A 48999-nucleotide genomic window follows, 5' to 3' on the forward strand; every position below is an offset into this window, starting at 1 on the left:
AAACAGGATAATGTCTATAAGATGAATTAACCTACGTAATGCAGACATCAGTAAGAATCTTTTCTTGATAATCTATAATTAGAGATTAAAATCACCGAAATAGTACCTTACATAATTATTACTTTGGGCATCGGCAGTAGCGGTTCTTGTTTATCTCGTCTTGGGTAATCATTTGAAGTCGATCGATGCGAGCGAGGAGCAGTGAATTAACTCTGCGAATCCCAAGATATAACGGTTTACGGAGATAACATGACTAAATCAGTGATGATAGTTGATGACCACCCAGCAATTCGAGTTGCCATTCGTGCATTACTGTCACAAAGTAACGAATTTTCAACCATTTATGAATCAGTTGATGGCAGTGAAGCCTTAGAGACATTAAAAAACAATCCAGTCGATTTGGTTATTATTGATATTGAACTGCCGAATTTTGATGGTTTCTCATTACTGAAAAAACTACAACAGCGTGGTTTTACCGGTAAATCGTTATTTTTGTCAGCTAAGAATGAGCAGGTTTTTGCTGTTCGGGCATTACAAGCTGGCGCTAACGGTTTTATTAGCAAAAATAAAGATATTAGCGAAATTCTTTTTGCCGCGCAGAACGTATTACGCGGGTATTCTTTCTTCCCATCTGAAACCTTGACCCAATTAGCCGGGCAGCCTTCAAGTCATGACCCCGTCAATCGGGCTCGCTTGTTGTCAGAGCGAGAAATTAATGTTTTACGTTATCTGGTCAATGGTCTGTCAAATAAACAGATTGCCGACGAGATGTTTATCAGTAACAAAACTGTCAGCACCTACAAAACGCGAATCCTCACTAAATTAGGACTGAGTTCTGTAATTGAACTGGCAGATTATGCGCATACCCATAATTTGGTCTAGTCCCGTCAGGTCTGATTTACCGCGTACAGTATTATCTCTACGTCGTTGGTTTTCTTTACGCATTTTACTGTGCTGCCTGGTATTACTGAGCGGGCAACTTCATGCTGCCCTGATGACCAGTCGTCAGGGGTGTGATACCGGTCAACCGCTGACGATACACAGTATTGCGAACAGTTACAGTGAAGACTTATTACTCCCTCCAGCGACCGACGCCCGCCAATCGAGCCGGCGCACAGTAAAAGTGGGCGTGGTTATTGATGCCAATACCCCTTTTGTTGTGAACCGTGATGACAACGCCATCGAAGGTATCGTCGCGGATTATCTAAAAATCATCAGTGATGCCAGCCAACTCTCTTTCCAGATGATTGGTTATTGTGATTACGGCTTAGTATTGAATGCACTGGAAAATGGTCAGGTTGATTTAATGGCAGGCACCCCGATGCCCGCTCAACCGGGACTCATTGCTTCCCATGCATTCTTCACTAACCGGCATGTCGAGGTTCGCAGCAAGAATTGGGATCCCACCAAACGCACCCACCCGGAAACGGTAGCCATTGTCAATAACGAGCCACTTTCACCGGAATTTTTGTTTAATTATCATGCGGATAAAATAGTCGCCTATCCTAACCAGCTACAAGGGTTACTGGCCGTTGCCTATGGTAATGCCGATGTGTTTGTCGCTAATGCCACATCAGCTAACTATTTGATTGACCAATTACAACTGCTGACACTGCAAATTCGTAACTTTGCTCCTTATCACCCAGCCCCTTACACTTTCCTGGCGCTGGAAAAAAATCAAAAACTGATTAATTACATTAATCAGATTCTGGAGTTACTGCCCAGCCGTGCCACGGGTGATATTCAACAGCGCTGGTTTGGCAGCAAACATCATTATAATATTGATGCCAAATTACTTCTTACAGAACAAGAGCTTAATTGGATTCAGCATCATCCAGAGGTGACCTATGCTGCGCCATTGGATTTGGCTCCATTAATATTCCGTGATCGCCAAACCGGTGAGATGGCCGGCTTCTCTGTCGATCTCATCGACATTATTTCACGCCGTACCGGCATTAAATTTAAGCCGATTTATATCAAAGACAGCGGCGAAGGTGTGCGTGATTTTGCTGCCGGAAAGATAGATATGCTACCGATTGTCGCGGTACGCAATGGCCAATATGGTAGCAGCCTTTATTCCTCCCCCGTCGCCCAATCATTATGGGGTATCTTAACGCGAGAAGATCGCAACGATATCAACAATGTCGCGGATCTGGCGGGAAAACGAGTGGGGATACAGTCGGGCAGCACTTCCGGTGGCGTGATCAACAACACTCTTTTGGCACAAAAAATTACCTTTGTTGAAGCCCCCGATACCATGACCTTGGTACGCATGCTGCAACAAGGGAAAGTCGATGCGATTATCAAAAATATGATGACCGCTAACTATCTGTCAGCACAGAACTTTACCCCCAATATTAAAACGGTTGCTGTCACCGGCGAAGAGCCGCTGATGATGGCATTTGCCATCAGCCCGAAACTTCCTGAATTAAAAGCCATCGTTGATAAAGTCATTGAATCAATCCCACCAGAAGAACTGGACAATATCATCAGTGAATGGAGCACGTTTAAACCTAAACCCGTCAGCTTTGATGAAAGCCTACAAGACAACGAATGGCTGATGTTAACGCTGAAAATCAGTTCAGGCCTGCTGTTAGTGTTCGGTTTATACCTTGGTTATCTGGTGTTCAATAAACGCCGTCAAGCCGCGTTGTTACATGCTCGTTTGCTGCAACAAGAGTCGATTATTAATGCCCTGCCATTCGCGGTATTTATTCGCACTACCGCTGGTGAATTGGCCGTTTATAACAACCACTTTGCTGACGCGCATCAGGATAAGTTAAACGATCTACTCAACCACAATAATGAGCCAGCCAATTGGCCAATGACCAGCCCGTTAGATCGCGAAATAGATAAATATTGCCGCTTGGTATTAACCGACCGAAAACCGCAAATGGTGGATCTTTCGCTTGAGATCAACGGTGAGTTACGCGATATCTTCCTGTGGATTATTCCGCTGGATAATGCTGAGCGCAGCCTGCTCGGTGGCTGGCTGGATATCAGCCAACGCAAAACGGTTGAACGGCAATTGGAAGCGGCCCGCGTCGAAGCCGAAAGCGCCAACCGCACCAAGAGCACCTTCCTGGCGACCATTAGCCATGAGTTGCGCACACCAATGTACGCCATTATGGGATTGCTGGAGCTGGAGATACGCAGTGAACAGCCGGTAGATAAAAATACCCTGGTCACCGTTTCCAAGTCTGCTCAATCGCTGATGTTGTTGCTTGATGACATCATCGACTCGGCCAAAATCGAAGCCGGGCAACTGAGTGTTCACCCGGCTGTTGTCGATTTCCGTCAGGAAATAGAGCGGATGTTTACGATTTATCAGCCGATTGCTGATGAACGTAATCTGAGGTTCTCCGGTTGGGTGGATGATCAAATTCCTGATTTAGTCATGGTGGATATGCTGCGAGTACGGCAGGTCATGGGCAATCTATTGGGTAATGCACTGAAGTTTACCGAGCAAGGTGGGGTTTCCGTGGATATCACCTGGGAAGCCATCGATGACAAACACGGTGTACTGAATATCGATATTACTGATACCGGTATTGGCATTTCTCCTGCGGCGCAGGCCACATTATTCCAGCCATTTAGTCAGGCTAATGAGGGTAAATCTCCGCGCTTCGGGGGTTCCGGTTTGGGGTTATGGATCTGCCATCAACTGATTCATAAGATGGGTGGGGAAATTACCTTAGAAAGCCAGCTCGGAAAAGGCACCAGCCTGTTTATTACATTGCCGCTGGAAGTTGCCAGTGCCAGTGATTTGCCGCAGGAATCAGCCATTGCCGTCGCAGATGAAGCACAACTTAATCAATTGAAAAATTTGCGAATTCTGGTGGTAGATGATTTAGCCGCTAACCGTCAGTTACTTCAGCAGCAGTTAGCCTTTATCGGTATCGAACAAGTGATGAGTGCCGAGAATGGCGCGGAAGCCTGGCAGATATTGCAGCATTATAGTTTTGATGCCGTCATCACCGATTACAATATGCCATTAATGAATGGCTACGAACTGGCCGCCCATATCCGCAATAGCGACACAATGAAAGACATGATAATCATTGGTTGCACCGCAGATGCGCGAGAAGAGAGTACCACCCGTTGCAGTGACGCCGGTATGAATGACTGTATGATTAAACCTGTCACTATCGATACACTGCGTACCACCCTGCTACGTCAGGAAATTATTAGCAGTGATACGAATATGCCCTCGCGCGCGCTTGTTGGTGATGTCACAGCACAAGATAGCGTGCCGAATGTTGTTAGCAATGAACCCGCGACCCCCCTTGTTACCGCGCAGAATAAGCTAAAAAACCTCTCGGGAGGCAACACAGAAGTGGAGTTGCAGCTATTGCAATCATTGCTGGAGAGTAATGTGCAAGATACTGCGGTGCTAACACAGCAGTATTCGCGCCTCACCGTCGATGATAACACTGCTATTTCTGATGAAATTTATACAGAAATGGCCAGCCTGGTTCATCGAATCAAGGGCGGCGTACAATTGATTGATGCCCTGCCTTTGGTGGACAGTTGCATTAAATTCGAATCCCTACTGCATGCACAGGATAAATATGCCGTCATGGCATACGGTGTTAACTATCTGGCACTATTGACTGAGACGAACCAATTATTAGTCGAATTAATAGCCTCATACGCTGAAATAGGTAGTTCGCCGCCATAGAATAGGGATTGAATTAATATTATCACTGAAACTCGTCAGACATTTTGACGAGTTTTTTTATGGACTAATGATTTATATTTTATGACAGGGGCATCATTACGCACAAAAATAATACGTAATTAATTGTAATATATAGGTTTTATAATAATCATCAATTTTGGCAGTATAAGTTCCTACGGTTTTTGTAGGAAATTTCACATACAAAACAAAGACGCCTCTCATTTTGTCCCCCCTGATTTCCCCTTACACTACCACCGGTTGCGAAACCAGATAGCCAATATAAATAACGGAAGATCATATTCAGCTAAATGATCGCTCATTTTGTTGAATGTCGAAGCTTCCCGTTAATGAAAATATAAATTTAAGTGGGAATGACATGGGAAAAATACTAATGACGTTGGCGCTACTGACCCTACCAGGTCTAGCGTTGGCGGCAACCTCAAATAATACAATCAAATTTCAGGGAGAAGTTGCCGAACAGACTTGCATGGTTGATATCAATGGCACAGCCAACACCCCCGTTGTTCTGTTACCCACCGTCTCGACCAGTAACTTGAATCAAGTCAATGCCGTCGCCGGTAAAACCAATTTCACGATTAATCTCACTGGCTGCAATATCGCCATACAAGACACTAAAATCAGCTCTGTTTTTCAAGGGATGAACGTCACATCCGCAGGCAATCTGGGTAATGTGGGGACAGCACAAAATGTTGCTATTCAGTTACTTGATGCTAATGGCGCAGCTATACGTATGTCGGGTGGTAGCGTTTCCGTACCTGGAATTACGCTGGTCGCCGGTTCGACATCAGCATCACAGGATTTAGCAGCACAATATATTACAGAAGAAGGTCGTGCCACCGCAGGGAGCGTTATTGCTTCAGCTCAATATGCGATCACCTATCCCTGACTATTCGTGAAATCCGAACTGTTTCATGAATATGCTGGCCAACCGGTAACGGAGCCGATACAAACCAGAAAAACCAAGGATAAGTAAGCGCTATGACACTGACTGCCCACAACATTATCGCCTGCACATTGTTACTGCTTAGCGGCGTACCCTTATGGACGCAAGCCAGTGTTGTTATGACCGGGACACGTATCATTTATCCTGAAGGTACTCGGGAGAAGGTGTTACAGCTCAGTAATAAAGATGAGCACCCTAACCTGGTCCAATTATGGATGGATGATGGCAATAATCAGTCTTCGCCATCAAAAAGTGATGTCCCTTTCGCATTGACTCCCCAAATATTCCGGATGGAAGCTAACAGTGGGCAAGTGGTTCGCCTGTCCTATATTGAACGTAATTTACCCAAAGATCGTGAATCCGTTTTCTATCTGAATTTTTTACAAATTCCCGCTTTAAAAAAAGCAGATACACAACCTGAAAACAAGCTGGTCTTGATCGTTAATAATCGACTGAAAGTCTTTTATCGTCCCGCTGCATTAAAAGAAAACGTCGATACCTTGGGTGAAAAGATCCGCGTCACACTGGAGAGCAGCCACGGTGACAAAATCAAGATACATAACCCAACGGCTTATTACATAAGCCTGCGTGATGCCAAACTGGTCAGTGACGGTAAAACCATCTCATTTGCTACCAGCGAGATGTTTGCCCCTAACTCGACCACTGATTTAGCGCTGCCCGCCGGGGTTAAAGCCAAAAAAGGCGAATTGCTCACACTGAATGTGGTCAATGATTATGGCACTAACATCCCTTGCGATTACCATTTGTAATGTTGTCGTGATGAGAATCGTGAATGTGCCGGGCTACAGGGAAAAAACGTGAGGTTGGCTCCCTGGTTACCCTACCTGCTAACACAGGGTCTGTTGGTCAGCCATGTTGTATCAGCGGCAGATGAGAGCCAACCAGACGAATATGTGTTTGAAGATGCCCTATTGCGCGGTTCATCACTTGGCTTGGGCTCTATCTCCCGTTTTAATAAAAAAGATAGTTATGAAGCAGGCAAATACCAAGTTGATCTCTATATGAACAACAAGTTTGTCGATCGTATCGAACTGATATTTATGACCAAAGATGGCGCAGTTGTTCCCTGCTTGTCAGTGTCACAGCTGCTGCAAGCGGGCGTGAATGACGATGTGCTGGAAAACGCCAATCAGGAAGATAACTGTCTGGATTTCAAAACCCTACTGCCTGCCAGTGACTATCGCTTTGATTATGCCAAGTTGCGTTTTGATTTATCGATGCCACAACTGTATGTGAAGAATATCCCACGTGGCTATGTTGACCCACGCAATCTCACGGCAGGAGAAACCATTGGTTTTAGTAATTACAACTTAAACCAATATCATGTCGGGTATAACAAAGATGGAATTAAACGCAGTACCGACTCGACCTATCTCAGCCTAAACAATGGTATCAATGCTGGCATGTGGCGTTTTCGTCAACAAGGCTCTTTGCGCTATGACCCAACCCGAGGGATGAACTGGACATCTAACCGTTTATACAGCCAACGTGCTCTGCCCAGCATTGGCAGTGAAGTGACCGTGGGTGAGACATTCAGTTCCGGCCAGTTTTTTTCCAGTCTGGGGTTTAGCGGTATCGCACTGAGCACTGATGACCGCATGCTACCGGAATCACAACGTGGCTATGCCCCTATTGTTCGGGGGATTGCCAGAACCAATGCCAAGGTCACGGTATATCAAAATAATCGGCCAATTTATCAAAGCACCGTTTCGCCAGGAGCTTTTGAATTCAATGACTTAACCGCAACAAACTTTGGCGGTGACTTAACTGTTGAAATTCAAGAAGCCGATGGCACTCTCAGCACCTTCCAAGTGCCGTTCTCCTCGGTGCCTGAATCATTACGCCCCGGTTATTCACGCTATAGCTTCGCCGCAGGTCAGGTTCGAGATTTGGGCAGTCAGGAAATGTTCGGTGAGCTGACCTATCAACAGGGAGTGAGTAACGCTATTACGGCCAATAGCGGGATGCGGCTGGCCTCGGGATATCAGGCCGTGATGCTGGGTGGCGTTTTTACCCACTACATCGGGGCCTTAGGGCTGGATGCCACCTATTCCCATGCCAGCCTTCCGAGCGATACCAGCTCATCAGAGAATAAATCGCAAAATGGCTGGATGGCACGAGCGTCTTTCAGCCGTACCTTTGCAACCACCGACACCACGTTATCAGTGGCGGGCTACCGTTATTCAACGGAAGGTTACCGTGATTTAAGTGATGTGCTGGGCATACGGGCTGCCAGTAACGGCAAAGTATGGAGTTCAGGGACTTACCAACAGCGAAGCCGGGCTGAAATCTCGCTTAATCAGAATCTTAGTAGTTACGGTTCACTGTATCTGACCGCATCCTCGCAGGATTATCGCAATTCGCACAAGCGGGATACCCAGTTGCAATTGGGCTATGCCAATACGCTATGGCGCAATACCAGTTTTAACCTTGCCGTTTCACAACAAAAAACCGGTGGGGGGACCAACGAAACTTACTTTGTCGACCCCGGTAGCGGTATGCCGGCGGCGAACGGGGCGAATCTTCTCGCGACCAATGAAACCGTGGTGCAAATGTCTCTTTCATTCCCATTAGGTGGCAACCCTCAGGCCCCCTATGTCTCTGCCGGTGCTGTTAATAGTCGAATCAGTGGGGCCAGCTATCAAACTTCGCTGGCCGGTGTGATGGGCGACGATCAATCAGCCAGTTACAGCATGGACTTCGCCCGCAGTGAGCAATCCAAAGAAAATACCTTTAGTGGCAGCCTGCAAAAACGATTGCCGGTCACCAGCCTGAGTGGCAGTGCCTCCCTCAGTCCGGGTTACTGGCAAAGTTCAGCCAGCACGCGTGGGGCTATTGCTTTTCACCGCGGCGGGGTCACGCTGGGGCCATATCTGAGCGATACCTTTGCGTTGATTGAGGCAAAAGGGGCCAGTGGAGCCAAAGTGATGTATGGGCAAGGGGCTAAAATTGACCGCTTCGGTTATGCCCTGGTTCCGACCCTAACGCCATATCGCTACAACACCATCACCCTCGATCCCGATGGTATGGATTTCAATACTGAACTTCAGGACGGGGAGCGCCAAATTGCCCCTTATGCGGGCTCGGCAGTGAAAATCAAATTCCGCACCCTCAACGGATACCCACTCTTAATTACCGTCAAACTGGCCGATGGCAGTCAAGTGCCGATGGGCGCAGTGGTTTACACCATGCGAGCCCCAGCCAACAGCCATGACGATAATAACCGCCAGGATGAGGAAATCGGCATGGTCGGTCAGGCCAGTCAGGCTTATTTACGGGCCGAACAGGCCCGCGGATCACTTCTGCTGGTATGGGGCGATGCTGATAATGAGCGTTGCCAGCTAGATTACGATTTAGGCACGCCCAATAAAGATAAACAGCTGTATAAACTCGATGCCTTGTGTGTCGTTACCCAGCATTGAATCAGAGAGACAGTATGAATTCTATGACACGCCTTGCAATCAACTGTAACCAAGGTAAACCTCTTTTCTCACACCGTTGGCGCTGGTTTTTTTCACTCGTCTTATTGAGTCTTGCCTTGCCCGGCTATGCCCAATGTGTTTGGAAAGGCGCGAATATCGGTGGTGATAACTACGGTGCTTCATTGCAACTAGGCAATATCAATATCACCAGCAATTACATTCAACCTGTCGATTCAATTCTGGCCTCCAGCATTATCAGCCTGGTCCCTGCCCGCTTCTGGTCAGATCCCGAGGCTGTTATCTATGAGTGTGATATCGCCGATAAAGACAGCTTATTTGAAGTCTTTGCAACTAACGGCGACAGTAATGTTGGTGGCTATACCAATATGGGCGACAACTATTTTCAGACCTTTTTCCCTTATACCGCGTTAAAACTGATCCATGTTGATAGCGGCATTGAGTTCACCCGAATCTGGCAACAGGTTCCGTTGAAAAAATACGATGTGGTCGGCAATAAAATTCAGATTAAAGGTAAACATTTCAGCCAAATCCGTGCCGAACTGAAAAAGGTCGGTTCGGTGGATCGCACTCCCGGCCCTTCCAGTTGGGGATGTCCGGGGCCTGCGGCAGAGAGTTACTCCGGCAGTTATACCTGTAATCAACCTAATGGATATGTGGTGTTCAAAGGCCCCGGTATGCCAGTACCAGAAACTGGCTATGATTCAGCGACCAATTATCAGACATGGGGAACAGGCCGCTATATGGCGTTTGGTATGAATACCTCACCGGTATCCGTCCTGACGCGCAAAAACACCTGCGTGGTGCGCAACGTAACGCCGTATGTGATTTTTCCTATTATTACTGTGAATGAACTCAATGATAATCAAACACGTAGCGCAGATATTACCGTTGATATCGAATGCCAATCTGGCACCGACTCTGGCGTTAATAGTGGACAAACCGCGCTCGGCATTCAGACCTCACTACCCGGCTATCTGATTGCTCAAGGCTTAGGATTGGTCAATTCTGCGGGCGGTGTCAGTTATTTGCTTTCCGACCACTATGGCACAGACAAAGGTATTGCCACTGGTGTTGGGATCAGTCTTAGTGACAGCAGCGGCAGAGCGATGAATTTTGTTGGCTGGGGGGGATGTGTCAGCAACTGTATTTCCACGACCAGTGCAGGTTGGTATCCGGTTCTCACCGGGGCTAATGCTAATGGCAGTAATGCTGCGGGTTTCAACAACTATTCGCACCACTTCACTGCCACATTAAAAAAACTACCGAATGGCACGCCAACCGCCGGTAAAATTGACTCTACGGCTTATGTTTTGGTGAAAATACAATGAGATACTTCTACCTGTTTCTACTGATATTCAACATCAATCAAGCTGCTCACGCGGGCCTTGTTGCAAGCTCAACCCGGATGATTTATCAACCCGAGTCACGCGAGCGTACATTGATACTGGCGAATACCAATGATTACCCCGTTGTGGTGCAGACTTGGGTTGACGATGGCGACGTGGATAGCACACCGGACCAGGCCGAAGCGCCGTTTATGGTATTACCGGCGGTCTTTAAAATGCAGCCCGGTGCCGCGCAAGCGCTGCGTATTATTAATAAAGGTGACAATCTACCCACCGATCGAGAGTCCGTTTATTGGCTTAATCTCTATGAAATTCCACCTAAAACACGACGCAACGCCGATGCTCATGCTCAAGTGGCGATGGCAATGAACACGCAGATGAAAATTTTTTACCGGCCCAATGGATTAGCGCTCAAACCAGATGAAGCGGTGAAAAAGATCAGTTTTACGCTACAAAAACAAAATAAAGAATACGTTCTCACCATTCATAACCCTACGCCATATCATGTTTCATTCGGCCAGATACAGCTCAAAAGTCAGCAACAAAACCATATCATCGCGCAACAGATGAACATGATGATCACCCCGTTTGCAGAGCGACAGTATCAATTTGAACATCCCCCCGCCTCACTCAATGGCAAACTGACCTTGGAGTATATTTATTTTGATGATGCCGGTAATCAGGTCAAAAACAGCCAGTTAGTTAAAGTGACGCCGTAACACATCGTGATAAATCTGGATAAAAATCAGATAAAAATAGCGAAAAAAACAAACAAGTTTGCTGAAAAACAAGCCAATAAGCTCATTCTCTCAGCAAACGCGCGTTTTTAGTGTTTTTCTACTTTGACAAACGTCACCACCCCCGCTATTATTCGCCTCGTTCACACGATTCCTCTGTAGTTCAGTCGGTAGAACGGCGGACTGTTAATCCGTATGTCACTGGTTCGAGTCCAGTCAGAGGAGCCATATTAGAGAAACCCGCTTAGGCAACTAAGCGGGTTTTTTGCTTTTGTTTTTTTGATAAGTGGTTAAGTGCAGGCTTAGTGACATGTTAAGTTCGGTTACCATTAACGATTTCAACCCGGCCCATCACTCCCTGCTGCCAACAGTGGCACCACCACGTCGCTGATCGGCGTAGGAATACCTTGTAAACGACCATAACGCTGTATCACGCCGTTACGGATATCCCACTCCAGTGGGCGGTTGGCCTGACGGTCGGCGAGAATGGAAGTGCCCAGATCCGCAGGGGCATGATGAAAGCCGTCAACGATCTCCTGCGGAACGTTATCACTCAATACGGCACCTTCCGCTCGCGCTACCGTCAAACACTCGCGCAGATATGCCAGTGCCAATTCAGTGATATCCACACGTGAGAACATCCCGGCACGACGATTAGCCAGTACCATCAGACCTGCGACCGCATTCTGCAACAATTTGCGCCAGGCGATGGAGAGAAAATCAGCTGACAGCTCAACCGCGCAGCTAGTGCCGCTGAGCACATCAGCTACCCGTTTTGCCTGCGGCACATCCGGCAGTGTCAGGCGGGGTTTAGCGCGCAACCAGACTGAAGCATCCGGCTCACGCTGTGCCGGAAACCACACGACCGAAGGTAGTACCTTTGCCCCCTTGACCAAGGGTTCCAACCGCGCTTTCTGTTCAACGCCATTTTGCAGCGCACATACTACCGTGTTTTCATCGCACAGCGCGGCCAGCCAGTTAGCGCTATCAGCGATCTGGGTGGTTTTCACTGCCAGAAACACCAGATCGAACGGATGGCTGATAGCCGCCGGATGACTCAATACCGGACCTGGCACTACAATTTCACCGTCATCGTGACGCAGAACCAACTGCGAATGTGCGGTGCGCCCGCAAAGGACTGGCGTGCGGCCAACTTCATGCAGTACAGCGGCGATGGTGGTACCGATAGCCCCCGGACCAATAAGAGCAATCGTAGGATGGTCAGACATTTCACATTCTCCTGATTTGATTAACCCATCATCAGTGCGCCGGTGACAATTACCGTGCACGCCGCATTGTTCTCAACGGTAACGTTTCGCCGAGAAACAGATATATTAAGATGAAAGATAACGGTATTGCCCTGACAACTATAGGCATAGCTATTCGTTATTCCACGACTGTATCACCAGCTATTCACAAGATAAGTCACACAAAGGCTCAGGGGAACCTGAGCGGGCTTTTTACTTCTGCTGCGGAAAAAGTATCGTGAATACCCCTCCGCTCACATATTTATATGAATGACTCGTTAATCAAATACTCAGTAAGTGAAGCTTAGCAGGGTAACCTATACTCTATAACACCAGGTTTCTCTGCTATCCAGTCATAAAGGCGCTGCGCTGTTAGGTTTTGCCGCACATTCCCCATCAGAAATTGTTGAGGGTATCAAGAAGCTGGCTCAAATATTGACTCAATAATATTAAGTGCCCCGATTCTACCTCGATGGCAAAGAGATCCGCATACCTTCTCAGTATTCCTACCGGCGAAACCGTATCTCAAAAGCGATTTTTTTGCATTTCAGATACGATGAACACGGACCTCTCATGTTCCTGTCAGCGCTCATGGGTTAATGGCTGATTACGATTTTCCCCACATGCTGGCGTGAATCAAAGTGCCGCCAGGCCTGTTTAGCGTCAGCAAACGGGAAGGCACTATCAATGACTGGCATGATTTGATGTTGTACCAGCACGCGGTTCATCTGTTCAAAATCCTCACGTGAGCCGACATTTATCACCCGAAAGCGTGCTGCACTGTTAAACAAGCTGAAAAAATCGATTGCTACGGCATCGTGAGCTACAAATCCGATCAGCGCCAGCTCGCCGCCAATACAGATCGAGCGAATGGACTGATTCAACGTGCCCGGCCCGCCGACTTCGACTACTCGATTCACCCCAAGCCCTGCCGTCAGGCGCAGCACTTCATGGCTCCATTCAGGGTGTTGAACATAGCTGATAACCTCATCGGCACCCAGCGCTTTCAATTGTGCAGCTTTAGTTTCGCTGGACGTCGTGGCAATGACCCGCGCCCCCATGGCTTTTGCCAGTTGGATAGCAAACAGCGAAACGCCACCAGACCCCAGAGTTAACACGGTCTCACCCGCTTTAACTGGCCGGTCACCATTAAGTGCCGACCACGCAGTGACTGCGGCACAGGGAAGCGTTGCGCCCTGCTCAAAACTGAGATAATCAGGTAACGCTAGCAGTGACTCTTCGCTAACCACTTTATATTCCGTCAGCCAACCATCGCGATCACTGCCGTAAAGTTCAGCACGCCCTGAAGCCTGAAAAGCACCGCCAAACCAGCGCGGCATAAAGGTATTCACTACCCGATCGCCCACCTTGAAGCGCTCGACACGCTGACCAATTTGGATAACCTCACCGGCCGCATCGGATAGTGGGATATGCCCAGGGTGAGACGGCAAGGTGTATTGCCCATTCATAATGGCCAGGTCGCGATAATTGAGTGACGTGGCGCGTATTCGAACTAACACTTCTCGCGCCTCTGGTACCGGCATCTCTTCCTGACAAAGCGCTAAGTGGTCAAGATGACCAAATTGTTTGAAACGATAACTCTGCATAGTGGTATTTCCTATCGTGATAAATGTAATGCTGGACGCACGGTAAATTGCGATGCGTTTTCTGGTCACTCTTGCGGTAGAAGAGAGCGGCAAAGCAACGATTAAGAAATTCTAGAAAAGGCTGATTAATGAAACTAGATTGATAAATTGAATCTTAAATTCCAAATATGAAACTATGCTGGATGAATTAGCGCTTTTTGTGAGTATTGTAGAAATGGGAAGTTTGCGGGCGGCGGCGGAAAAAGCCGCGATTCCACCGTCGACCCTAACGCGCCGCTTGCAGAAGCTGGAACAACATCTGGGTTGCCGCCTGCTGCACCGCAGCGCACGGCGCATGACTCCGACCAGTGAAGGCTGGCAATACTACGAACAGTGTCGCCCGCTGGTGCACTCTTTACAGCAAGCAACAGCGAAACTCGATATTACGCTTCATCAGGTCAGCGGCCTGATCCGAGTGTTGGCACCGGCAGATTTAGCTAATGACAATCTGGCCCCCGCCTGGATGTCATTTTTGACGCGATACCCACAAGTCCAGCTTGAGCTGGAACTGAACAATTACACACAAGATTTGATTGGTAGTGGCGCTGATGTAGCGATCCGCGTAGGTGCTCAGCCAGATTCATTACTCAATATGCGGAAACTGGGGCAAAGTAAGGAAATAGTGTTGGTCGCCTCGCCTGATTATCTCGCAAAGCGCGGCATACCTGAATCCTTGGATGAACTACGATTATGTGATTTGGTAGTCAGCGCACCGTTATCGAACTGGGCACTGCAACACCGCCAAAGCGGGGAAACCGTGCGCTGGCAGCCACAGGGGAAATTTTGTGTTAACGGCGTTTATCTGGCGCTACAAGCAGCACAGGCAGGATTAGGTATCCTGTTTTGCCCAATCAGTTTGTGTCATAACTCACTACGGCGCGGCGAACTGATTCAGGTATTACCCGAATGGCAAGGTGCCTCGCGCGAAATTTACGCCGTATGGTCGCAGCAACGCTATGTTCCTGCCAGAGTGAGGGCTTTAATTGAGCATCTGGCAGATTTTTGTCAGCAAGATCCACTGTTGATAATGTGAAAGATAAATATCGGCATGCTTAATGAAACCAACCGGGTAACCCTTTCCGACCAAACTCACTAACCGGAAAAGGCTACGACAAGAAGATGATGCTCGGTATTACCGATTTAAGGTTTTCTTTGAGTCCAACGCACTGTGAATAGCCGCTTCCAATTCGTTAGCTTCAAATTTCGCTACATAGGCGTCAGCACCCACTTTACGCACGTGGTCTTCGTTTGCGCTACCCGATAATGAGGAGTGGATAATCACCGGAATATTCTTCAGGAATTCATCCCGCTTAATATTCAGTGTCAGAGTAAAGCCATCCATCTCCGGCATTTCTAAATCGGTTAATACAAATGAAATTTTATCCGAAACCGGACGGCCTTCCGCTCTTGCTTCATCAGCTATCTTCTTGATTTTATTCCACGCTTCCAAACCGGTGATATGCATAGCGGCAGGAATATCCATCATCTTCAAGGCTTGTTCCAGCATGGAGCGCGCGACTTTTGAGTCTTCTGCCACAATTGCAACCGCCCCCGGTTTCAAATCAAAGGCTTTGGTCTTCTCACTATCAATTTGAACATTGCGGTTAGCCGGAATAATGTCATATAAAATCTGCTCAACATCCAAGACCAGCGCCAGGCGATTACTGGCTTTATCGTTGTCGAGACGCGCAATACTGGTAATATTACGGCTCTTGACACCCGCATCAGCCGCCAGTACCTGACTCCATTCCAAACGGACAATATCGTCAACAGATTCCACCGCAAATGCCTGTGTGCTACGGGCATATTCAGTGACCAACAGAATATTCAACCCAGTTTTGGGTACACAGCCGACAATCGCCGGAAGATCAATCACAGGAATGATTTCCCCACGAATATTCGCCATGCCCATCATCGGCGAAGCCATGCCTGCCGCTTTGGTTAAGGTTGGCATCGGGACTATTTCACGTAATTTAAACACGTTAATGCCGTACAGCTCCGATTGTTGCTCCTCTTGGGATTCCCCCAAACGGAACAGCAACAGCTCAAATCTGTTGGAGGAGGTGAGATTTGTTCTCTCCTCTATCTCTTTTTGAAAATTATCCATACTTCCCCGATACCTTTTGCCAATGGAGGAACTTATCTCCTTATCATTATCGGCAATAGGCTGAGAATGCTTAATAATTCGGCTTAAGAATAATTCTTTAACCATTTATTGGATGCCAATCTGCTGTTAGGCTGCTGGCTAGAGTGATTTTATTATTCAGCCCGATTAAGGAACAACTATGTCCGTGAGTTCGCCTGGATCAATACGCCCAGAGCATCTGCCGAGAAGAGTTAATGCTGCCATTGATCAGGCGCTCGCTGAGCAACGTCTGGTGGGCGCGGTCGTCATTATCGCCCTTAACGGTGAGATACATTTCTGCCGCGCGGCAGGATTAGCTGAGCGCGAAACTGCGCGCCCGATGACGGTTGACACGATATTCCGCCTGGCATCTATCAGTAAACCCATTGTTTCCACTGCGGCGATGGTCTTGGTTGCACAAGGCAAACTTGAGCTTGATGGCAATATTCGTCGCTGGCTGCCGGACTTTCAGCCACGGCTCGCACAGGGGGAATTAGCGGATATTACTGTGCGTCAATTACTCAGTCATACTGCCGGTTTGGGCTATCGCTTTTCTGAAGCCGATGACAATGGCCCCTATGCCCGCGCCGGGGTATCCGATGGTATGGATAAATCAGAAATAACCTTGCATGAGAATTTGCGTCGATTAGCGACGGTACCACTGCACTTCGCTCCGGGAACATCCTGGCGTTATTCTCTGGCGATTGATGTGATTGGCGCGCTTATCGAGCAAGTCTGCGGGCAGCCGTTGAATCAAGCCATTCGTGCGTTAGTGACCGGGCCATTGCAGATGAATGATACTGATTTTTTCACCCGCGATATCGGCCGTTTAGCCACGCCCTATGTTAATGACCTCCCTGCACCGCGACGGCTACAAGAAGGTGAATGCGTTGCTTTTACACCCGAGGAAATTGGCGTGCGGTTTTCTCCCGCCCGCGCGCTCAATGCACAATCGTACCCTTCGGGTGGTGCGGGCATGGTGGGGAGCGCCAGTGACCTGTTACGTTTATTAGAAACACTGCGTCAAGGTGGCGCACCGCTACTTCCTGCCGCACTAGTTGATGAAATGGGACGAGATCAAACGGGCGGCATTCCCCTACCCGATGCGCCTGGCATCGGTTTTGGTTTAGGGTTTTCCGTACTGCGAAATCCACTTGAAGCGGCTTCACCAGAATCTATCGGCACCTGGAGTTGGGGCGGGGTTTATGGGCATTCATGGTTTGTCGACCCGCTGCAGAAGTTAACTGTGGTGGCACTCACCAATACTTCATATGAGGGGATGTCCGGGCAATTTGTCAATGACCTGCGCGATGCAATTTATGCTTCCCGATAAAACGAGAAGAATAGCAAAATAGCACAAATCCCCCTGCGAATAATAAGTGGGGGATTTAAATAATCTTAATTGGCGTAGATGATTTTATCTGAATAAAGCGCTTCAATTGCTTGCTTATGAGGATTCTTCTTTTTATCGGTGACGATAATATCAATATCGTTGATGTCACTTATTTTCATTAATCCACTTTGACCGAATTTACTGGTATCACATAAAATCACTTTCTGCCTGCCCATTGCCAGCATTTTCTTGGCAATACGCCCTTCATCGAGATTCTTTACCATCACGCCAAAATCACTGTCTATACCGCCAACGCCCACAAAACTAAAATCGGTGTGAATGTCATTCATTTGTTCAATTGTTTGAATACCTAAATTAGCTTTATAAATATGGTTATATTCACCACCCAACACATGCACAATTGCCATATTATTTTTACTTTTTATTTTATCGGCAATTAAAGATGAATTGGTAAAAACAGTAAATTTCACTAACGGCAAAAATGAAGCAAAAATAAGTGTAGTGGTACAAGAGTCAATAAATAAACTATCATTTTCAGTTACCAGTGAAGCCGCATATTGACCAATCAGCATTTTTTCCTGGCGATTTAAATCCATTCTTTGAGCAAAACTGCCCTCTTGAATATTCTGAACTTTTATTGCACCGCCGTGGACTTTGGTGACCTCACCACTCTTTTCCAAATAGGAAAGATCTCTGCGGATCGTTTCAGATGTCACACCCAACTCCTCGGAAAGACCAATAACAGAAACCTCACCAAGGCTATCCAGCTTTTCCAAAATAAACTGTTTACGTTTGATCTGATTCATAAGAATAGCGGCCCGAAGCTGTACGATACATTTAGAGCCTATTTCATTAGGCTATTTTACTTGCCATTCTACGCAATAATTTTATGAAACAAAAGGCGATTCCGTCACAGTGGCCAGAGTTGATTAATGGCAAAAGCAACTCCATGGTGATTGTTATCCTGACTCACTTTGTCCGCGCAAGATTTGACAAAATCACTGGCATTACCCATTGCCACACCGACGGCTGAAAACTGAAACATACTGATATCATTTTCCTGATCGCCCATACTGACCACCGATTGAGAGCCAATATTTAAATGCTGTGATAAATAATGCAATGCTTCCCCCTTCGTAATGCCCTGTCTCATTATTTCGTAATAATGACGACTGGTCTTACTGAGTGAGTATTGACGATGAAATCTCTCGTCTATTTTATTAGCGACATTATCAATAAAATCAGTCGAGCCAACAATAGAGATTTTGACGATATCATCTCGTTTAATAATGTCTTTAGGTTCAACAAAAGATAATTCCATCGCAAAGAGTTGAGACTCATAGCGTGTATAATCACTGATATAATTTAAACTGGATATCATATTATCGCGGGTGAAAAAGTGATATTGAAACTCATTTTCAGCAAGCATAGTTATCACATCCCTCACATCCAGGCGACGCAATGGCATAAAACGAATATCTTTCTTCTCAACAGCATCATATATCCATGCACCATTAAACGAAATAAAGTAACGAATTAAATATTCTAATTCAGTATTGCGGATAACAGCTGCAATAGCCCTAACTGGTCGGGCTGAACATAAAACCACTGTGCCATGCTGATGAATAACACGCTTTATCGCGTTAATATTCTGAGCTGATATTTTGTTTTGCTGATTGAGTAAAGTACCATCAAGATCAAGGGCCAGTAACTTGTACATACTTTAAATCCAATAAAAAGGGAGAAAATATTCCTTCTCCCTCTGACTGCTGATAAAATCAAATAAAGGGGAAATGTGCCGTTGGTGTCCCACTTATTTAAAATATAAGCGCATAAGCCACCGGAGCGCCCCTGGGTGCGGTCAAACCTTCACTCACTGAGCTAATTAACCCCATACCATCAGTGAGTAATAAACCGCGATACAACATCCTTAGCTGCATTACAGACAACATTATCAATAGCGGTGCCCACCACCAGAATATTGACACCGGTATCTTTGAATGCTTTTGCATTTTCCAGATTAATACCGCCTTCGGCTAATGTGGGTACTGAAACTGCACCGACCAAGGCCAAAAGTCGTTGTTTGATAACATCAGGAATATCGCCAGCACCAACCCCTTCGTAGCTCATGCCGGTCATTAAACCAATCATATCAACCCCTAACTCTTCCATTTTTTTAGCCACTTCAGCGACATCAGCAGGAGTTTCAGCCGCAATACCGAAGGTGTGCAAATCGCTTGGGTGACCAATATAAGCATCCACTGTCAGACCATATTTATGAGCTAAATCGACCAGTTCTTTTAAATCCTCAAAACTGGATTTATGGGTATGTAAACCATCAGCGCCTGATTGAGCAATCAATAAAATATCCTGTTCAGTTACCGGCGTAGGTACAGTTTCTGTAAAGCCCCCGGCAATCCCGACAGTAATAAAAATATCATCCGCCACCACATTACGTACACCCTGCACTGCTTCCGCCATTTGCCCGATAGTTATCTCATGGCGAATGCGCTCTGCGGCATGCATATTCGTCACACCATTATGGCCACGCGCTAATGCCAATGCCGGGTGATTCGGCTCTAACAATTTAACACCAGAATCGCATACTGCTTTCGCTAAGCGAGCATCATCTCCGGTTATTCCAGTACTCAGAATAGTTTGACCGCCATGTAACGTAATTGCGTTTCGTACTTTATCCATAGCGACGGACCGTTTCTTACTCATATCAGCGTTGAACATATTTACCTCTACTTGATTTATATAAAACTGCTTTTTTAATTGTTAACTCTTAGCCGAAATCCCTGGTGTTGGTGATTCGGGTACTGCCTTTTTAATTGCTACAAATTTGTTGGCTAATAGGGTGATGACACAAGTCAACACTAACGTTACCGCCATCACTATCGCCATATAGAAAGCGTTATTTGATAAGAATGGTGAGGCGAAAGCAGGGACATAAGCCACGCCTTTAATATTCAATAATCCCAACAACATTCCACCGACACCGGCTGAGAATATCGCGCCTGCAAAGACGACTTTATTAGAGAACATGAACGGATAAGCCGATTCGACAAACGTCCCGAAACCTAAGTTAATTAACAACCCCGGAGCAGCAACAGCGGCCTCACTTTTTTCTCGCGGCGCAATGACGTTTGCCAGATTAATACCTGCCGCTACCATCACCAGCCCAACCATATCGACAGCACCGAGGAAACTAACACCGGACTTTTCCATTTCCAGTAAGACCAGCGGCAATATAACGGCGTGATAAACACCACCCAGAATAGCTGGCCAAATAACCAATCCCGCCAGTAATCCGGCTAATATTGGGCTGAAGGCCAAAGTGGCTTCGATGGCCAATTTGATATAGTCACCGGCGGCCAAAGCCAATGGGCTGAGTAGGTAATACATGACCAGACCAGAGAATAAGCCGGACAAACCACCCGCCACGATATTGATTGTCGTCATTGGGAATTGCCATTTCAGGCACAACCCGAACAAATAACGCACCATAATACCCGCGCCGATCCCGCCCAAAATACCGCCAATTAACCCCCCTTCAACCGACAGCACACCAGCAACCACACCCGCCACAATCGATACTTCATCCAGCTCGGAGACCTGTTTAGCCGCAATAACTGCGACAATCACCGGCAACCCCTTGAGCAACAGTTCAAAGATGGCATTCAGTGATTGCAGCCCTGGGATATGGCTGAGCGCTAACACAATGGCCATAGCGATAAAGCCGGGCAAGGCTGGGATCATGATGCTGCGAATATTGATTCTTTTTAGCAGACTCTTATCGCTGCCCGGCAGCATGGCATCGCCACTACCCAAGACCGGGGTATATTTTATCTGCCAGTATTTGCATAACGAGGCGGTAAAAGAGATAGCCCGGGTACGGCTATTGGTGCCGGTGGTCCCAGAAGTGGCAATGACATTGGCGCCTTTGGAGGTGATAATCGCCATTGAGGTGCCGCCGGTGCCCACGATAGGAACTTTCTTTTCGATCGCCGCCAGGATAGCTTCTTTATTACTGCGGTCGGGATCGGCACTCATAATAATAATGCCATCAATAGCACCAGCACGGATTTGTGCCGCAATGGCTGCATCCGAGGATTTTACCGCGTCATTCACCTCTGACAGTTTTCCCTGGAAACTAATCTGGGGTTTATCCTTTTCTGCGGCGGTTATTGAATACACTGCGGCGGCGGTGGTCGGTTTTGCCACATCCATCGATTCTTCTGCTGCAATAAATTGCACCGCACTGACACCTAGCCCCGCAGAATGGAGTTGGGTATAAATTTCTTGTAGAAGTCTTTCGGGGTATGCACCACCGAGATTGAACAGGTTTCCCCCACTGCTTCCGAGTATTGCTACATTTTTCATGTCGGGCCTCAAAAGATAAGAAATGTTAGAAAGTGTTATTATGTTTTTAACTGCAATTCACAATCACAGAAACAACAATTCAAAGCAACACAAAACAACATTGCATCACTTATTAGCCCCATTAATTTAATAGCTATTAACTTCATCAATAAAGTAAAATTCTCAATAATTAAAACCAATATCCTTTAAAATTAAGATAGGTCAACATTAAAAACCACAATGTGGCATTTTGTTGTTTTATTTTGTTTTGTTGTTTTCGTGATGAAGTTCAAATATTAGCGACGATCGTCACTTAAAGAGAGGAATCAAACAGAAGAATGCAGAATGGCTTATTGCAGACATAATCGATAGCGGCTAATAAGCCGCCATGACTGCCATCATTATCAAGCCGTTGGTCGATAACGCCACAACCAACGGCCACTCGCCATACGACGATAGAACAGCACGCCGCGCACTATCCAGTCGAGGAACATGCCCATCCAGACGCCAGTGACACCAAACCCTAATGTCACCCCTAGAATATAACCAGCGACAATACGGCACCCCCACATCCCTGCGAGCGCTACCCACATGGTATAACTGGCATCTTTCGCGCCTTTCAGCCCTGATGGCAACACCCAGGCCGCAGCCCAAATTGGCATAAAGAGTGCATTGATCCAAATCAGGTGCTTAACGACATCGATAACCCCCGGTTCATGGGTATACAACGACGCCAGAAACCCAGCACTGGGGATCGACAGCAAGGCGATAAAGCACACCCCAAGGGTTGATAACCAGAAAATGTGTTTAATCTGACGGATAGGCTGCAAAATCTGCCCTTTTCCCAAGCGGGTGCCGATAATAATCGTCGAGGTATATCCCAGCGCATTGCCCGGCAGGTTGATCAGCCCAACAATGGAAAACGCAATAAAGTTACCGGCAATCACTTCTGTTCCCATACCCGCCACAAAGCGCTGAGTAATCAGCTTGCCAATATTAAACATCACTGACTCAACACTGGCAGGAATACCGATGCTCAAAACCTCAAACATAATGGCGGAGGTAAAAGGCATAAAATAAGATTTAAAGGGAATGCGTAAAGTATTATTCGCCCCGAAAATCAGCACTGACACCACCACCAGAGCGCCTAAATAACGGGTAATTGAGATGCCGATACCCGCGCCGATAAACCCCAGCCCCTGCCAATTCCCCACGCCGTAAATCAGCACGCTACTAATAGCAATATTAAGGATATTCATGCTGATATTAATAAACATCGGCAGTCGCGTGTTACCGGCACCGCGTAATGCCCCACATCCCACCAACGTGATTGCCATCGCCGGATAGTTCCACGCCGTTAAACGCAGATAGGTCAGCGCCATCGCTTTAACTTCAGGATCAGCCTGGCTGGCCATCAGATTGATAATGGCTTCTCCGGCAAAATGCACCAGCAACACCAACAGTAGCGAGATTAAGACTAATAGAGAGATGGATTCGCGCGCCGCTGTTTGTGCCTGTTTGCGCTTACGTTGCCCCAAACTGAATGACACCACCACCGACGTGCCGAGCGCCACAGAGGTGAAAAAAGCCGCAATGAGCATATTGAAGCTGTCGGCTAACCCTACTGCGGCCATGGCTTCTTTACCCAACCAGCTGACCAACAGAGTGCTAAACACCCCCATTAGTAAGACACACGACCCTTCAATAAACAGTGGGATCGCCAGCGGCGTTATCTCACGCCAAAACAATACCCGATAGGATTTCCGCTTTTTATACCATGCATTTTCACAAAAGATTTTCAACTTAATATACTCGAATTATTTAGGGTATATACTCGATAAAAGTCGATGCGAACATCATAACAGAATGGCGAATTAATTTAAATGAAACATCATTTCACACAAACAACAATGAAATAGTTATGCAATGAAACACACATAAATATGCAAAATATCTTTGACTCGAACACCGGTTTTGCGATATCAATGTAGGCATTGAAACCTTTGCCAGACAGAACTCATTCATACAGGATTTAATTGATGACAACTATTCTCAAACACCTTCCTATAAATCAACGTGTTGGTATTGCTTTTTCCGGTGGTTTAGACACCAGTGCAGCACTGTTATGGATGCAGAAAAAAGGGGCAATTCCTTATGCCTACACGGCTAATCTGGGTCAACCTGATGAAGAAGATTATGATGCCATTCCGCGCAAAGCGATGGAGTACGGTGCAGAGAAAGCTCGTCTGATTGATTGTCGTAAACAATTGGTTGCTGAAGGGATCGCCGCTATTCAATGTGGTGCCTTCCATAACACCACCGCCGGTGTAACTTACTTTAACACCACCCCACTGGGCCGGGCGGTCACTGGCACCATGCTGGTTGCCGCCATGAAAGAAGATGGCGTGAATATCTGGGGTGATGGCAGTACTTACAAAGGTAATGATATCGAGCGTTTCTATCGTTACGGTCTGTTGACTAATGCTGAATTGAAAATTTACAAACCCTGGCTGGATACTGATTTCATCGATGAACTCGGCGGCCGTCATGAAATGTCCGAATTTATGATTCAATCCGGTTTCGATTACAAGATGTCGACCGAGAAAGCCTATTCCACTGACTCAAACATGCTGGGCGCGACTCACGAAGCCAAAGATCTGGAGTTCCTGAACTCCAGCGTCAAAATCGTTAACCCGATTATGGGTGTGAAGTTCTGGGACGAAAATGTGGTAGTGAAAGCAGAAGAAGTTTCGGTCCGTTTTGAGCGCGGTTACCCGGTGGCACTCAATGGTGTGGTGTTTGACGATAGCGTTGAGCTAATGATGGAAGCCAATCGTATTGGTGGCCGTCATGGTTTGGGCATGAGCGACCAAATTGAAAACCGTATTATTGAAGCTAAAAGCCGTGGTATTTACGAAGCCCCAGGAATGGCGTTGCTGCACATCGCTTATGAGCGCCTGCTGACTGGTATTCATAACGAAGATACCATTGAGCAATATCATGCTAATGGCCGTGTGCTGGGCCGCTTGCTGTATCAGGGCCGTTGGTTCGATCCACAAGCGCTGATGTTACGTGACTCGGCGCAGCGTTGGGTTGCCAGCGAAATTACCGGTGAAGTCACTCTGGAACTGCGTCGTGGTAATGATTATTCCATCCTGAATACTGTCTCTGAAAACCTGACTTATCAGCCAGAGCGCTTGACGATGGAAAAAGGTGATTCAGTGTTCTCACCAGATGACCGTATCGGCCAGCTAACTATGCGCAATCTCGATATCACCGATACACGTAAGAAGCTCTTTAGCTATGCCACTACTGGGTTATTATCTGCTTCGGCAGAGGTAGGTTTGCCGCAGGTGGATAATAATAATCTGACCGCTCGTGGCCTGCAGGATAAGAGCAAATAATTATCCCCCAGCTCAGGTATTCAATTGACGTACATTGATTGACCACCTGGCAACTGTCTGGGGAGCCATTCGTTCTCGGCTCCCCAAATTAACCCCTTGTTTATATAGCCATAGCTCGCCTCTTTGACTAACGTGCGCTGAGTTCTGCCTGATTGGTTTCAACGTCATAAGCTCCCCCGATACACAGATCAATAGGATACGGGTCCCACTCAATCAGACCTCTGATTTCAAACTGAACAATGCCATTTCTGGCATTATGCTGCTGATTGACAGCCAGAGACTCTGCGATGATCCGGGGTTCAAAACGGATGATGGCTTCACGGATAATTCGCTCGATAGTCGCCCAGTTATGGGGAGTCGAATGCCTCCCCACCAGTGGCGAAATACCATAGTTTAATACCGACTTTGCTACCCATTTATGGCGCTGTTCATCAAGCCGGTCGTCAATATTGGCATTATTTAATATTTCAGCAATATTCCGTTGCACCAGTTTTCGCATAGTCCGTGAGTCATAAAAAAACTTATCATGAGGCTCTAACAATTTTTTAGGCTCATCATCAAGTAAACGCTCAAGCAGAGTAGGCAAAAACTGTCTCTTCTTTTCCATTAATTAACCTGTTCGTTAAACCCAAATTTTTCAACATCAAAGCGAAACTCTTCAATATCGAATAATGCATACTCATCCTGGTCGGTAATAAACATTTTCCGCCCTGAACCAATATAGAGCGAGTCTGCGGGTTGGCTCCATTCGGTTTTAAGACCAAGTTTAGTATCATTATCAGCATCAAGAGATAACGGATAACGCGCCGGAATATAGCCGTACCAAACTTTATTATTCACCGTCAATTGTGCCGGCGCCCAAACCAGGTCTGTAATATTTTTAGGCTTAGAAACCGTCATTAATTGCACATCAGCGAAAGGTACCCAACGATAACCGCCTGCGCTGATAAACTCACAAACCGGCCCGATACGGCTATCACTATCCGCTATCCATGAGAAGGGCGTCGCTGAGCTATTTTCCCCAGCACTTTCGGGGGCTTGTGACAATGCTTGCTCGCGCAGTTCTTCGCTTTGTGAGTAATCACCCTCATGCAAATGTTGGTTAGCTTGCTGCATCAATACCGCCCACTCAGGCAGAGGATTACCCAAGGTTCCAGGGTCGCGTTTCCCTGCCAGCACATCTTCACGTAACGTCTCACTCAAGACCAGATTCTTATACAGCTCTGCCTGCTTGGTCATATCTGGGGCAAACTTAGTCAGAGTTTCAAGTTGCAATAACGCTTTTTGCCATAATCCAGCCAGACAATAGAGCTTAAATAATAGCTCGCGTGCATAGGTATCTGCCGGTTTGGCTTTCAACTTGGCAATAACATCCGATTGTATTTCGGCCAATGAGCTGCTTTTCAATAATTCATTTAAGTTGGTCGTATTCATTAAGTTGTTATTTCCATATTTAAATTTATAAATGGCTATCTAGCCCTAACTTATAGAGTTCCTGGAATACCAGCGCAGGCACACTGTTTTTTTCTTTTGAAGTGAGGTGTTCTGGTGCCAACAGTTTTAATAAATCAACTTTTTCGTCATTATGGGATGTGTCCAGATAATCTATGACACTTAATTCCTTTGTGACTTTTTCGATAAGTCCACCGGAATCTAAAATACATTCCGTCAGCGTTTTATCCTTTACGCATTCCCTTATATTCTCTAAAAAACCATCATTGGCAGATAATTTTGTTACCTGCTGTTTATCTTTTTTGGAGAATTCCCGGCCTTGCTCACCCCACATTAGAAAGCGTTTGTACTCCAACTCCAGGCTTTTCAGGATATCTGGCCCCTGCTGTCCATGAGTTTGTATCTCATTAACATCATCGAAATAAGAGATGTAATGACCACCATGAGACAAAATATCTTCTATTTCCGGTAAGTCAGTCGTATCACATATCGAGGGATGTTCCAGCATTAACAAGTTGTCAGTAAAACTCTTACCTGCTGCTTGCCCAGAGGCTTTTTTGGCGGTAATGACAAAATGACCAAATTTAATTTCCGCACCGAATGATATTGGGTGATGCTCACCTGGATTTAACTCTTTTCCATTGATAATACAAATGAAATCACTACTTTGGTTAACGATCATTGATTCAGACGAATGCCGGTAAAACCGGACTTCATTTTGTCTATCCCCCATAGAATGGGGAGTAAACTCCCCTTTTTCCATGCTAAAACAGACAGCATTCTGCTCCGTAATCGCATCATTAAGCTGAAACTGTTGCGACATCCGTGGCCAGGTTAATACGAGTAACATGCCTATTAGCCGCCTATAAAGACATTCGGCGATCCGCAGACAATTGCGGCACCATCTCCAGCCACATCACTTACGCGCGCGGCTGGAAACTTATTAATAAAAACGGTTCCGGAGCCTGTGACTACACTGGTCATCCCGACTAACGAGGACGATGCCGCGCTCCCGCCCGCAATTGCAGCCGGAACTGCGTTAATTGATACATTGGGTGAACCGCTACATATCGCACCGCAACTGGTGGCGTCGCCCATTCTTGCTGCACAAAACATATTTCATCTCTCTTAACGGCATAACCATTCAATAATTTTTTCCTCAGCATATCGGCATGTCTGACGGTTCAGGTTCACACCGAATATGCTGAGTTCACTTTTTATCAGAATCAAGGCGGAGGTGTCTGTTCATCCGTTGGCGTTGGTTCTGGCGTCTCTGGTGGTTCAGTCGGCTCCGGCGTTTCGGTCGGCTCCGGCGTTTCGGTCGGCTCCGGCGTTTCAGTCGGCTCTGGCGTATCGGTCGGCTCTGGCGTATCGGTCGGCTCAGGCGTATCGGTCGGCTCAGGCGTATCGGTCGGCTCCGGCGTCTCGGTCGGCTCCGGCGTTTCGGTCGGCTCCGGCGTATCAGTCGGCTCTGGCGTTACCGTCGGTTTCGGTGTTACCGTCGGTTCCGGTGTTACCGTTGGCTCCGGTGTTACCGTTGGCTCCGGTGTCACAGTCGGTTCTGGTGTCTCAGTCGTTGGCTCCGGTGTTATCGTCGGTTCCGGTGTCTCAGTCGTTGGCTCCGGGGTATCCGTCGTTGGTTCCGGCGGATCAATTGTTGGCTCCGGCGGATCAATTGGCGGTATTGATGGATCAATTGGCGGTATCGGTGGATCAATTGACGGTACTGGCGGGTCAATTGGCGGTATCGGTGGAATGATCGGTGGTATCGGCAATGGTGGTAATGGCAATGGCAGCCCGATACCTCCCCCCAGTAACTTCAGTCCCGCCAGGCTTGAAAGCGCGGCTAAGCCACCACCCGCACCGCCGCCACCCCCGCCACAACAATCATCAGAGTTAAGGTGGATCTCTCCCCCCTGAATAATGACTTTCTTTTTACCGACAATCTTGATGGTATCGGCACTGAGCACCAACTCACCACCCGCCCCGATCGCCACAGCACCACCGGCAACCAGTGTCGCAGCACCGCCAGCGGCTACCTGATGAGCACCACCGACAGAAAGTGCGTTGTAACCACCGACGTTGGTCAGGTTGGCACCACCCACGTTGGTGGCATTGGCTAAAGCGACATTCAGAGCATGAGTGGCGCCCACCACCACACTCCGTGCCAAGCCAACTTGTATTGAAGACGCTAAAGCGACGGATTGTGCGGAAGCACCAAGAACAGTTGATGTCGAATTAGCCCCTACAAGCACGCTGCGGTTGGCCCCCACACTCAGATCAGCATTAGCGCCAATAACTTGCGTTTCATCATTTTTCGTCAGACGCGCCATATCGCGCTCGGCCTGCTCCCAGTATTGCTCCAGGCCAGGTTTATCCTCAAAACGCACGCCGTTATAGTTGGTTAGCCCACCGCCAATGGTACGGCTGACCATGCCACTTTGTGTGGCATTCGCAGGTAAATCCCACGGTGGGCGAGTCACGTTATTGTAGAGACTACCGCTGACCAGCGGGCGATCCGGGTCGCCATTGATGCAGTCCACCAGCACTTCCTGACCAATACGCGGAATATAAATGCCACCAAAACTGTTCCCGGCCCAAGCCTGGCTCACGCGTAACCAGCATGAGTCCGACTCTGCGTTTTTGCCGTAACGGTCCCAGACAAAACGTACTTTTACCCGGCCATATTCATCCGTCCAGACCTCTTCGCCCGGTGGCCCCACCACAATGGCATTCTGTGGCCCACTGGTTTTTGGCTTGGGTGTAAGTTGTGGATGACGATAGATCTTGGTGGTGGGCTGAACCGTAAACGTGGTTTCATAGTGAAACTCATCCCCACGGGATAGCTGCGCCACTTCACTAACCAACAAACGGCTGGAGATAACCATATATTCGCGGTTGGCTTTATCAACCGGGAAGCCTTGCAGTTCGAAGTTAGCGCCGCAAACGATGCCACGAACCTCACCGAAACCGACGGCACGCGAACCCAATGCGCCGCGCTCCTCAATACGCACTCGCGCCAGATGCTCCCCGATATCCGGTTGGTCATAATCCCCAGGCCATTGATAAATTTCGAGATCGCTAAAACTGGTTTTGCGTGGCTTGCTGTCCATGGTCAAAATGTCAGCACGGGATTTGGTGAAATCGTAGTCGTTATAGACCCAGCGCCCAGTAGTTAGCGTTTCCTGCGTCTGGAATTGGGAGATGTATTCTTCCCCAGCCTTTGGCTCATCCGAGAGATATTCAATGGTGTGGTAGGCTTCACTGAAATAGCGTTTGTGAGCACCAACATGGTCGACCAGAATTAATTTTTGTTTATGATCATCATGTTCGAAAAACCAATAAATACCCCACTCCTCCATTAAACGCTGGAGGAAATTAAAGTCGGTTTCACCGTATTGCACCTGGAAATCGAGTATTGGATAAGTAGTTGCCAGCCGTTTTTCAAACGGGAAATTATAGTCAGCGAGCACTTCATCAATAATATCTACTACATTTTTATTCTGAAAAATTTTAAAGTCAGAGGTTAAATTTGTGAGGTAGAACCAAGGTCGAAGGACAATTTCAAACATCGCCTGATTGGCATCGCGACCAATAAATCGGGCTTTTTCGACCAAACCTGAAATTTCACGCGTGCCTTTACCGACACCTTTTACATAATCAAGGCCGTTACCATCCAGTTCCATTTCAATGGTCATCTCTTTACCAATTAAGGCTTTGAGATCGACATTAGAGGCTGTCTGCCAAGGAATGGAGGGGTTAGCCGGCGTTTTTGCCGTGATGGTATATGAATACAAAGTCGAAAAGGCTTCCTCTCCTTCTAACTTCGACAGTACCAGCGCAGGCTCACCCAATAAATAGGGCATGGCCGGGCTGCTCAACTTTATTGTCCTTGACATACTAATACCTAATATCCGGTTAATATCGCAAAGTGTTCATTACACTTTTAATGGTTGGTGCATCATGATGAATCGGTTTATTCCATTAATTTTCCATACCTACACACCTCCAAATCCATAGTTTTGTAAGCTTTAACTTCCTGTTAAATCACCAAATTTCATGCATATCATCATTGAGCGTACTTGGGCATTGGAAGCCTCTAAGCAGTTCACTGATACTCTCATTACCGTAAGTCAAACCGGACACTTCCAGCTCGACGCGATCTTTGCCCATGACATAGGTCAGAAGTTGCATGCCACTGGCGTCTTGTGCCACTTCATCAGCCTTATCAGCCCATTTCAGCAATGCCCAAGGGCCACGCAGCAGGATGTCTGGCATCGCTGAAGCTTGTTGGCGCTGAGCGGTTAAACTCACTATTGTTCCTTGACGAACGCCCGGCCATTTGAAGAATGATGGCGTCACCGGGCCGTGAGAATAGCGCACAATATTCCCGTCAAAATTCATGATTAATTGCGTAATTGAAGGGGCTAAATAACGCACGGATACCGAGAAGTCCAAAGCCACTTTGCGGCCTTCACTGGCATTAAATAATGCATTGCGGATCACCGCCGCCTGTTCAAAAAATTCCAGACCATCACGGCTGGCACTGCCTTTATAACGCCAAGGCGTGGTGGTAGTGTCGACTTTGCTTTCCAGGTTCTTCTTAAAGTAACTGTCCACCGTGCCACCCGCGCCGAAGAAGCGCTCAAAATCACTTAAACTGACGACTTTCTCACTATCAGCAAAGGGATAACGCCCCTGTAAGGTGTTGCGGCATATCTCACCGACCCCCATATCAATGGCCTTCGAGGTGTGGGTAATCACTTTATTTTCAAACTTTTGCGATGAACTGGTTAAAAGTGGCGCAATGATATTGCTAAACGGATCCGGCCAGGTTTGTGACTCAATCACGATACGCTCCCCACCATGAGAGATCGGCGGGATATCGCCATATTCAAACGCGCTGTTAAACACCACCAGACGGGTATATTGATCGTTCAACGCACCAATAACCCGGCTCATCTGGGTACCCTGAATCACAGCAAGGTTACTGTTATTCTCCCCATCGCTCGGTTCGCCCTTAACAAAAGCGCGCAGTCCGTCAAATTGACTATCAACAAATTCCTGAACCAGTTTATTCTCACGAAAAGCGATCTTTTCCTGCACTTTTTTAGCCTGGTTAACTAAATTTCCCTGATTTCTTATTGTTATATCGTCGAGTAGTGTTTTCTCTTTTACGGTTTCAACTAACGTCGTTTCTTTCACTGACTGCTTTGCCAAATTGAGCAAAGGCGAGTTCTCTGACACCAGCGTTCTCAACAGCGCAATATCCAGAGATAACCCTTCTGCATACTCTCCACTGTCAGCATCAACAGAAATCAGGCGCACACTGGAGAGGAAGCGTTTCCAGTAATCGGTGTATTCTTTCAAATACAGGGTTAGCACATCTTGCTGTAGCGCCAGAGGATCAAATGAAGCAGTCAACGGCTGAGCCATCACCCAACGATCCTCTTGCTGAAGTTGCATCAGCAATGGTGTAAGCTTTTTTTTAACCACCTGATGATACCCGGCGTGGGTATATAACCCCGGAACCCCTTCATGCAGTAATTCGTCATCCGATAGGGTAAAAACCTGTGTCGCATTCTCACCCACCATTTTACGTAATGTCAGATTGGCGGGCGCTTGTGCCTGTAAATGAGATTGAACGCGCCCCCAGAGTCTGGCAGTCTCAGTTTTCTCTGCCAGCATGGCCCTGGCCTGTTTGATCAGCTCGCTATCTGCCGCTTGTCCATATTGTCGCCACGCTTTTTGGCTGAAAAGCGTATTCAAATGGGAGGCGAAAATACCTTTCTCTTCATAAGGTTCGATTTTCCCGCTCTTCTGCCAAGCTTGAGTGACTTTATCGACCACATAATTCTGATCGAAATGCTCTTCATCGGTCAGCATGAGATAGAGTTTTAACGCGACATAGACCGCTTCAGAATCGCCACTATTGATCGCATTGTTTAATGAGAGTTCGGCCTCACGTTCCACCATCGGGAAGAGGTATTTTTGCAGGAAAAAATGATACAAATTGTTCGCGCCCCGCGACACCGTCCCGCCAGTGTATAAACCATAACGCCAATCAAGACTCGGGTTTTCCACATCGAGCGTACCGTACTCAGGTAACTGCTGAGTAGCATTCAACAGCGTGGGTAACATCTGCTCATGGGTGGTTTTAACATAACTGCTAACACTGCTCTCTAAGTGCTGGAGCTTGGTGCCAACCGCCTGTAAATAGCCATCGTTGTGCTGAAAACTGATAAGGAATGCCCATACCAGCCACACCGCCAGCCCAATACAAGCCACGTGCCCCAGTAAATTCTGGAAACGGTATTTGGATTGCACTTTAAGGTTATAACTCACCAAATCCCCATCTTGGGTGATGACGTCGCGGAATAGCTGCTTGAGGAAATATTGTTTTCCATAAGCCGTTTCGCTGATCAATTGACCTTCATCATCACTTCTTTGCGAAAGCGAGGCCGGGGATGCAGGCTTGATATGACTAATAACATTGCGCCATTTCTGGACCAGGGTGCTGTTATTTAGCAACCCAATATTTGCAGGTTGGCAACTGCTGACAAAATAGATCCCACGCAATGTGGTATGGAATTTTGTCTCATCAAAACGCGAGGCAAAAAATACATTCTGCAAGACTTCAGTCACCCGTTGGGACAACAATCTGAAATCCTGCGGTAACGCATACATGCCTTTACGATCAGTGACGGAATACTCTTCTTGCTGACGCACATGCATGTTGTTGCTGATGCGGTTTTCAAGCAGTGCCAACTCAGTGCTGATACGCTGCTCAAGCTCCATATCCGCGCGCCCTTTCTCCTCGTTATAAGGGAAAGTCACACCCCAGATTTGTTCGCGGTCTTCGGCGGTTAAATTACGGAAATACTCATCAAAACCAGATAGTTGATCCAGTTTAGTGATAGTCACATATACCGGGAAACGAACACCGAGCGCACCACGCACATCATCTAAACGCGCGCGCAGTGTGGCCGATAGTGTCAATAACTCGGCTTTACTTTTACCCAAAATGTCGGTGACTGAAATAGCCACAATAACGCCGTTAACCGCCTTGACCGGACGATACTTTTTCAGTGCCTTTAAGATGCCATTCCATTCAATTTGATGCGCTTTGCCGTCATCAATGTACTTACCGGCGGTATCTAAAAACAGGGCATCATTAGAGAACAGACATTCGCAATGCTGGGTCGGTACATTTTCTTTACCGATGCGATCCAACTGCTCAGGCAGAGGGAAATCTTGTCCTGATGAGAGGATCAGCGAGGTTTTACCCGCACTCTTGGTGCCCAGCACCATGAACCAAGGCAGTTCGCTACGCCAGCGGCTGGAAACAAAAAAATGCTTCCAGGTTGGAATGCCACTGTGAATACGGCGGACATAATTTATGCCATTGCGAATCACCGCATTGATTTCAGAAAGGTCAGGTTCGAGTTCAGATTGACCTTTCTTCGGGTTGATAAAATTATCCAATAGCGCAGGGTTGAGCGCTAAAGCCCGCATAAAACGCCACACACCATAAAGAATGGTGATAAAGGCAATAAAAGCGATGATTGCGCCACGACGCAATGGATCTTCCAGCGGATGGCTATCCCCGACTAATATAAAGGGCGCGATAACCCATACCGCAGCGCAGGTGACCACCGCCAACATAACAAAGCGCGGCACGTTAAACCAAAAGCCCAATAACAGAGCCAGAGCCAGCAGTAAGAAAATAATTCTGGGTTCATAACCTTCAAGCGGTCGCGCCTCGCCAAATCCGAGGAAAGGCCCCAAAAACCATATTGCGGCAGCCAGTAACAGAAAGCAGCCCACCAGCAATATTCGTTTCATGGCCCAGCCAGAAAACAATCGATTCAAATAAGACATTCTATATCTCAATAATTAACAAAGATTTCTACACGGCGGTTTTGTGAGCGCCCGGCTGCATCGTCATTACTACTGACTGGCTGCGTATCCCCTTTCCCCTCAAACCGGATTTTGTCAGTCGGGATACCCGCTTTCTCCATAAAGCGTGCAACGTTGGCGGCACGTTTCTCAGAAAGCACCTGGTTATTAGGGAAACCTGGTTTGTTGATCGGCATAGAGTCGGTATGCCCAATAATCAGCACCGCCCCTTGTACGCGATGAATTTCCTGCGCAACACGCTCGATGACACTCATGATTTCGGAGCGGACTTTATCCGAACCCACCTGGAACATGGTGTCGCCTTTGAAGATGACTTTGCTGCGACTGCTTGTTTCATCAACACTCACTAGCTGCTTCGCTATCTCATCTTTTAACAAAATAGCCAGACGTAGTTTTTGTACCGCAACGGTTGGCACGATAACCGGACGTTGCAAGGCTTCCATTCTCTTCAGCAAGTCGCTTTCGGGGACGGAGAGAAAATATTTACTGCCAATAAAGGTGCCCGCAATCAAGAAACCACACAGCAGCATCGACACACGAACCGGAACAAAGATCCCTCGCCGTTTGCGGAGCTGATGCGCGATTAATCCATGCGGAGAAAGCGCGGTAGGAACGGTATCGCGGGTACTCTGCAATAACGTTAACAATCCCTGACGGATTTTGGTTAATTGCCGGTCACCCTCATCGATAATGCTGTAGCGGCCTTCAAAACCCAGCCCTAGGATCCTCAGCAATACTTCCAGGCAATCCGCATACTCATGTGGACTCATTGAGAGGCGGCCCACTAACAGGAAAAATTTATTCCCGCCGTCGTTATCACCTTCAAAATGGTTGAGCAGGTTGCTTTGCGACCAACCCGACATGACGCCCCATGACATGGTGTGAGCCGCTTCATCTAGCGCGGTACACAAGCAATAGCGGACAATCGCCATTTTCTTCCACGAGATATCCGCTTCATCACACACCACGCTAAACAGAGTTATCTCATTCTTCAGGCTCTCTTTTAATATCTGAACCTGTGAGGCATCCGCTATCTCTTGTGGCATTTCGCTTAAAGCGCGTAATAACGGCTGTGCCGCCTCCAATAATGGTGTTGGCGACGCGACCGCTTTAGCCACGCGTTGTTGGACACTTTCGCCTCGAAGTTGGGCGGTATCATAGGGCTGAAAACCCGATGAGCGCGTAGCCTCATGGCTGAACGCCGCACCAGATTGTGTGCTCTCGGTGTAGACACTCGGCTCATCAAGCAAGAAATGGCCTAACGCCTGCGGACTGGTATCCGCATCTCTGCTTTGATCAAAGGAGGGCATCGGTATCCCAGGGTTCAATTCACTGCTATCACTCATGAATCTCTAATCCCCCAGAGCTCCATTTTCAATGCAGGGAAATCGCCAGCCACGTGGAGTGCAATGGCCCCTGCATTGGAAACTTTGTCCCAAAATGGCCCGCTTTTCATCAATTCGAAATAAACGTATCCCGCACTGTACGGAATTTGCCGCGGTGGAACCGGCAACCGCTGTAATTCGAGACCCGGTAAATGTGAACGCACCAGTTCATGCAACTGTTGTGGCGCACTGATTTTGGTCTGTACTGAGAATTGATGCTGCAATACGTCCATTGGTAGTTGTGCATGAACGGCCAATACCAAATGGGAAAACGAACGTAATTCATTAGGCAGCACAGAGGCAGACCATACGCCATTCCCTTTTGGATCCAGCGGGATCATCTGCCCTGCACGCACCAGAATCTGATTGAGCAATTCATGCACATCGTCCACTAATGGGCGAATCGACGGGTAGAGTTTCCCGTGGTCATATCCCGGCGCCGGGCGCGGCCGACGCGTTTTGGTGCGAATAAAGGTGGATAATTCACCGGCAAACTTGGCAAGTTCTTGATAAAGCACGATTGGCGGCAATTCAGGGATATTGCGCAGATGATCCAGACTTGGCTCGTATTTATTAAAAATTTGCAGCAGCAAGTAGTCGACAATTTCAGCACTGGCGCTGGCTTTACCATCACTGCTTGACAGACGTTTAGCCAGCATATCAGCCCGCATTTTGACCAAGCCATTAAGATGGGTCAGCCACTCTGACAGCAGTGAACTCGCCGCGTATCCCGTCACCGGAGGAATGTAGTCTTCCAGATGCAGCAATACGCTACCATCAGGCTGAATCGCTCTGACTTTGGCCAGTGGCAACCCAATCCATGATTCGGTCATTTCACTTTCAGAAACCAATTTAAGCCGCAGCCGCGACAACTGCACCGGCTTCGGCCCCTGACGAATAGCATTCGTGTCACTGAGGTCTGCTTCATAGGCATAAAAACGCGCCAATGAACTCATGTCATATTCGTCAAAAATAGTTTCATCACTGTTATCCAGCCGCAACGGAACCGCCAGATAGATTAGTTTGCCCAAATGATCCGGAGTGATGGTAAGTGGCTCAGGCAGTTCCGCATGACCGGGAATATCAAAAGGCGTTCCATCCGGTAATACCCCTTTGCCAGATCGCAGTACCAACTTGCCATAAGAGAGCGCTTCGCGATCAATTTCATATTGCGCGAATCCCCAAAAAAATGGGGTAATCGTGGCGGCTCGTTTATGAGCGTAATATTCAAGATAACGCTCTTGCTGTTGAAAAAGTTGCGGGCGAAGAAAAAGACCCTCACTCCAAACGACTTTGTTAGTTCTCACGACTTAGTCCATTTCTTTGATTGATATTGACAGACGCTCAACGCGCACCTTGACTACCGGATCGTTTTGTTTCCCTGACCACCATTTTTTATACCAGGGCTGCACGCGTTTCTTGGGTAACGGGCTAACAACCGCGTTCCACTCCGCTTGCTCAATTTCACGGTAAGCAGCAACAACGCCGATGGCAGTGACCCCACTGTTTAGCGTCAGTTCTATTGTTTTTGTCTCATTAGGTAGCATGATCCCGTCAGACACTTTCTCCATCTGTTCTTTCAGAGATGGTGTGCCCTCTTCGGTAATAGTGAAGAAATCACTCGACTTAAATTCATCCGTATTCTTCAGGGTATAAACGGTGATCCTTAATGGATTAGCGACACCTTTGTCATTTGGATTGATATTTTTTGCCGTAGTCAGCTCGACCACCAATTTATCAGCCGGTTCGGGTTGAGGCTTCGAGCTACATGCCATGACCAACAGCGTGACCAATGCCACGAAAAAGTATTGTGTAATCCGATTAAACCAACGGATGTCTTTTTTCATACTTAACCTAGTCAAATAAAAACATTAAGTTTTATCCACAATAATATAGTGACCGGCAGACTCATCACTTTTCCTATTACCTACGCTACTATCAGGCCTGTTACATCTATTGTGGATAAAACCTATATCTGGGTGAAAAATCGATTACGGATAAGCTCCGTCACTGAGAAAACTTGCCACCCGAGAGTGGCAAGTTTAATGTTTTGTCTAAAACAGCATTGCTTAGCTTTGCTGGTTAGCTTTAACATCGTAGTTAGCAGAAATAACGCCAGATTTATGGCCTTCAGCATTCTGCATAACGTAGTCTTGAGTCATCTTGGTGAATGAGAAACGAATCTCTTCACGCGGACGGGTTTCATCTTCAAGAGAACCGGCCATATCAACACGAGTGATGATTGCATCGGTAAATTTAATAGTCAGGTATTCCAGTGGATCGCCACCCGCTTTACGCAGAACGAATTGGATATTCTTAATATGCTTACCCAACAAGCAATAGCTCAATAAGTTCGGGCTTGCTTTATCGGTATAATGCGTGAAGCAGAAGTCAGAAACAGTTGCTTTACCTGAACCGCCACCTGAACCACTGTGCATATTTGAGTGCTGGGAAACGTCCCATTTCCAAGCCAGCACCTGAATTTCGTTTTTGTGGTTAGCATCTAAAGATTCACCTTCGATACCATCAATTTTAATAAACATATCTTGCGACATAATAATCCTCTCTCGCACTTCTATTAATTTCACCTGATGAAAAACATCAAGCGTAGGAAGGCCCACGTAATAAACTTACGAAAACACATCCCTTTCCTATGAAAATAAGCATTACAAATAGTTTATTATTGACTATTACAATACTTTACCTATACACCACTTCTTTTAACGTCATTCAATATCATGCTTTGAATGACGTAAGGCCTCGCGCGATACATTGCACGAAAACACATACTTTCCACTAAATAATAATTAAATAGATGTAACTTCCATATTCTTTAACCTGATACAGAGAAATATTATTCCTCAGCCCCAGTTGTCATCTATTTAATTACGCAACATCTTTCAGTGAAGGTAATTTAGCAACCATGCGCAGTGATACCGTCAAACCTTCCAACTGGAAGTGTGGGCGCAGGAAGAATTTCGCCTGGTAATAACCTGGGTTGCCTTCAACATCTTCAACAATAACTTCAGCTGCGGCCAACGGACGACGTGCTTTCGTCTCGATAGAAGAGTTTGCCGGGTCACCGTCTACATAGTTCATGACCCAATCGTTCAACCAGCGTTGCATCTCATCGCGCTCTTTGAATGAGCCGATCTTGTCTCGCACGATACATTTCAGATAATGGGCAAAACGTGAACAAGCGAACAGGTATGGCAAACGTGCCGATAAGTTAGCGTTAGCTGTTGCATCTGAATCGTAATATTCAGCAGGTTTTTGCAATGATTGCGCGCCAATAAATGCCGCATAATCAGTATTTTTTCTGTGCACCAGTGGAATAAAGCCATTTTTAGCCAATTCCGCTTCACGACGGTCAGAAATAGCGATTTCTGTTGGGCACTTCATATCAATGCCGCCATCATCAGTTGGGAAGGTATGACATGGCAGGCCTTCCACCACACCACCGCTTTCCACACCGCGAATCAGGGTACACCAGCCATATTCTTTAAATGAACGGTTGATGTTAACAGCCATAGCATACGCCGCGTTGGACCACACATATTTGCCGTGGTCGGCACCGTCGGTCGTCTCTTCAAAGTGGAAGGCATCTACCGGATTAGTGCGAATACCGTATGGCAGACGCGCCAGGAAACGCGGCATTGCCAGGCCAATATAGCGGGAATCTTCAGACTGACGCAGTGAGTTCCAGGCAGCATACTCAAGATTCTGAGTGAAGATCTTGGTCAAATCACGCGGATTTGACAGCTCTTGCCAGGATTCCATCTGCAATACTGACGGCGCGGCACCCGTGATAAAAGGTACGTGTGCAGAAGCGGCAACCTTACCGATAGAAGCCAGCAGATCAACGTCAGGCGCAGTATGGTCAAAGTAGTAATCCGCCACCAGGCAACCATAAGGTTCGCCGCCCAATTGGCCGTACTCTTCTTCATAAACTTTTTTGAATAATGGGCTCTGATCCCACGCCACACCTTTATAACGCTTCATATTACGGCGTAATTCATCTTTAGAGATGTCGAGAAAACGCAATCTCAACTTCTCATCAGTCTCGGTGTTATTCACTAAATAGTGCAGGCCACGCCAGGCACTTTCCAGAGACTGAAACTCTTGATGATGCAAGATCAAATTGATCTGCTCAGACAATTTACTGTCGATCTCCGCAATAATAGAGGCAATGCTCTTATAAGCATCGTCAGATACAGTTACCGAGTTAGCCAGCGCCTGCTCAGCCAATGTTTTAACGGCACCTTCTACTGCCGCTTTGGTCTGCTCAGACTTAGCCTTGAATTCTTTGGTCAATAACGAATTAAAGTCGTTATATTCAGTCGCAGCAGCAGCGACTGGTTTATTTTTTGCTTCTAAAGTGGACATGGTTTTTCTCTTCTTAATCAATCTTACTGTGGAGCATCAGCAGCGGATTGCTTTGTTTTCGGTGCGGATGCCAGTGTTGCCAGTAATGATTTGTCTTTCAGAAGTTTCATTACTAATTCCTCTGCACCTGCCTTGCCATCCATATAGGTTTGCAAGTTTGCCAATTGAGTACGGGCATCTAACAATTGAGACAGAGAATCGACTTTCTTGGCAATTTCATCGGGAGAAAAGTCATTCAGGCTCTCAAAAGTAATATCCACCATCAACTGGCCTTCACCCGTCAGCGTATTTTTCACAGCAAATGCAACACGTGGTTTCATTGCTTTCATACGCTCATCGAAATTATCGATGTCGATATCCAGTAGCTTTCTATCTGCTACTGAAGGTAAAGGTTCCAGAGGTTTACCGGATAAATCAGCCAGCACCCCCATAACGAATGGCAATTCAACCTTTTTCTCACTACCATATATTTCCACATCGTATTCAATTTGTACGCGTGGCGCTCGATTTCGAGCGATAAATTTTTGGGAATTACTTTTACTAACCATATATGCCTTTTATTCAAAACGTATTGTAAAATCATCAGGAAATAAGCTTCCTGAACCGCTATTGGAGAGATCAAATGTAAAAAATAATACTAAACGTGCTCCCCTATTTATAAACCAATTCAATGCCGGCAGTAGTTCTAACCTGCCCTGGGGTTACCGTATTCGTACCTTTTGCATAATAACCCGCTAAAAAATAGTGGGTGACATCTTCACCTGAACTGGAAATAACATATTCCTGAACACTATTTTCATCGCCAACTACCATTTGTTGCCCTGTAGCTTTACTTAATCTTATTTGCGCATTTTGGCTAAAATCATCAGCCACTTCATTTTGTAAATTTCCGGTTGTTGCATCCGGTACCGTGCCACCTGCGCCAATAAAACGTAATGATACTGTCCTATTTACCGGACATAGTTTCAGCGCAATTTGAAATTGCTGTTTACCGACTTCTGCTCCATCTGTTTTTAATAGGCTGGTCGACAAAGTTGGTAATAAAACTGACTCTGAAGCTGAACCATCATTAATACTGACTTCACAGGTATCTTCCAGATACTCGCCAATAAATGAAACCTGAACCTTACAATCTGTCGCTCCTGCACATGAACTGGCTGCTTGAGCAGGCTGGCGCACGATAAAAACGGTGGTCAGTAACAGCACAAACGAGACAAGTTTCAGTACAACATTACTTTTTAACCACGAAGACATATCACCTCCAACTGTTTTATTTGCGTGCTTTCTGTCTTCGCTACCGCATTCGCTTCCGTGCCTGAATGAATTTGGCATTTATCTTTGCCACCATTCTGGGTGGCATGCAGTGGTTGTTGTCCTGGAACCCAACCACGAACAAATGCCATTCCACCCTGTCCGACAATTCCCTGACTCACCCCATCTGCATCCAATAACTCCGTACCGATAGGAATAAATTCTTTATTTTCATCCCGGACGATCAATATCATTGCTGCACCGGTGATGGTCTTCATATTGACCGGAATCATTGCCCCGGTTCTCGGTATCACCGTTTTCTGGTTCTCAAGTACATCTACCGAGTCAGGTAAGTTGTTATAATCAATCGCAATACTGTTTTCACGATACGGGGTCAGTGATGGCATGATGGCGTAACCACGACTATCAATTTTCGCCCCTCGACCATTAAATAACTTGGCCCCTTCCGCTCCATCAGCATGGACGATGGCAAATGGAGCATCGCCAAGTCGTGGGCCGATAGTGATGCCGCCCTGATGCGCCACCAGACTTCCGTTTGCCGAAGCCGAAAGTTGCTTCGAGGCATTATTATTGGCTGATGCCGTCATACCGTATTGGCCAACTGGGGTCTGGTAATTTAGATTACCTGTCACCGTTTTGGCTGCAGAGCTTTCACTACGGCTGGCATACGATGTCCCGACACCATACGTCAACTCACTCTGATCTCCCCTGCTGCCATTCGCATTCATCTGCATGATTGAGTTCCCTGAATCATCATGACTAACCATGGAATACAGCGAGCTAAACAGGGGGCGATTTGTCCCGCTGCGACCAAGAGGGATACTGACGGCCAGCATGTAACTATTTTCATTCTCTCGGCTGTAGCCAGTACCACTGTCATTACTGTCATTGCTATTCATGGTGCGCAGTGCCGTTACCGCATAAGAGAAGTAGCGTAACGAATGGTTAAATGTGACGGCATACTGCTTTGATGTGTCCTGCTGTCCCCAGTAGCTATAAAAACTGCTGTTCAGGTTAAGCGACATATTGTCAGCTACACGCTGGGAAACACTGAGCGACAAACGGTTGCGCGTTCTGAAATCAAAATAATCGTTCTCACTTTTAGCGCCATAGTGAACCAGGCTGGCTTCTCTGAAAGTGTAAAATCCACGAGAAGAATATCGATACGCCGCTAAGGTCAGGTTGGTATCGGTTTCTCCAACGTATTTGGTATAGTCAATTTTGTAACTGTTACCCGATGAGCGTTGATCGTCTTCCAATTCACTTCTCGCGTGGGTGACATCCATAGAGATGCCCCCGATTGGCGTATTGAATGCATTCCCAATCCCCACCGAACTGTAATTCTCTGCCAGTTGCGCCCCGCTATATAGCGTATAGGTGTTGCCTAAACCATAGTGATAGGCCCCCTGTACGATGGTCGGATTGGCACTTACCATGCTGTCATTAAGCTGCCCGGCTGCGATATTGAACTGCGATACCCCGCGATAAAGCAGCATCGGCGGCGCTGAAAATGGGATCCTTTGCGTACGGGTTCGGCCATCAGACTCCGTGACGGTCATCTGCAAATCACCGCCGTACGCCATAGTACCGATATCAGCCAATTCAAAAGCACCCGGCGTTACCACCGTTTCATACACCGTCTGACCGCGCTGCGTCACCGTCACCCGGGCGTTGGTTTCTGCCACCCCGCGCACGACAGGAGAGTAGTTTCGTACCCCTTCAGCTAACATGCGGTTATCTGACGCCAACTGCACACCGCGCAGCCCGTAGCTGTCGAATAAATTCCCGTTGGTATCGCTGTCACCCACAGTTAATTGACTTTTCAACGAAGTAATATCCGTTGCCGCATAACCGTACAGGTTTTGGGTATGCGCACCGTCACTATTCGTCCAACTGGTATTCAAGCGTTTTCGTAAGCGCCACTCTCCAATATTCACACCGGTAATTAAGCCAATATTTCCATAGTAAGAATTGGATGATGCATTGTTATCATTCTGTCCGTTAAAAACGCTATAAATATTGCTGTTATAATCCAGGAAACCGACCGGCTTCCCGGAGTCCCATAAACTCGCGTTAATATATCCGCGAGGATGCTGCACTAAATTAAACTGCGGCACCGTGATTGAAAGTTCAAAGTCACCGGAATTATAACGGGTGCTACTATCTTTAATTAAATCACTTAACCTGTAGCATTGATCTTTTGCAGCCGCCTTGACACCTTCTGATAATTTAGTCGTGCCATTAAATTCAATTCTCAACCCCAGAGCATCAAGCTGATCCAATGTGAAACAGGGTTCAGCCGTTGACTCGCCGTTATATAACTCAAAGCGAATATTATGTTTACCGCTCAGCTTGCCGTTAACGATAACCATGACATCATAACGGCCTGGCGCAACGGGGTTTTCTTTTACATACCGTGAAACATCAACAGATGAACCACGAATAAACGCCGGATTAAACTCAACTTCTGTGGCTTCAGCATTCGTATTTGTGTTTGTGTTCGTTAGTAATGCTGCTGTCACATTTTTATTTATTAAAAAAGCCGAACTTATAACGGTAATCGTGAAACCCAAGGATGCTTTACAGGGCAAATTAACCAATCTATTAATTTTATTTTCTATGCTGCGCGTTATACATAAATGGTTCACGATCAGAAACTCCCTTTAATACCGTCCTTTTGGTGAAAGCCTAGGATTAATCCTGTCCTAAACTAATATCCCTGCGACCACTTAATTATCATTGCTTTTTAACTAACACCCCTTTCCCTTGGGTAAATAACACGTTCTCTTCGACGGGTGCGCCATAATCATTTAACACTTTGTAATTCAGCGCTGAGATCCCTGATATTTTATTTTTTGGATAAAAGGTCAAGGTTGATAAAGGCGCTAACATTTCCGAATTTAGGTCGACTTTCTTCCCATTGGCCGTTACCACGGCATTATCAAAGGAGAAATAATAAGGCGTTGGGTTTGTGACTTTCACACCCTGACCTTTTTGGCTGTCGCTCGCTAATTCCCATTGCAGTTTTTCTCTTTGTTCAGAACTACTGCTGTCTAACGCGGTTGGGCGGTAGAAAATCTTAATTCGGGTACGAAAAGCCAGTTCAAGTTTATTCTTATCGCTGCTGTCTTTTTGTACACTAGGTATTTCCAGCATGTTAAACCAGAATACGGATTCTTTATCCTGGGGTAATGCCATGCCGTTATAAATCATCCGTACACTTTGCCCTTTTCCCGCCTCAACACGAAATACGGGTGGTGTGACCATAAAAGGAATAGCGACATTATTAATATTGGCATTACTCTTTCCATCGTCGACCCAAACTTGAACTAAAGCTGGCTGCGTGCCTTTATTGTTAGTACGCACGCTGACTTCCTTTTGCGCTGCCGGAAATATCACACGAGTGCCACTAATCGTCATAGACGCATATGCCGGGATACTGCTGGCTATCAATGACGATACTAAAATAATTGTTTTATAGAACATCACGCTACCAAATAATAATGCTTTGAATGAGCAAACTTGTCTTTATAACAGCTTACTGCCAGTGCTCTTATCTGCCTGTACAGCAAGCTGTTATCACTTGCTGGTATGTGGCGCTAATCAACCGCGATCACAAACCTATCGTTCAATGCAGGACTTAGTTATAAGCCAGTACGTATTGAACCTGAGCAGTCACGTCACCTGGGGTCGTTGCCGCAGTTGCGTAGTAACCACCGGCGTATGACAGGCTCACGGTACCTTTAGGATCTGCGCCAGTACCTGGGATGACATCAAACTTAGAACCGGTATCACCTACACGGATTTGAGCGTTGTCAGCAATGTCATACAGACGAACTTCAACCTTGCCCGCTGGAGTTGCAGTGCTGGAGTTGTTGGTCAGGTTACCAGTAACTGGGTTTGCGCCGGTGCTGTTGATAGCTTCAAAGTGAGCAGCAACTTTAGTAATTTCGGTCGGGCAGTTAATGACATCAATAACGAAGCTGGTAGAGCCTGCTTCTTGACCGGCGGTCTTCAGGTTCTGAGTAGAAAGCGTTGGCAAGGTGACTTGCACATCTTTACTCGCAGGTGTCACTTCACAAGTTTCGTTGATCAGTTTACCGTTGAAGGTCACAGTACCGTCAGTCGCGGCAAAAGCAGTTGCTGAAGCTACAGACAGTGCCAGTGCACATACCGCTAGATTTACTTTACGCATAACTTTCATCCTTTAGTTTACTTTCCAATTAAATTATTTTTTAAATAAAGCACATACATAGTTAACATCCGCATAAGCAGATACGCCCTATTCTTTTTTGCCTTTCATTTTGACAAGAAACAGCAAATTCCTTTTTGAGATAAACTATCCAACAGACAACATTAAACTTGATGTCTTTTGTTATTTATCTTTTTCATTCTGCACAGAAGTCGTAAACTTATTTTCAACTTTATCGACGAACACAATCTGATTAGGTATTGCGTCGTGGTCACGTAAAATAAATTTGCCAATTTCAGGTGTAATATTCTGTTCAATATAACGAATAAGCATACGGGCGCCGGTTTCTGCTACTGAGCAGCGGCTAACTACATCGTCAACGACCACATCACTGTATTGCAATGTCAATTGATGCTGAGACTGCAAACGCTGGCCGATACGATCTAAATGTAAGCGAACAATATGCTGCAATGCGCTCTGTTGTAGCGGCAAATAAGGGATCACTGTGACGCGTCCCAAAAATGCAGCAGGGAATACTTTCAACAATTCAGGTTGCAGCGCACCTAATATTCCATCTTGATCGGGAGCAGTATCTGGATCAGCGAATAAGTTACTTAATAATTCGCTACCCACATTGCTGGTTAACAGCAAAATAGTGTTTTTAAAATCAATAAACCGCCCTTCGCCATCTTCCATCTGGCCTTTATCAAATACCTGGAAGAACAGTTCATGGACATCTGAATGTGCTTTTTCAATTTCATCTAATAGCACGACACTATAAGGTTTACGCCGTACCGCTTCGGTTAATACACCACCTTCACCATACCCCACGTAGCCCGGAGGCGAGCCTTTTAATGAGGAAACCGTGTGCGACTCCTGGTATTCACTCATATTAATGGTGATAAGGTTTTGCTCACCACCATACATACTTTCCGCAATGGCCAATGCCGTTTCTGTTTTACCCACACCGGAAGGGCCAACCAACATAAAGACACCCAGCGGTTTTCTTGGGTCTGCCATCCCCGCTCGCGCAGTCATAATATTTTCGCTCAACTGGACTAACGCATGCGGCTGACCAATCACTCGCTCTTCGAGACGTTGCGGCAGCTCCATCACAGCACGAATATCGTCTTTGAGCATCTGCCCGACTTGAATCCCGGTCCAATCCGCAACTATGTTGGCGATTACTGTTGCATTGACCTCAGCTTGTACCAATGGCTGTGCACTGCGAATAAGCAATAGTTGCTCTTCCAGTTGCGCCAGTTGCTGCTGATACTGCTGGCGTTCTTCTTCATCAGGCGTGGGTTGCGACACCAGTTCATACAGCGCCGTTCGCGTAGCCGTAATGGCAGCGACCAATTCACGCTCTGCCTGCCAACGTTGTTCAAGTTTGTTTGCCGCTTCCGAGTGCTGAGTAATCGTGGCTTCTAACAGTGCTGCGCGCTCGTCCTGCCCTTTGCCGAAATATCGGGCTTTTTCCAGCGATGACAACTCGGTTTGCGCGGTTTCACTCTGGAAAGTCAATTTCTGCAATTCTGCCGGTTGTGAGAATTGTGCGACGGCAACCCGTGCACAAGCGGTGTCAAGCAGGCTGATCGCTTTATCCGGCAACTGGCGCGCAGGAATATAACGATGCGATAACCGCACCGCAGCTTGCAAGGCTTCATCCATGATCCATACCCCGTGGTGCTTTTCTAACGCTGGAGTCAATCCACGCAGCATCGAAATGGCCGTCTCTTCATCAGGTTCATCGACCTGAAGCACCTGAAAACGACGAGTTAGCGCCGGATCTTTTTCAATATGGCGTTTAAATTCGCTCCAGGTTGTCGCACCAATGGTGCGCAACTGACCCCGCGCCAGTGCTGGTTTGAGTAAGTTAGCCGCATCACCAGTTCCTGCATTCCCCCCTGCGCCGACCAGAGTGTGTACTTCATCAATAAACAGGATGACTGGCGTTGGTGAAGCCATGGCTTCATCTAAAACATTCTTCAGACGCGCTTCAAACTCACCTTTCATACTGGCACCCGCCGAAAGCGCCACCACATCGAGGGTTAACAGGCTCACCTGACTCAGTGCAGGTGGCATTTCACCCGCTGCAATAGCCAGCGCCAAACCTTCAACTACGGCTGTTTTACCTACGCCAGCTTCACCAGTGAGCAACGGGTTGTTTTGTCGACGGCGCAGTAAAATATCCACCATCGTACTGATTTCATGGTTGCGCCCCAGTACCGGGTCTATCTTGCCTTCACGAGCTAATGCCGTCAGATCCGTGGTGTACTGCGCCAGTGTCGCGGTACTTTTACCGTTAATGGCATGGCTGGCTTCGCCCGGTAATGCGCCGTCATACATTGGGCTACCATCGGTGGCTGCTTCATTACTTTCCGGTGATGCCTGTGTAATAAAGTTAAAATCGCTGCTCAAATGTTCCAGTGGAATTTTTTCCATTTCTGGAGCAATAGCCAACAGTGCCCGGCGCAATTCCATATTGGTTAGCATTGCCAACAATAAATGTCCGCTGCGAATACGGGTATCTAAACACTCCAGGCTGGCGTAGACCCATGCCCGTTCGATGGCTAATTCTATATGGTATGAAAAATCTGAAATACTGGTCGCACCGACGGGCAAACGGGCAAGTGCTTGAGCCAGGCCACGTTCAAAAGCATCTACGTCGACAGCAAAATAGCGAACAATATGTTTAAGATCGTTATCTTCTTGATGCCAAAGTTGGTTCACCCAATGAATCAACTCGACATAAGGGTTGCCACGCAATTTACAAATCGTCGTGGCACTTTCAATACCTTTGAAAAGAGTGGCATCCAGTTTGCCGAAAAGATTTTTCCTTGTAATAGCCACGTTATTTATCCTGGTCTTTTTAACTGTATTCACACCTGCATGTATTTATATCTACATGTGTATATCAGCTTATATGTTTATGCGTATTTGCGGAGCATCGCGAGGTCATTATTATTACGCCACGAACTTTTCTGGGCCTAAGAGTAAAGGGGTAAAATAAAAAACGAAAGTATATTTATTCGATATTCGTCATTTTAAGATTTTTG

The 48999-nt window shown here is 46.8% G+C and carries 35 protein-coding genes, 1 tRNA gene and 1 pseudogene; 11 read left to right on the forward strand and 26 right to left on the reverse strand.

The annotated features are described in order from the left end of the window. Window positions 1-249: 249 nt before the first annotated feature. From HU019_RS12825 to HU019_RS12860, 8 genes are all read left to right on the forward strand, one after another. Window positions 250-882: a response regulator transcription factor gene (locus HU019_RS12825; protein ID WP_004391176.1), complete on the forward strand. Its 633-nt coding sequence runs from the start codon at window positions 250-252 to the stop codon at window positions 880-882. Then, window positions 857-4681, forward strand: coding sequence for an ATP-binding protein (locus tag HU019_RS12830; protein ID WP_174847279.1), 3825 nt, complete (start codon window positions 857-859; stop codon window positions 4679-4681). The genes HU019_RS12825 and HU019_RS12830 overlap by 26 nt, the downstream gene beginning before the upstream one ends. Window positions 4682-5057: 376 nt before the next feature. Then, window positions 5058-5588: a fimbrial protein gene (locus tag HU019_RS12835; protein WP_174847280.1), complete on the forward strand. Its 531-nt coding sequence runs from the start codon at window positions 5058-5060 to the stop codon at window positions 5586-5588. A gap of 92 nt (window positions 5589-5680) precedes the next feature. Further along, window positions 5681-6415, forward strand: coding sequence for a fimbrial biogenesis chaperone (locus HU019_RS12840; RefSeq protein WP_174847281.1), 735 nt, complete (start codon window positions 5681-5683; stop codon window positions 6413-6415). Window positions 6416-6463: 48 nt separating this feature from the next. Next, a complete protein-coding gene (locus tag HU019_RS12845) occupies window positions 6464-9088 on the forward strand; it encodes a fimbria/pilus outer membrane usher protein (RefSeq protein WP_174847282.1) in 2625 nt (874 codons plus the stop codon). Window positions 9089-9102: 14 nt separating this feature from the next. Further along, on the forward strand, window positions 9103-10437 hold the full coding sequence (locus HU019_RS12850) for a fimbrial protein (protein ID WP_174847283.1): 1335 nt from the start codon (window positions 9103-9105) through the stop codon (window positions 10435-10437). Next, a complete protein-coding gene (locus tag HU019_RS12855; protein WP_174847284.1) occupies window positions 10434-11174 on the forward strand; it encodes a fimbrial biogenesis chaperone in 741 nt (246 codons plus the stop codon). The genes HU019_RS12850 and HU019_RS12855 overlap by 4 nt, the downstream gene beginning before the upstream one ends. Window positions 11175-11344: 170 nt before the next feature. Beyond that, window positions 11345-11420, forward strand: a tRNA-Asn gene (locus HU019_RS12860). 110 nt (window positions 11421-11530) lie between these two features. Here HU019_RS12860 and HU019_RS12865 read toward each other — a convergent pair. The 3 genes and pseudogenes from HU019_RS12865 to HU019_RS12870 all read right to left on the reverse strand — a co-directional run bounded on the left by HU019_RS12865 (window position 11531) and on the right by HU019_RS12870 (window position 14046). Next, window positions 11531-12421, reverse strand: a complete 891-nt coding sequence (locus HU019_RS12865) for an oxidoreductase (protein WP_174847285.1) — start codon at window positions 12419-12421, stop codon at window positions 11531-11533. Window positions 12422-12743: 322 nt separating this feature from the next. Further along, window positions 12744-12821 (reverse strand): annotated as a pseudogene (locus HU019_RS20525) (GNAT family N-acetyltransferase); the annotation flags it as partial. A 214-nt stretch (window positions 12822-13035) separates the two neighbouring features. Beyond that, window positions 13036-14046, reverse strand: a complete 1011-nt coding sequence (locus tag HU019_RS12870) for a zinc-dependent alcohol dehydrogenase family protein (RefSeq protein ID WP_174847286.1) — start codon at window positions 14044-14046, stop codon at window positions 13036-13038. Window positions 14047-14221: 175 nt separating this feature from the next. On the opposite strand from HU019_RS12870, the gene HU019_RS12875 reads away from it, so the two are divergent. Beyond that, window positions 14222-15118, forward strand: a complete 897-nt coding sequence (locus HU019_RS12875; RefSeq protein ID WP_174847287.1) for a LysR family transcriptional regulator — start codon at window positions 14222-14224, stop codon at window positions 15116-15118. A 99-nt stretch (window positions 15119-15217) separates the two neighbouring features. Here HU019_RS12875 and HU019_RS12880 read toward each other — a convergent pair whose 3' ends face one another. Further along, the gene (locus tag HU019_RS12880; RefSeq protein WP_174847288.1) at window positions 15218-16192 is read right to left on the reverse strand and encodes a chemotaxis protein; all 975 of its coding nucleotides are present in this window, start codon (window positions 16190-16192) and stop codon (window positions 15218-15220) included. Between the two features lie 178 nt (window positions 16193-16370). Between HU019_RS12880 and HU019_RS12885 the strand changes: the two genes are divergently transcribed. Beyond that, window positions 16371-17543, forward strand: coding sequence for a serine hydrolase domain-containing protein (locus HU019_RS12885; protein ID WP_174847289.1), 1173 nt, complete (start codon window positions 16371-16373; stop codon window positions 17541-17543). Between the two features lie 65 nt (window positions 17544-17608). On the opposite strand, the gene HU019_RS12890 is transcribed toward HU019_RS12885, so the two are convergent. The 5 genes from HU019_RS12890 to HU019_RS12910 all read right to left on the reverse strand — a co-directional run bounded on the left by HU019_RS12890 (window position 17609) and on the right by HU019_RS12910 (window position 23731). Continuing rightward, window positions 17609-18370, reverse strand: a complete 762-nt coding sequence (locus tag HU019_RS12890) for a DeoR/GlpR family DNA-binding transcription regulator (protein WP_174847290.1) — start codon at window positions 18368-18370, stop codon at window positions 17609-17611. Between the two features lie 104 nt (window positions 18371-18474). Further along, window positions 18475-19284, reverse strand: a complete 810-nt coding sequence (locus tag HU019_RS12895) for a Cof-type HAD-IIB family hydrolase (protein ID WP_174847291.1) — start codon at window positions 19282-19284, stop codon at window positions 18475-18477. Between the two features lie 179 nt (window positions 19285-19463). Then, window positions 19464-20303, reverse strand: coding sequence for a beta/alpha barrel domain-containing protein (locus HU019_RS12900; RefSeq protein ID WP_174847292.1), 840 nt, complete (start codon window positions 20301-20303; stop codon window positions 19464-19466). Between the two features lie 42 nt (window positions 20304-20345). Further along, window positions 20346-21950, reverse strand: a complete 1605-nt coding sequence (locus tag HU019_RS12905) for a PTS sugar transporter (RefSeq protein WP_174847293.1) — start codon at window positions 21948-21950, stop codon at window positions 20346-20348. 383 nt (window positions 21951-22333) lie between these two features. Continuing rightward, window positions 22334-23731 carry an EmmdR/YeeO family multidrug/toxin efflux MATE transporter gene (locus tag HU019_RS12910; protein WP_174847294.1) on the reverse strand — a complete coding sequence of 466 codons (1398 nt, stop codon included), beginning with the start codon at window positions 23729-23731 and terminating at the stop codon, window positions 22334-22336. A 237-nt stretch (window positions 23732-23968) separates the two neighbouring features. On the opposite strand from HU019_RS12910, the gene argG reads away from it, so the two are divergent. Next, window positions 23969-25333, forward strand: coding sequence for an argininosuccinate synthase (gene argG / locus HU019_RS12915; protein WP_005165407.1), 1365 nt, complete (start codon window positions 23969-23971; stop codon window positions 25331-25333). Between the two features lie 127 nt (window positions 25334-25460). On the opposite strand, the gene HU019_RS12920 is transcribed toward argG, so the two are convergent. From HU019_RS12920 to tssH, 17 genes are all read right to left on the reverse strand, one after another. Further along, window positions 25461-25940, reverse strand: a complete 480-nt coding sequence (locus HU019_RS12920; RefSeq protein ID WP_174847295.1) for a type VI secretion system baseplate subunit TssE — start codon at window positions 25938-25940, stop codon at window positions 25461-25463. Further along, window positions 25940-26767, reverse strand: coding sequence for a type VI secretion system accessory protein TagJ (locus HU019_RS12925; RefSeq protein ID WP_174847296.1), 828 nt, complete (start codon window positions 26765-26767; stop codon window positions 25940-25942). Before HU019_RS12925 ends, HU019_RS12920 begins: the two co-directional genes overlap by 1 nt. Before the next feature lie 25 nt (window positions 26768-26792). Beyond that, window positions 26793-27635, reverse strand: a complete 843-nt coding sequence (locus HU019_RS12930) for a TagK domain-containing protein (RefSeq protein ID WP_174847297.1) — start codon at window positions 27633-27635, stop codon at window positions 26793-26795. Between the two features lie 5 nt (window positions 27636-27640). After that, window positions 27641-27901 (reverse strand): PAAR domain-containing protein, encoded by a 261-nt coding sequence (locus HU019_RS12935; RefSeq protein WP_005168539.1) that lies wholly within the window; start codon window positions 27899-27901, stop codon window positions 27641-27643. A gap of 110 nt (window positions 27902-28011) precedes the next feature. Continuing rightward, a complete protein-coding gene (locus tag HU019_RS12940) occupies window positions 28012-30651 on the reverse strand; it encodes a type VI secretion system Vgr family protein (RefSeq protein ID WP_174850492.1) in 2640 nt (879 codons plus the stop codon). 181 nt (window positions 30652-30832) lie between these two features. Then, the gene (gene tssM, locus HU019_RS12945) at window positions 30833-34666 is read right to left on the reverse strand and encodes a type VI secretion system membrane subunit TssM (protein ID WP_174847298.1); all 3834 of its coding nucleotides are present in this window, start codon (window positions 34664-34666) and stop codon (window positions 30833-30835) included. Window positions 34667-34674: 8 nt separating this feature from the next. Beyond that, window positions 34675-36051 carry a type VI secretion system protein TssL, long form gene (gene tssL, locus HU019_RS12950; RefSeq protein ID WP_174847299.1) on the reverse strand — a complete coding sequence of 459 codons (1377 nt, stop codon included), beginning with the start codon at window positions 36049-36051 and terminating at the stop codon, window positions 34675-34677. Further along, window positions 36048-37397: a type VI secretion system baseplate subunit TssK gene (gene tssK / locus HU019_RS12955; protein WP_174847300.1), complete on the reverse strand. Its 1350-nt coding sequence runs from the start codon at window positions 37395-37397 to the stop codon at window positions 36048-36050. Before tssK ends, tssL begins: the two co-directional genes overlap by 4 nt. A 3-nt stretch (window positions 37398-37400) precedes the next feature. Then, window positions 37401-37937: a type VI secretion system lipoprotein TssJ gene (gene tssJ / locus HU019_RS12960; protein ID WP_174847301.1), complete on the reverse strand. Its 537-nt coding sequence runs from the start codon at window positions 37935-37937 to the stop codon at window positions 37401-37403. 222 nt (window positions 37938-38159) lie between these two features. Continuing rightward, window positions 38160-38645, reverse strand: coding sequence for an Hcp family type VI secretion system effector (locus tag HU019_RS12965; protein ID WP_174847302.1), 486 nt, complete (start codon window positions 38643-38645; stop codon window positions 38160-38162). A 331-nt stretch (window positions 38646-38976) separates the two neighbouring features. Beyond that, complete coding sequence (tssC, locus tag HU019_RS12970; RefSeq protein ID WP_174847303.1) at window positions 38977-40476, reverse strand: type VI secretion system contractile sheath large subunit; 1500 nt, start codon at window positions 40474-40476, stop codon at window positions 38977-38979. 23 nt (window positions 40477-40499) lie between these two features. Continuing rightward, entirely contained in the window at window positions 40500-41024 is a 525-nt protein-coding gene (gene tssB, locus HU019_RS12975) for a type VI secretion system contractile sheath small subunit (RefSeq protein ID WP_005157572.1), read from the reverse strand. 103 nt (window positions 41025-41127) lie between these two features. After that, complete coding sequence (locus HU019_RS12980) at window positions 41128-41730, reverse strand: fimbrial protein (RefSeq protein ID WP_174847304.1); 603 nt, start codon at window positions 41728-41730, stop codon at window positions 41128-41130. Further along, window positions 41715-44270: a fimbria/pilus outer membrane usher protein gene (locus tag HU019_RS12985; RefSeq protein WP_407083951.1), complete on the reverse strand. Its 2556-nt coding sequence runs from the start codon at window positions 44268-44270 to the stop codon at window positions 41715-41717. The genes HU019_RS12980 and HU019_RS12985 overlap by 16 nt, the downstream gene beginning before the upstream one ends. Before the next feature lie 214 nt (window positions 44271-44484). Then, window positions 44485-45234, reverse strand: a complete 750-nt coding sequence (locus tag HU019_RS12990; protein ID WP_174847306.1) for a fimbrial biogenesis chaperone — start codon at window positions 45232-45234, stop codon at window positions 44485-44487. 154 nt (window positions 45235-45388) lie between these two features. Then, window positions 45389-45952 (reverse strand): fimbrial protein, encoded by a 564-nt coding sequence (locus tag HU019_RS12995; protein ID WP_455570229.1) that lies wholly within the window; start codon window positions 45950-45952, stop codon window positions 45389-45391. A 171-nt stretch (window positions 45953-46123) separates the two neighbouring features. Continuing rightward, window positions 46124-48793, reverse strand: coding sequence for a type VI secretion system ATPase TssH (gene tssH / locus HU019_RS13000; RefSeq protein WP_174847308.1), 2670 nt, complete (start codon window positions 48791-48793; stop codon window positions 46124-46126). Window positions 48794-48999 lie beyond the last annotated feature (206 nt).

The sequence above is a fragment of the Yersinia artesiana genome (genome assembly GCF_902726545.1).
GTDB classification, from domain to species: Bacteria; Pseudomonadota; Gammaproteobacteria; order Enterobacterales; family Enterobacteriaceae; genus Yersinia; species Yersinia artesiana.

Excerpts from the sequence above, each read along its gene's own strand:
- tssL (WP_174847299.1), bottom strand. The coding sequence starts at position 36,051 with ATGAGTGATAGCAGTGAATTGAACCCTGGGATACCGATGCCCTCCTTT.
- HU019_RS12930 (WP_174847297.1), bottom strand. The coding sequence starts at position 27,635 with ATGTTACTCGTATTAACCTGGCCACGGATGTCGCAACAGTTTCAGCTT.
- HU019_RS12850 (WP_174847283.1), top strand. The coding sequence starts at position 9,103 with ATGAATTCTATGACACGCCTTGCAATCAACTGTAACCAAGGTAAACCT.
- HU019_RS12995 (WP_455570229.1), bottom strand. The coding sequence starts at position 45,952 with ATGAAAGTTATGCGTAAAGTAAATCTAGCGGTATGTGCACTGGCACTG.
- HU019_RS12980 (WP_174847304.1), bottom strand. The coding sequence starts at position 41,730 with ATGTCTTCGTGGTTAAAAAGTAATGTTGTACTGAAACTTGTCTCGTTT.
- HU019_RS12990 (WP_174847306.1), bottom strand. The coding sequence starts at position 45,234 with ATGTTCTATAAAACAATTATTTTAGTATCGTCATTGATAGCCAGCAGT.
- HU019_RS12895 (WP_174847291.1), bottom strand. The coding sequence starts at position 19,284 with ATGTACAAGTTACTGGCCCTTGATCTTGATGGTACTTTACTCAATCAG.
- tssM (WP_174847298.1), bottom strand. The coding sequence starts at position 34,666 with ATGTCTTATTTGAATCGATTGTTTTCTGGCTGGGCCATGAAACGAATA.
- HU019_RS12940 (WP_174850492.1), bottom strand. The coding sequence starts at position 30,651 with ATGCCCTATTTATTGGGTGAGCCTGCGCTGGTACTGTCGAAGTTAGAA.
- tssJ (WP_174847301.1), bottom strand. The coding sequence starts at position 37,937 with ATGAAAAAAGACATCCGTTGGTTTAATCGGATTACACAATACTTTTTC.
- HU019_RS12920 (WP_174847295.1), bottom strand. The coding sequence starts at position 25,940 with ATGGAAAAGAAGAGACAGTTTTTGCCTACTCTGCTTGAGCGTTTACTT.
- HU019_RS12880 (WP_174847288.1), bottom strand. The coding sequence starts at position 16,192 with ATGGATAATTTTCAAAAAGAGATAGAGGAGAGAACAAATCTCACCTCC.
- HU019_RS12835 (WP_174847280.1), top strand. The coding sequence starts at position 5,058 with ATGGGAAAAATACTAATGACGTTGGCGCTACTGACCCTACCAGGTCTA.
- HU019_RS12875 (WP_174847287.1), top strand. The coding sequence starts at position 14,222 with ATGCTGGATGAATTAGCGCTTTTTGTGAGTATTGTAGAAATGGGAAGT.
- HU019_RS12890 (WP_174847290.1), bottom strand. The coding sequence starts at position 18,370 with ATGAATCAGATCAAACGTAAACAGTTTATTTTGGAAAAGCTGGATAGC.
- HU019_RS12965 (WP_174847302.1), bottom strand. The coding sequence starts at position 38,645 with ATGTCGCAAGATATGTTTATTAAAATTGATGGTATCGAAGGTGAATCT.
- tssB (WP_005157572.1), bottom strand. The coding sequence starts at position 41,024 with ATGGTTAGTAAAAGTAATTCCCAAAAATTTATCGCTCGAAATCGAGCG.
- HU019_RS12855 (WP_174847284.1), top strand. The coding sequence starts at position 10,434 with ATGAGATACTTCTACCTGTTTCTACTGATATTCAACATCAATCAAGCT.
- HU019_RS12885 (WP_174847289.1), top strand. The coding sequence starts at position 16,371 with ATGTCCGTGAGTTCGCCTGGATCAATACGCCCAGAGCATCTGCCGAGA.
- HU019_RS12830 (WP_174847279.1), top strand. The coding sequence starts at position 857 with ATGCGCATACCCATAATTTGGTCTAGTCCCGTCAGGTCTGATTTACCG.
- tssC (WP_174847303.1), bottom strand. The coding sequence starts at position 40,476 with ATGTCCACTTTAGAAGCAAAAAATAAACCAGTCGCTGCTGCTGCGACT.
- HU019_RS12905 (WP_174847293.1), bottom strand. The coding sequence starts at position 21,950 with ATGAAAAATGTAGCAATACTCGGAAGCAGTGGGGGAAACCTGTTCAAT.
- HU019_RS12825 (WP_004391176.1), top strand. The coding sequence starts at position 250 with ATGACTAAATCAGTGATGATAGTTGATGACCACCCAGCAATTCGAGTT.
- HU019_RS12865 (WP_174847285.1), bottom strand. The coding sequence starts at position 12,421 with ATGTCTGACCATCCTACGATTGCTCTTATTGGTCCGGGGGCTATCGGT.
- argG (WP_005165407.1), top strand. The coding sequence starts at position 23,969 with ATGACAACTATTCTCAAACACCTTCCTATAAATCAACGTGTTGGTATT.
- HU019_RS12840 (WP_174847281.1), top strand. The coding sequence starts at position 5,681 with ATGACACTGACTGCCCACAACATTATCGCCTGCACATTGTTACTGCTT.
- HU019_RS12900 (WP_174847292.1), bottom strand. The coding sequence starts at position 20,303 with ATGTTCAACGCTGATATGAGTAAGAAACGGTCCGTCGCTATGGATAAA.
- HU019_RS12935 (WP_005168539.1), bottom strand. The coding sequence starts at position 27,901 with ATGTTTTGTGCAGCAAGAATGGGCGACGCCACCAGTTGCGGTGCGATA.
- HU019_RS12925 (WP_174847296.1), bottom strand. The coding sequence starts at position 26,767 with ATGAATACGACCAACTTAAATGAATTATTGAAAAGCAGCTCATTGGCC.
- HU019_RS12870 (WP_174847286.1), bottom strand. The coding sequence starts at position 14,046 with ATGCAGAGTTATCGTTTCAAACAATTTGGTCATCTTGACCACTTAGCG.